The 57,039-nt window shown below is 71.0% G+C and carries 52 protein-coding genes (1 of these 52 only partly in view); 24 read left to right on the top strand and 28 right to left on the bottom strand.

Annotated features, from left to right (window positions below):
• Positions 1-646, top strand: partial view of a serine hydrolase domain-containing protein gene (locus J8M51_RS37140; RefSeq protein ID WP_086755878.1) — the 3' portion only. The gene continues 398 nt to the left of window position 1, outside the view; only the last 646 of its 1,044 coding nucleotides appear in the window; its start codon lies off the left edge, out of view; the stop codon is at positions 644-646.
• 88 nt (positions 647-734) lie between these two features.
• Here J8M51_RS37140 and J8M51_RS37135 read toward each other — a convergent pair whose 3' ends face one another.
• On the bottom strand, positions 735-1,724 hold the full coding sequence (locus J8M51_RS37135; RefSeq protein ID WP_218781440.1) for a helix-turn-helix transcriptional regulator: 990 nt from the start codon (positions 1,722-1,724) through the stop codon (positions 735-737).
• Between the two features lie 712 nt (positions 1,725-2,436).
• The gene (locus J8M51_RS37125; protein WP_086755870.1) at positions 2,437-3,264 is read right to left on the bottom strand and encodes a helix-turn-helix domain-containing protein; all 828 of its coding nucleotides are present in this window, start codon (positions 3,262-3,264) and stop codon (positions 2,437-2,439) included.
• A 231-nt stretch (positions 3,265-3,495) separates the two neighbouring features.
• Between J8M51_RS37125 and J8M51_RS37120 the strand changes: the two genes are divergently transcribed.
• Positions 3,496-3,699 (top strand): hypothetical protein, encoded by a 204-nt coding sequence (locus tag J8M51_RS37120; protein ID WP_086755869.1) that lies wholly within the window; start codon positions 3,496-3,498, stop codon positions 3,697-3,699.
• 4 nt (positions 3,700-3,703) lie between these two features.
• Here the strand turns inward: J8M51_RS37120 and J8M51_RS37115 are convergent, their stop codons facing one another.
• Complete coding sequence (locus J8M51_RS37115) at positions 3,704-4,918, bottom strand: M20/M25/M40 family metallo-hydrolase (protein ID WP_267299826.1); 1,215 nt, start codon at positions 4,916-4,918, stop codon at positions 3,704-3,706.
• A gap of 32 nt (positions 4,919-4,950) precedes the next feature.
• Positions 4,951-6,519: an AbgT family transporter gene (locus tag J8M51_RS37110; protein ID WP_267299825.1), complete on the bottom strand. Its 1,569-nt coding sequence runs from the start codon at positions 6,517-6,519 to the stop codon at positions 4,951-4,953.
• Between the two features lie 134 nt (positions 6,520-6,653).
• Between J8M51_RS37110 and J8M51_RS37105 the strand changes: the two genes are divergently transcribed.
• From J8M51_RS37105 to J8M51_RS37085, 5 genes are all read left to right on the top strand, one after another.
• Positions 6,654-7,697 carry an Lrp/AsnC family transcriptional regulator gene (locus tag J8M51_RS37105; RefSeq protein WP_267299824.1) on the top strand — a complete coding sequence of 348 codons (1,044 nt, stop codon included), beginning with the start codon at positions 6,654-6,656 and terminating at the stop codon, positions 7,695-7,697.
• 96 nt (positions 7,698-7,793) lie between these two features.
• Positions 7,794-8,756, top strand: a complete 963-nt coding sequence (gene bla, locus J8M51_RS37100) for a class A beta-lactamase (protein WP_267299823.1) — start codon at positions 7,794-7,796, stop codon at positions 8,754-8,756.
• A 265-nt stretch (positions 8,757-9,021) separates the two neighbouring features.
• Positions 9,022-10,251: a pyridoxal phosphate-dependent aminotransferase gene (locus J8M51_RS37095; protein WP_267299822.1), complete on the top strand. Its 1,230-nt coding sequence runs from the start codon at positions 9,022-9,024 to the stop codon at positions 10,249-10,251.
• A 239-nt stretch (positions 10,252-10,490) separates the two neighbouring features.
• On the top strand, positions 10,491-11,060 hold the full coding sequence (locus J8M51_RS37090; protein WP_086763652.1) for a lasso peptide biosynthesis B2 protein: 570 nt from the start codon (positions 10,491-10,493) through the stop codon (positions 11,058-11,060).
• 95 nt (positions 11,061-11,155) lie between these two features.
• Positions 11,156-11,551 carry a TOBE domain-containing protein gene (locus J8M51_RS37085; RefSeq protein WP_086763650.1) on the top strand — a complete coding sequence of 132 codons (396 nt, stop codon included), beginning with the start codon at positions 11,156-11,158 and terminating at the stop codon, positions 11,549-11,551.
• A gap of 25 nt (positions 11,552-11,576) precedes the next feature.
• Here the strand turns inward: J8M51_RS37085 and J8M51_RS37080 are convergent, their stop codons facing one another.
• Both J8M51_RS37080 and J8M51_RS37075 read right to left on the bottom strand, forming a co-directional pair.
• Positions 11,577-12,563, bottom strand: coding sequence for a phosphotransferase (locus J8M51_RS37080; RefSeq protein WP_086763648.1), 987 nt, complete (start codon positions 12,561-12,563; stop codon positions 11,577-11,579).
• Between the two features lie 83 nt (positions 12,564-12,646).
• On the bottom strand, positions 12,647-13,144 hold the full coding sequence (locus J8M51_RS37075) for an ATP-binding protein (RefSeq protein WP_216590600.1): 498 nt from the start codon (positions 13,142-13,144) through the stop codon (positions 12,647-12,649).
• 339 nt (positions 13,145-13,483) lie between these two features.
• Between J8M51_RS37075 and J8M51_RS37070 the strand changes: the two genes are divergently transcribed.
• Together J8M51_RS37070 and J8M51_RS37065 are read left to right on the top strand one after the other, a co-directional pair.
• Positions 13,484-14,257, top strand: coding sequence for a transglutaminase domain-containing protein (locus J8M51_RS37070; RefSeq protein ID WP_086764900.1), 774 nt, complete (start codon positions 13,484-13,486; stop codon positions 14,255-14,257).
• 132 nt (positions 14,258-14,389) lie between these two features.
• A complete protein-coding gene (locus tag J8M51_RS37065) occupies positions 14,390-14,929 on the top strand; it encodes a hypothetical protein (protein WP_216590599.1) in 540 nt (179 codons plus the stop codon).
• Here the strand turns inward: J8M51_RS37065 and J8M51_RS37060 are convergent.
• Both J8M51_RS37060 and J8M51_RS37055 read right to left on the bottom strand, forming a co-directional pair.
• A complete protein-coding gene (locus J8M51_RS37060) occupies positions 14,920-16,461 on the bottom strand; it encodes a HAMP domain-containing sensor histidine kinase (RefSeq protein WP_267299821.1) in 1,542 nt (513 codons plus the stop codon). The genes J8M51_RS37065 and J8M51_RS37060 overlap by 10 nt on opposite strands.
• 12 nt (positions 16,462-16,473) lie before the next feature.
• The gene (locus J8M51_RS37055; RefSeq protein ID WP_086761775.1) at positions 16,474-17,226 is read right to left on the bottom strand and encodes a response regulator transcription factor; all 753 of its coding nucleotides are present in this window, start codon (positions 17,224-17,226) and stop codon (positions 16,474-16,476) included.
• A gap of 314 nt (positions 17,227-17,540) precedes the next feature.
• Here J8M51_RS37055 and J8M51_RS37050 point away from each other — a divergent pair, with 314 nt between their 5' ends.
• Entirely contained in the window at positions 17,541-18,818 is a 1,278-nt protein-coding gene (locus tag J8M51_RS37050; protein ID WP_267299820.1) for a glycosyltransferase family 4 protein, read from the top strand.
• Positions 18,819-18,845: 27 nt separating this feature from the next.
• Here J8M51_RS37050 and J8M51_RS37045 read toward each other — a convergent pair whose 3' ends face one another.
• Together J8M51_RS37045 and J8M51_RS37040 are read right to left on the bottom strand one after the other, a co-directional pair.
• Positions 18,846-19,448, bottom strand: coding sequence for a CE1759 family FMN reductase (locus J8M51_RS37045; RefSeq protein ID WP_267299819.1), 603 nt, complete (start codon positions 19,446-19,448; stop codon positions 18,846-18,848).
• Positions 19,445-20,563: an LLM class flavin-dependent oxidoreductase gene (locus J8M51_RS37040; protein ID WP_086764428.1), complete on the bottom strand. Its 1,119-nt coding sequence runs from the start codon at positions 20,561-20,563 to the stop codon at positions 19,445-19,447. Before J8M51_RS37040 ends, J8M51_RS37045 begins: the two co-directional genes overlap by 4 nt.
• Before the next feature lie 123 nt (positions 20,564-20,686).
• On the opposite strand from J8M51_RS37040, the gene J8M51_RS37035 reads away from it, so the two are divergent.
• Entirely contained in the window at positions 20,687-21,553 is an 867-nt protein-coding gene (locus J8M51_RS37035) for a helix-turn-helix transcriptional regulator (protein WP_267299818.1), read from the top strand.
• Here J8M51_RS37035 and J8M51_RS37030 read toward each other — a convergent pair.
• Both J8M51_RS37030 and J8M51_RS37025 read right to left on the bottom strand, forming a co-directional pair.
• Positions 21,537-21,692: a hypothetical protein gene (locus J8M51_RS37030; protein WP_179203566.1), complete on the bottom strand. Its 156-nt coding sequence runs from the start codon at positions 21,690-21,692 to the stop codon at positions 21,537-21,539. The genes J8M51_RS37035 and J8M51_RS37030 overlap by 17 nt on opposite strands.
• Positions 21,689-22,465, bottom strand: a complete 777-nt coding sequence (locus J8M51_RS37025; protein ID WP_216590593.1) for an SDR family NAD(P)-dependent oxidoreductase — start codon at positions 22,463-22,465, stop codon at positions 21,689-21,691. Before J8M51_RS37025 ends, J8M51_RS37030 begins: the two co-directional genes overlap by 4 nt.
• A 176-nt stretch (positions 22,466-22,641) precedes the next feature.
• Between J8M51_RS37025 and J8M51_RS37020 the strand changes: the two genes are divergently transcribed.
• A complete protein-coding gene (locus tag J8M51_RS37020) occupies positions 22,642-23,085 on the top strand; it encodes an ester cyclase (RefSeq protein ID WP_267299817.1) in 444 nt (147 codons plus the stop codon).
• A gap of 33 nt (positions 23,086-23,118) precedes the next feature.
• Here the strand turns inward: J8M51_RS37020 and J8M51_RS37015 are convergent, their stop codons facing one another.
• Positions 23,119-23,454 (bottom strand): YnfA family protein, encoded by a 336-nt coding sequence (locus J8M51_RS37015; RefSeq protein ID WP_216590591.1) that lies wholly within the window; start codon positions 23,452-23,454, stop codon positions 23,119-23,121.
• Positions 23,455-23,510: 56 nt separating this feature from the next.
• Entirely contained in the window at positions 23,511-24,704 is a 1,194-nt protein-coding gene (locus J8M51_RS37010) for an RtcB family protein (protein ID WP_216590590.1), read from the bottom strand.
• A gap of 213 nt (positions 24,705-24,917) precedes the next feature.
• On the opposite strand from J8M51_RS37010, the gene J8M51_RS37005 reads away from it, so the two are divergent.
• The 3 genes from J8M51_RS37005 to J8M51_RS36995 all read left to right on the top strand — a co-directional run bounded on the left by J8M51_RS37005 (position 24,918) and on the right by J8M51_RS36995 (position 28,541).
• Entirely contained in the window at positions 24,918-25,808 is an 891-nt protein-coding gene (locus J8M51_RS37005) for a hypothetical protein (RefSeq protein WP_086760618.1), read from the top strand.
• A gap of 137 nt (positions 25,809-25,945) precedes the next feature.
• Positions 25,946-26,941, top strand: a complete 996-nt coding sequence (locus tag J8M51_RS37000) for a hypothetical protein (RefSeq protein WP_179203337.1) — start codon at positions 25,946-25,948, stop codon at positions 26,939-26,941.
• 169 nt (positions 26,942-27,110) lie between these two features.
• Complete coding sequence (locus J8M51_RS36995; RefSeq protein ID WP_086760622.1) at positions 27,111-28,541, top strand: DUF2637 domain-containing protein; 1,431 nt, start codon at positions 27,111-27,113, stop codon at positions 28,539-28,541.
• An 89-nt stretch (positions 28,542-28,630) separates the two neighbouring features.
• Here the strand turns inward: J8M51_RS36995 and lysS are convergent, their stop codons facing one another.
• The gene (gene lysS, locus J8M51_RS36990; RefSeq protein ID WP_086760624.1) at positions 28,631-30,373 is read right to left on the bottom strand and encodes a lysine--tRNA ligase; all 1,743 of its coding nucleotides are present in this window, start codon (positions 30,371-30,373) and stop codon (positions 28,631-28,633) included.
• A 392-nt stretch (positions 30,374-30,765) separates the two neighbouring features.
• Here lysS and argS point away from each other — a divergent pair, with 392 nt between their 5' ends.
• Together argS and J8M51_RS36980 are read left to right on the top strand one after the other, a co-directional pair.
• On the top strand, positions 30,766-32,550 hold the full coding sequence (gene argS / locus J8M51_RS36985; protein WP_086757029.1) for an arginine--tRNA ligase: 1,785 nt from the start codon (positions 30,766-30,768) through the stop codon (positions 32,548-32,550).
• 85 nt (positions 32,551-32,635) lie between these two features.
• Complete coding sequence (locus J8M51_RS36980) at positions 32,636-33,445, top strand: DUF4253 domain-containing protein (protein ID WP_267299816.1); 810 nt, start codon at positions 32,636-32,638, stop codon at positions 33,443-33,445.
• A 37-nt stretch (positions 33,446-33,482) separates the two neighbouring features.
• Here the strand turns inward: J8M51_RS36980 and J8M51_RS36975 are convergent, their stop codons facing one another.
• Positions 33,483-34,763, bottom strand: a complete 1,281-nt coding sequence (locus tag J8M51_RS36975) for an aminotransferase-like domain-containing protein (protein WP_267299815.1) — start codon at positions 34,761-34,763, stop codon at positions 33,483-33,485.
• A 130-nt stretch (positions 34,764-34,893) separates the two neighbouring features.
• Between J8M51_RS36975 and J8M51_RS36970 the strand changes: the two genes are divergently transcribed.
• Positions 34,894-35,823: a phosphotransferase family protein gene (locus J8M51_RS36970; RefSeq protein WP_086763859.1), complete on the top strand. Its 930-nt coding sequence runs from the start codon at positions 34,894-34,896 to the stop codon at positions 35,821-35,823.
• Positions 35,824-35,889: 66 nt separating this feature from the next.
• Here J8M51_RS36970 and J8M51_RS36965 read toward each other — a convergent pair whose 3' ends face one another.
• On the bottom strand, positions 35,890-36,792 hold the full coding sequence (locus J8M51_RS36965; protein ID WP_086759940.1) for an SAM-dependent methyltransferase: 903 nt from the start codon (positions 36,790-36,792) through the stop codon (positions 35,890-35,892).
• 92 nt (positions 36,793-36,884) lie between these two features.
• Positions 36,885-38,315 (bottom strand): helix-turn-helix domain-containing protein, encoded by a 1,431-nt coding sequence (locus J8M51_RS36960; protein WP_086759942.1) that lies wholly within the window; start codon positions 38,313-38,315, stop codon positions 36,885-36,887.
• Between the two features lie 228 nt (positions 38,316-38,543).
• Between J8M51_RS36960 and J8M51_RS36955 the strand changes: the two genes are divergently transcribed.
• The gene (locus J8M51_RS36955; RefSeq protein ID WP_086759939.1) at positions 38,544-39,314 is read left to right on the top strand and encodes a DUF4232 domain-containing protein; all 771 of its coding nucleotides are present in this window, start codon (positions 38,544-38,546) and stop codon (positions 39,312-39,314) included.
• A 73-nt stretch (positions 39,315-39,387) separates the two neighbouring features.
• On the opposite strand, the gene hemB is transcribed toward J8M51_RS36955, so the two are convergent.
• A complete protein-coding gene (hemB, locus tag J8M51_RS36950; protein ID WP_086759937.1) occupies positions 39,388-40,380 on the bottom strand; it encodes a porphobilinogen synthase in 993 nt (330 codons plus the stop codon).
• 234 nt (positions 40,381-40,614) lie between these two features.
• Between hemB and J8M51_RS36945 the strand changes: the two genes are divergently transcribed.
• Together J8M51_RS36945 and J8M51_RS36940 are read left to right on the top strand one after the other, a co-directional pair.
• Positions 40,615-43,155 (top strand): hypothetical protein, encoded by a 2,541-nt coding sequence (locus J8M51_RS36945; RefSeq protein ID WP_086759935.1) that lies wholly within the window; start codon positions 40,615-40,617, stop codon positions 43,153-43,155.
• Positions 43,155-44,018: an immunity 49 family protein gene (locus J8M51_RS36940; RefSeq protein WP_086759933.1), complete on the top strand. Its 864-nt coding sequence runs from the start codon at positions 43,155-43,157 to the stop codon at positions 44,016-44,018. The genes J8M51_RS36945 and J8M51_RS36940 overlap by 1 nt, the downstream gene beginning before the upstream one ends.
• Positions 44,019-44,090: 72 nt before the next feature.
• Here the strand turns inward: J8M51_RS36940 and J8M51_RS36935 are convergent, their stop codons facing one another.
• From J8M51_RS36935 to J8M51_RS36915, 5 genes are all read right to left on the bottom strand, one after another.
• A complete protein-coding gene (locus J8M51_RS36935; protein WP_086759930.1) occupies positions 44,091-45,857 on the bottom strand; it encodes a bifunctional uroporphyrinogen-III C-methyltransferase/uroporphyrinogen-III synthase in 1,767 nt (588 codons plus the stop codon).
• Positions 45,854-46,822, bottom strand: a complete 969-nt coding sequence (gene hemC / locus J8M51_RS36930) for a hydroxymethylbilane synthase (protein ID WP_086759928.1) — start codon at positions 46,820-46,822, stop codon at positions 45,854-45,856. The genes J8M51_RS36935 and hemC overlap by 4 nt, the downstream gene beginning before the upstream one ends.
• Positions 46,819-48,696, bottom strand: coding sequence for a glutamyl-tRNA reductase (locus tag J8M51_RS36925; RefSeq protein WP_267299814.1), 1,878 nt, complete (start codon positions 48,694-48,696; stop codon positions 46,819-46,821). The genes hemC and J8M51_RS36925 overlap by 4 nt, the downstream gene beginning before the upstream one ends.
• Positions 48,693-49,448: a redox-sensing transcriptional repressor Rex gene (locus tag J8M51_RS36920; protein WP_086756011.1), complete on the bottom strand. Its 756-nt coding sequence runs from the start codon at positions 49,446-49,448 to the stop codon at positions 48,693-48,695. Before J8M51_RS36920 ends, J8M51_RS36925 begins: the two co-directional genes overlap by 4 nt.
• Positions 49,449-49,782: 334 nt before the next feature.
• Complete coding sequence (locus J8M51_RS36915) at positions 49,783-50,064, bottom strand: glutaredoxin family protein (protein WP_086756013.1); 282 nt, start codon at positions 50,062-50,064, stop codon at positions 49,783-49,785.
• 197 nt (positions 50,065-50,261) lie between these two features.
• Here J8M51_RS36915 and J8M51_RS36910 point away from each other — a divergent pair, with 197 nt between their 5' ends.
• The 3 genes from J8M51_RS36910 to J8M51_RS36900 all read left to right on the top strand — a co-directional run bounded on the left by J8M51_RS36910 (position 50,262) and on the right by J8M51_RS36900 (position 53,889).
• Positions 50,262-51,197, top strand: a complete 936-nt coding sequence (locus tag J8M51_RS36910; protein ID WP_086756015.1) for an HAD family hydrolase — start codon at positions 50,262-50,264, stop codon at positions 51,195-51,197.
• Positions 51,198-51,587: 390 nt separating this feature from the next.
• Positions 51,588-52,364 (top strand): ECF subfamily RNA polymerase sigma factor, BldN family, encoded by a 777-nt coding sequence (locus J8M51_RS36905; RefSeq protein ID WP_086756017.1) that lies wholly within the window; start codon positions 51,588-51,590, stop codon positions 52,362-52,364.
• A 286-nt stretch (positions 52,365-52,650) separates the two neighbouring features.
• Complete coding sequence (locus J8M51_RS36900; protein ID WP_267299813.1) at positions 52,651-53,889, top strand: DUF5667 domain-containing protein; 1,239 nt, start codon at positions 52,651-52,653, stop codon at positions 53,887-53,889.
• Positions 53,890-53,959: 70 nt separating this feature from the next.
• On the opposite strand, the gene J8M51_RS36895 is transcribed toward J8M51_RS36900, so the two are convergent.
• The 4 genes from J8M51_RS36895 to J8M51_RS36880 all read right to left on the bottom strand — a co-directional run bounded on the left by J8M51_RS36895 (position 53,960) and on the right by J8M51_RS36880 (position 56,930).
• Complete coding sequence (locus J8M51_RS36895) at positions 53,960-55,030, bottom strand: lysophospholipid acyltransferase family protein (protein ID WP_086764106.1); 1,071 nt, start codon at positions 55,028-55,030, stop codon at positions 53,960-53,962.
• Positions 55,031-55,054: 24 nt separating this feature from the next.
• Positions 55,055-56,122 (bottom strand): NAD-dependent epimerase/dehydratase family protein, encoded by a 1,068-nt coding sequence (locus J8M51_RS36890; RefSeq protein ID WP_086764108.1) that lies wholly within the window; start codon positions 56,120-56,122, stop codon positions 55,055-55,057.
• A gap of 330 nt (positions 56,123-56,452) precedes the next feature.
• Complete coding sequence (locus J8M51_RS36885; RefSeq protein ID WP_003948845.1) at positions 56,453-56,551, bottom strand: 30S ribosomal protein bS22; 99 nt, start codon at positions 56,549-56,551, stop codon at positions 56,453-56,455.
• Between the two features lie 166 nt (positions 56,552-56,717).
• Positions 56,718-56,930 carry a helix-turn-helix domain-containing protein gene (locus J8M51_RS36880; RefSeq protein ID WP_179203525.1) on the bottom strand — a complete coding sequence of 71 codons (213 nt, stop codon included), beginning with the start codon at positions 56,928-56,930 and terminating at the stop codon, positions 56,718-56,720.
• Positions 56,931-57,039: the final 109 nt, after the last annotated feature.

Here is a 57,039-nt window from a genome sequence, read left to right as displayed (position 1 = left end):
CGACGGCGTGCTCCACGAAGCCCTGCACCGCCCACCGGGGGAGGCCGTCGAATACACCGACCGAGCCGCACTCATCCTCGGCTACCTCGCCGAACACCTCTCCGGCCAGCCCCTCGACCAACTCGCCACGGAACGGACCTGGCAGCCCCTGGGCATGAACTCCACCCGCTTCGGCCCCCTACCCGCCGAGACCGCCGCCAGATGCGCGCCCACCGAACTCGACCCGGACACCAACACCCACCTCAAGGGCACCGCCCACGATTTCTCCGCCCGCCTCCTCGGCGGCGTATGCGGTATCGCCGGCGCCTTCACCGTCCTCGACGACCTCGCCCGCTTCCTGCGCTACATGCTGGACAACAACGCCTTCGCCGAACGCGCAGGATTCGGGCGCGCCTGGAGTGAGGCATCGCTCACCATCCAAACGAGTTCCTTGAACCCTCCACGCGGCCTGTTCTGGCACCCCGCCCCCGGCACCGGTCCCGGCGACGAAATCTGGGTCCACTACGGCTTCACAGGAACTGGCATGTGGGTATCACCCCGGCTTCAGCGGTGGTCAGCGCTGCTGACCAACAAGCTCTACTACACCCGCGACCGACAATCCCTGGCAGACATCCGCAACCACTTCCGCACACTTGCCTTCGGCTGATCTTCTCGACTGGATCGCTCCTGAGGGAAGAAGAATTCATCACACATTTGAGAAGATCATGGGAGAATGCACTCGCGAATTCGAGAGATCACTTTCCGTGGGCATGATCTGCCCCATTTTTCACATCATCCGGGTGAACGATAGAATCCGAAATGGATAGAGAATTCATCAGAGCCTTCGTGGGTACCTGATAGCTGCGCCCCACGTGCGCGGCCGGACAGGGAAAGGATCCCGCTCTCACCATCCGATAAGCGGTGGATTTAGCGATCCCCAGCGCTCTGGCAGCGGCCGGAAGATCGACGAATTTGGGATAGAAGTCGGAGATTCGATAGTAGTAATTACGGCCCGTAATGTATGTGCGGGTCAACATCGTTTCCGTCGCGATAATGCTTCGCAATCCTGAGCGACGTCCGGCGCGAAGGTCCTCATGGTAGCGATTCACCGCTTCGATGAGGCCGTACGTTTTCCACAAGGCTCCGGTGCGCTCGCCTCGAATCTGCTCGGCGACAGCCGGATCACTTGGGTTGGTGTTGTGGACAATGGAATTCGCCTTGATTGTGGAATCTAGGACGGCTTCTTCGAATGCCAGCAAGGACTCGATGTCGCTCGTAGAGCTTTCGTTTTCATGGCCATTCGCACGCTGGTAGGCGGCGTTGATGGCTGCCCTGACTATCAATGTCGGGACTTCCTGGGGAGGGACACCCCGAGCAGTCTCCTCCCAAGCGTTGAGGGCGGCTTCGAACATATCTGATCGAACGTCCCCCAGGTCGCAATAAAAATCTCGGGCGATCGACTGAGAGCGCGCACGGAGGAAAGGTGTGAGACAGTCTACAACAATCATTCTCCATTTATTATCGCCCTGCAAGTCGGCCATTCGCCCCATAGCCACCATGGATCCCCAGAGGTGGGATGGCTTCCGCGCCGCTCGGGCGGCTACGGCCTGGGAGTGGAATTTTTCATAGTCCGGGTGTCGCTTGATCTGGCATTCCTGCGCGTCGTCCATGTGGACGCATATCTGTTCTCCATCACAAATGCGACGTACATACGTTGCCGCGCAGTCGAAGGCGTCAAGCGCCATCAATCCCTCCCGAGTTCAGCCTCTGAGGTTCAGCAGGATATGGCGCGTCGCTTGCCCGTTTGACGTAAGAACAAATGAATGCCTAATTTTGCCTGCTGCTACCACTCTTGAGTAATGATCGTGACAGAATTTGGCAAATCTCCTTCTGGATTGGCCAGTTCTCTGAACCCTCTGAGCTTGAACTCGGGTTGTCGTGGGTCTGAGTGATAGCCCGGTCTGGCAAGGTATCCGTTGATCAGGTCAGGGCAGTACTGGATCGCTCTCAGGCCGCGACGGATGCTCTGGATCAGGTGCTCGGGTGTGGTGAAGGCTGTGTTGAGCAGTCGGCCGCGTCGAAGCAGGGGCTAGATTCCCTGGACGGGGTTGAGGTCGGCTGCGTAGGTCGGCAGTTGGTAGACGGTGAGCCAGTGCCGTCCGGATATGAACTGCCGTACTCCGCGCGTGAGATGCACGTTGAGGTTGTCCCAGGGGCACATCCAGGGCACATGAGCCTGAGAAACGGTGTCGACCCGTGAGAACTACCGAGAGGAGCTTTCCCAGGTCATCACAGATTCCCTGCGAAACCCCAGCCAGTGATCTCCCGCCACCATTCGCTCTACGAATGGCAGGACTTCAGCCACCGTCTGCACGAGGCGGGGCATTAGCCGTACTGCCTGGTGTGGCCGTGAGCCGCTGATTCATGGTGTGCGGGCCGGGCTCTCCGGCACCCTCGTCATGTGTGGGTGTGGCCGGCCATGTACTCGTCGAGGGGGCGTAGGGCGCCCCAGGCCTGGTCGAAAACTGTTGCGTAGTGGGAGAGGAAGAGTGGGCTCTCGACGCTGAGACCGGTCAGTTGTTGGCGGCCGACGCCGGCGAAGGAGAGGAAGGTGATTGAGTCGTCCAGGAGGCCGGTGTTGTGCCAGGCGCAGGTGTGGTGCCAGGGAATCACCCGGGCCTCGTAGGAGTACACGTCCCGCACCTCCGCCTGGTGTTCGCGCAGCCAGGCCAGAAACGCCGGCGGCGGTACGCCGTCCCTCTCCGGTACGCCGATGATGCGGCGCACGCTGGCGGAGCCGCCAGCGTGCTCCTTGGCCCACCGCACCACCGTCTCGAAGTAGACCGCTGCCTCCGAGGCCAGCCAGTGGCCTGGCGGGTGGAGCCGTACATAGGTGAGCCGGAGTTCGTGGCGGGCAGCACGGACCGCCTCGGCGGCGGCCTTGTAGAAGGCGGAGGCGTCCGGATAATGCACCATGTCGGCCCGCAGCGTCCGCGGCGGTGTCTCGTCCGTGCGGTGCTTCAGATCGTCCAGCTCGGTCCGGACGAGCCGCCACAGGTCCTGCCAGCGAGTCCAGTCGCCGTCCAGCGCGAGGACGAGCCGACGGGTGACCGTCTCACTGGGCAGGCGGCGGCCGTTGAGCGCCTCGGACACCGTGGCCTGACTGCACTGGGCCCGCGCGGCGATCGTCTTGAGCTGGGGTTCGCCCGCCGTGATGCGCAGCCGCCGCAGCTCCGTGGCGAACCGTTGAACGGGCGGCAGCGCACCGCGCGAGTAGTCATCCACGTTTCCCCCACGTGACGGACACGAGCCGGATGGCGTGATGCTCGCATCTCTCGCGCCGCGACCGCCGAAATTCACCGAAATTCACCGAACCAAGCCGAAGTCAGGAGAACCTCCGACCCGTTTCCGGGGGCATCGCAGCTCATCGAGGTCCATCAGAATTCCTGGACCGTCGGTGTGCGGGCCGGTCGAATGGATGGCAGTTCAGTCCGTCTCCCGGGGAGGGAAGAGAACGTGCCGATCGATGTCGCGGTGTCACTCCGCCACCACTACCTGACCTTTCTCGCCGTACTCGTGACCGGCGTCGTCCTGATCCTCGTGTGCGACGGCGCCTCACGGTCCACCGCCGTCTACGTGGACTGCGCGCTCGGCGTGGCTTCCCTGCTCGGCGCCTACGCCCTCGCGCCCGCCCCACCGCCGGACCGCCCCCGGCGGTGACAGATCAGGCGCCCTGCGGCCCGGTCAGGCGGGTCAGGAGTCCGGCCAGCAGGGAGGTCTGGGCGGGGACGGTGTCGGGGTGGATGTATTCGCCCCGGGCATGGGCGCCGTCGCCGACGGCGCCCATGCCGCACAGGACGGGGAGGCCCAGGGCGGCGACGAAGTTGGCGTCGCTGGCGCCGCCGACGGCGGCGGTGGGCAGTTCGTCGCGGCCCTGGTCGCGGGCGACCTCGCGGGCGAGGTCGAGGAGGGGCGCGGAGGCGGCGTCGAGGGTCATCGGGGGGCGGTTCCAGTCGTGGTCGACCTCGATGCGTACGCGGGGGTCGCCGACCCGGATGGCCGCGAACTCGGCGTCCACCCGGGCCTGTTCGGCGGCGTCGGCGACCCTGATGTCGATGCCGGCGGTGGCCGAGCCCGCGACCACGTTGACGGCCGAACCACCGCTGAAGAGGCCCGTGTTGACGGTCGTACCGCGTTCGGGGGCGGCGACGGCCGCCGCGGCGACCACGAACTCGGACAGGGCCAGGATCGCGCTCGCCCCGTCCTGCGGCGCGAGCCCGGCGTGCGACTCGACGCCGGTGGCCGTGACCCTGAAGATCCCGGTGCCCTTGCGGGCGGTCTTCACCGCGCCGTACGCGGTCGGCTCCAGCACCAGCGTCGCGTCGGCCTTCCGCGCGGTCTCCTCGATCACCGGGCGGGAGGCGAGGGAGCCGATCTCCTCGTCGCCGTTGAAGAGGAAGGTGACGGTGGGGACCAGGGCACCGCTCTCCCTGGCCAGCTTCAGGGCCCAGATCCCTTGTGCCAGACCGGTCTTCATGTCGAAGATGCCCGGCCCGCCGAGCCTCGCCCGCCCGTCCTCGTCCGTCGACTCCGCCGGTCCCCAGCCGGCCAGGGTGCCCGTCGGCCACACCGTGTCGTAGTGGCCGACCAGGGCGACATGGCCGGTGCCGCCGCCGGTGCCCGTGTAGGTGAGGGTGAGCGTGTCGCCGTACGCGCCGCCGGGGTGGCGGTGTTCACGGTCCGGCGGGCCGAGGCGGGTGACCGTCAGCTCGCGCAGGAGGTCGAGGCCGGAGGCGAGGGCGGCCAGGTCGTGGCTGCCGGTCTCGTGGCGGACGAGGGTCAGGATGTCGGCGACGGTCTCCGCCGACACGTCCTGCGCGCGGGCGGTCAGGGCGCGGGCGGTCAGGGCGGCGGCGTGGGCGGTGCGCGAGGTGGTCATGGTCCTCTTTCTCAAGGGGCGCGGCCGGTGGGTCAGTTGATGCCGAAGGGGAGGCCCAGCAGGTACCAGGCCACGAAGAACGTGATCCAGACGATCCAGACGACGGCGGCGACCGGGATCGTGAAGGAGGCGAGCGTGCCGATGCCGGCGGACCTGCGGTACTGCTGGACGAAGCCCAGCGCCATCACGAAGTACGGGCTCATCGGGGTGACGCAGTTGGTGACGGAGTCGGCGACCCGGTAGACGGCCTGGGTGGTCTCGGGGGCGATGCCGATGAGCATCAGCATGGGGACGAACACCGGTGCGGCCAGGGCCCAGAGCGCGGAGCCGCTGGTGATGAGCAGGTTCATCAGCGTGATCAGTACGGCGATCCCGACCAGCACGGTCCAGCCGTCGAGTTCGAGGTCGCGCAGCGTCCGCGCGCCGGTGACGGCGAGGACGTCGCCGATGTTCGTCCACTTGAAGTAGGCGAGGAACTGGGAGATGGCGAAGAACAGGACGAGGATCGGGGCCATCGACCGGGTGCCGTCGGCCATCGCGCCCACGATGTCCCGGGCGGCGGCGAAGGTGCCGGTCATCCGGCCGTGGACGGTGCCGAGGACCGCGAAGAAGACGCCCAGGACGAGGGCCGTCCCGCCGATGAGCGTGGAGTCGACGATGCCGCCGTGCTCGCCCCGCAGCGGTGAGGACGCGGGGATCATGGCGGCGGCCAGGACGGCGACGAGGCCGAGCGCGACCAGGCCGGTGACCCGCAGGGCGCGGCGCTGGGCCGGGGTGACCTCGATCTCCTTCAGCTCGTCGGCGCTGAGCGCGGCGACGGGCTCGTCCGGTTCCAGGTCGGGGCGGCGGGCGAGGACCTTGTCGACGACCAGGGTGATCACCAGGGCGACGAGGACCGACGAGGCGACGCCGAAGAAGTAGTTGGCGACCGGGGTGACGACGTGGTCGGCGTCTACGGTGTGGGCGGCGGCCGTGGAGATCGAGGACAGCAGGACGTCGGTGGTGGTGAGGGACGGGGACGCGTCGTAACCGGCGGAGATGGAGACGTACGCGACGACGCAGCCGAGGACCGGACTGCGCCCCGCCGCGCGGTAGACGAGGGCGCCGAGCGGGATGAGGGTGACGTAGGCGGCGTCGCCGGCGACATGGCCGACCATGGCCGTCATCGACAGCGCGAAGGTGAGATACCGGCCGGGGACGCGGGCGACCATCCGGCGCAGCAGGGCCGAGAAGAGGCCGCTGCGTTCGGCGACGGCGATACCGAACATCACGGTGAGGATGGTGGCCAGCGGCGGGAAGGCCGCGTAGTTCTCGACCGCCCCCTCGACGGCCATCGTGACGCCGGCCCGGCTGAGCAGGCTCAGCACCTCGATCCGCTCGCCCGTGCCGGGGTGCATGGCCCCGGCCCCGGCCGCCGCGAGCACGGCGCTGAGGACGGCGACGACGCCCGCGAGGATCCAGAACAGCCAGAAGGGGTGGGGGAGCCTGTTGCCGGCTCTCTCTATCGCCGCGAGAACCCGGAAGGCGGCGCGCAGGGTTCTTGAACCGGGCTCGGTCGGCGGGGTCGGCGGGGGCTGGGGCTGGGCAGAGGTGGCACTCATCGGTACCCCTTCACAGGGAGGGAGGTTCTCGCACACCATGACATTCGAATGAGAGATTTCCTAGTCTGCAGACGCAACAGTGGGATTAATCGGCTACCGATGGCCCAGGGCGAGAGGATCTAGGGTGGGGCACCATGACCCGCCCTCTCCTCGACGAGCTCGACCGGCGCCTCATCGGGGCGCTGCACCTGGCGCCCCGGGCGACCTGGGACGACATCGGCGGGATCCTGTCCGCCGACGCCGGGACCCTCAAACGCCGTTACGACCGGCTGCACGAGGCCCGGATGGTCCGTGTCATCGGCCAGGCCGACTGGGGCATGCACTCCACGGCGATGCCCGTGCACGTCTTCCTGGACATCAGCGGCGAGACACCGCTGACCGTCCTCGACCGGCTCCGGCAACTGCCCCACGTCCAGCTCCTGGCGCAGATCTCCGGCGACTACCCGCTCTACGCCGTCGTGCACGCCCCCTCCGAGGCGGCCACCAGCGCGGCGGTCGACCGGATGTTCTCCGTCCCCGGCGTGCGCCGGGTCATCGCGCTGCCCGCGCTCAGCACACTGCGCCGGGGCATCACCTGGGACCCGCGGTTCCTGGCCGACACCGAGCGGGCCGAGCTGCTGAGACTGGCCGGAGGGCGGCCGGAGGACACGACCGCGGCCACCGCGACGGCGACCGCGCTGCCGCCCGCCAAGCCGCTCAGCGAGGCCGAGCGCACGGTCGTCGCCCTGCTGATCCAGGACGGCCGGGCGTCGTCCGCGAGCATCGGGCGGGCGTCGGGGCTGGCCACCTCCACCGCGCACCGCGTCGTCCGGCGGGTCCTGGACGAGCGCTGGGTGCGACCGCGGCTGGAGATCGTGTCGGAGTGGCTGGGCTTCCAGACCCCGTTCATCCTGCGGCTGCGGGTCGCGCCCGGCGAGACCCCCGACGTCATGCGCCGGATCGACCGGCTGCCGCAGACCCGTCTCGTCGCCCATGTCGCCGGCGATCTGTCGGTCCTCGCCACCGGTCTGGTCGCCGACCGCTCCGCCCTGGCGGCCTTCGTCGACCACGAGCTGGCCGAGATCCCCGGCATCCTCACCGCCGGCGTGGCCGTCATGCTCGCCGAGCCGCGCCGCTACTGGCTGGACCGTGACCTCGACACGGGTCTCGGCACGTTCCACGCGCCGGCTCTGCTGTGAGGGTCCCGTGAGTTCCGTGAGGCGGGAGGAACCCCGTGTTGTGGTGGTGGCGTCTCCGGAGACGGACAGTGATCACGACCGGATGCGGAGAAGACCTTGGAAACCACGGGATCACGGCCCGGCCGCCGTACGGCGCTCGGCCTCGGCGGACTGACCGGACTGGGCGCGCTCGGTGCGCTGGGGGCGCTCGGCGGGCTCGGTGCGCTGGGCGCCGGTACGGCGTACGCCTCGGCTCCCGCCGACGCCGGGCTCTCCCGGCGTCTCGCGGAGCTGGAGCGGGAACACGCCGCGCGGGTGGGCGTGTTCGCCCACGACACGGCCACGGGGCGCTCGGTGGCGTACCGCGCGGACGAACGGTTCCCGATGTGCTCGGTGTTCAAGACCCTCGGCGCGGCCGTGGTCTTACGGGACCTGGACCGCGACGGTGAGTACCTCGCGAAGCGGATCCACTACACGAAGGAGTACGTCGAGGCGGCGGGGTACTGCCCCGTCACCGGTACGGACGCCAACGTCGCGGCCGGTCTGACCGTCGCGGAACTGTGCGCCGCCAGCGTCTCGCACAGCGACAACGGGGCGGCCAACCTGCTGCTGCGCGAGGTGGGCGGGCCGACCGCGATCACCCGCTTCAGCCGCTCCCTCGGCGACCGGACGACCCGCCTCGACCGCTGGGAGCCCGAGCTGAACTCGGCGGAGCCCTGGCGGGAGACGGACACCACGACGCCTCGGGCCATCGGGAAGACCTACGCGCGGATCATCCTGGGCCGGGCCCTGCCGGACGCGGACCGCGAGCTGCTGACCGGCTGGATGATCGCCAACTCGACCAACGTCGCCCGCTTCCGCGCGGGGTTGCCGGCCGACTGGACGCTGGCCGACAAGACCGGGGGCGGGTCGTCGTACGGCGTCGCCAACGACGTCGGCGTCGTGTGGCCCCCTCGGCGCCCGCCCCTCGTCCTCGCCGTCCTCACCACGAAGCACGCGCCTGAGGGACCCTCGGACAACCCGTTGGTGGCGAAGGTGGCGGGGCTGCTGGCCGAGACCCTGACGCCACGGGGCGTGTGACATCGGGCGCCTAAGGGGTGGGGGGTGCGGGTTCTTTGGCGGGTGCGGGTCCGGTGGGGGCTGGTCGCGCAGTTCCCCGCGCCCCTAAAGGCAACAGGCCCCTGCGGGCCTGAAAAGCACGGGGCGCAGCCCCGGGGAACTGCGCGAGAAGCCCCACCGGACCCGCACCCGCCCACGCACCCCGCCCCCCACTCCCCGAGGCGCCCCCGTCCACCCCCCGGTCCTCGCTGGCCTCCGGCACCCCCCGGACCGCAGCATGGGCCGTATGAGCAACACGAGCAGCACCAGTACGGGCAACGCGGGCGGAGACGGCGGCGGGGCGCGCATCTCGCGGCGGGCCCAGGGCGTCGCGCCCTTCTACGCCATGGAGTTCGCCAAGGAGGCCGCCGCACTGGTCGCACAGGGCCACGACGTCGTCAGACTCAGCCTCGGGGAACCCGACTTCGGCGCACCCCCGGCCGTCGTGAAGGCGATGCGGGAGGTGATGGACGGGCAGCCGATGGCGTACACGGCGGCGCTCGGACTGCCGGCCCTGCGGGAGGCCATCGCCGGGTTCTACGGCGATCGGCACGGCGTCGAGGTCGACCCGGGCCGGGTCGTCGTCACGGCCGGCGCCTCGGCCGCGCTGGTGCTGGCCGCCGCCGCGCTCGTCGACCCCGGGGACGAGGTGCTCATCGGCGACCCCTCCTACCCCTGCAACCGGCAGATCATGGAGAGCTTCGGCGCCGACGTCACCCTCGTCCCGACGACCGCCGCGACCCGGTTCCAGCTGGACGCGGCGGCGGTCCGGGCGCACTGGACGGACCGTACGCGCGGGGTCATGGTCGCCACCCCCTCCAATCCGACCGGCACCTCCGTCCCCACCGGCGAACTGGCCGCGCTCTGCGATCTCGCCCGGGAGCGCGACGCGTGGCGGCTCGTCGACGAGATCTACCTCGACCTCGGCGACCACGACGAGCGGGGCCGCCCGCCGCGCAGCGCGCTGGCGCACGACCCCGGCGCCGTCGTGATCAACAGCTTCTCCAAGTACTTCGGGATGACCGGCTGGCGGCTCGGCTGGTGCGTCGTCCCCGAGCCCCTCGTACCAGCGCTGGAGCGCCTCGCCCAGAACTACTTCCTCTGCGCCTCCGCCCCCGCCCAGCACGCGGCCCTCGCCTGCTTCACCCCGGAGTCCCTCGCGGTCTGCGAGGCGCGCCGGGTGGAGTTCGGCGAGCGGCGGGCGCTCGTCCTGGACGGGCTGGCGCGGATCGGGCTGCCGGTCCCGGTGCCGCCGGACGGGGCGTTCTACGTCTACTTCGACATCGGCGGGACCGGCCTCACCTCCTGGGAGTTCTGCGAGCGGGCCCTGCGGGAGGCGCATGTCGCCCTCACCCCGGGCCGGGACTTCGGCACCCACACCGCCGACACCCACGTCCGCCTCTCCTACGCGGCCTCGGCGGACCAACTGCGCGAGGGCATCGCCCGGTTGGGGAAGTTCCTGACCACGCTCCGGTGAGCCGGGAGCCCGCCGCACGCTTTCGGCCATTGTCGGACGGCCTGCGGAAGGAAAGCGGCCATGCGCGACGAGTCCTCCCGCCGCTGCCGAGAGCCCTCTCCCCCGGCTAGGGCGAATCACCGTCCGTTGCGGCGTGAATCGCCCCCTTGTGAGGCACACGTCCCGCATCGCAGCATGTATCCGGACATTCCGGCCGTGCTCCCGGAATTTCCTCATGCGTTGCTCGGCGAGGGGGGTCGATGGGCGTGGGGCCGGAAGGCACGACACCGGGCAGCGGCCGGTTCGGGCGGCTGTGGCTCGCCGGGCTCCGCCCCACCGGGGCCGTCGTCGCCCGCGACCGCAGGGCGCCGGCCCCGCGGCGGTACGTCTCCGCCGTCCAGGAACGCCGCCGACTGCCCCTGCACCGGCGGCCCCTGCCCCTGCTCGCCATGGGCGCCGCCCATCTCATCGGCCGGCTCTCCGCTCCGCGCATCCACCGGATCCTGACCGTCTGCTCACACGGCGGCCGTCCCGCCACCTACGCCGAGGCCGCCCGGGCCCGCGCGGAGATCGTCGCGGTCGGCCCGCGCCGCGCCGGCCAGGGGTGTCTGCCCCGTTCCATCGCCACGGTCCTGCTCTGCCGCGCCCGGGGCGCCTGGCCCACCTGGCGCACGGGGATGCGTACGGTCTCGACGGCCACCCACGCGTGGGTGGAGGCGGAGGGCCGGCCGGTGGACGATCTGCCGCCCACCCCGGGCATCCCCCCGATCATGACCATCGCACCCCGGGCGCGGGTGCGGGGGGAGGCCGAGAGCCGTGACGCCGGGTGACGGCATCCCCGTACGCACCGGCGGCCACCCGACGATCGAGGCGGCGCCGGGGCGCGCCGACGCGCGGGCCGGGCGGCCCGCATATCTTGGCGCCCATGCAGTCCTACACGATCGGTCAGGCCGCACGGCTGCTCGGGGTGAGCCCCGACACCGCGCGGCGATGGGCGGACGCGGGCCGGGTGGCGACGCGACGCGACGAGAACGGGCGCCGGCTCGTCGACGGCAAGGACCTCGCGGCCTTCTCGGTGGAGCTGGCCTCGGACACCGCCGACGAGGCCGACGCCCCGTACACCTCGGCCCGCAACGCCTTCCCCGGCATCGTCACCGCCGTGAAGCTCGGTGATGTGGCGGCCCAGGTCGAGATCCAGGCGGGCCCGCACCGCCTGGTCTCCCTGCTCACCCGGGAGGCCGTGGAGGAACTGGGCCTGGAGGTCGGCATGGAGGCCACGGCCCGGGTGAAGTCGACGAACGTCCACATCGACCGGGCCTGAGCGCCGCCCTCCTCCCCGGAGCGGGTCACCGTACGGGGGTGAGGGCCTCCACCAGCCGGGAGACGGCCGCGACCTCCGGCAGTCTGCCCCTGCCCAGCAGCTCCACGACCTGGCCGCTCGCGAACTCCCGCTGTTCCGCCGTCACTTCGGGATCGATGGCGCACTCGGCCTGCACCCGCACATAGTTCAGCTCGGTCGCGAAGAGCATGGAGAACGACTCCACGCCCTTGATCACCCCGGGCCCTCCGGCCTCCGCGTAGCCGCGCGCCAGTCGCCGCGCGTCCTCGGCGCGGACGTCGTTCCCGCCGGCCCACACATGGACGGCCCGGGCCAGTTCCCGCCCCGCCGAGACGGGCCCGGCGTTGTCCCAGTCGAGGAGGGCGGGCCCGGCCGGTCCCACCAGCACGTTCTGCGGCCGCACATCGAGATGCGAGGTCACGGTGTCCCCGTCTCCGGACGGAGTGACGTACGCGGCCAGCTCCGCCGCCTCGGTGGCCGCGAACCGCTCCAGCGCCGCCGCCCACGGCATCCCGGCCCGCCGTACCCCCTCGCACACCTGAGCCCACTCGGCCGCCCCGGGGCACCGCTCGTACCAGCCGTCCGGTGTCTCCCCGGTCCCCTGCCCGGCCCGGTGCAGCAGCGCGAGGGTCCGGCCGCACCAGGTGAGCAGCTCCGGGGCACGGGGGTCCGCCTCGCTCCCGTCCACCCAGCCGTACACCTTCACGTACGCCCCGCCCATCGTCCGCGGGAGCCGTGACACATGGGCCCCGTGCCGGTCCGCGAGGAACGGTGGCGCCGAGATGCCCAGCCCCTCCGCCGCGTTCCGCAGCCCGGCCTCCCGCGCGACCTGCTCCTCGTCGCACCCGAACAGCAACTCCTTGACCGCCCACACCCCGGCGCCCCCGGACAGCCGCCAGATCTGCCCCAGGGCCCCGCGGGCGACGGGCACCATCTCCCAGTCCCCGCCGCTCAGCCCGTACGCATCCGCTATGAACCCGGCCCTGCTCCGCATACCGCCGCCCTTCGTTCGACCTCCGGCATGTAATACGCGAACTCCCGCGGCCACAAACGGATATACGCCCGCACGTGACAGCCTCATCTGGCCAGGGACGTTCTCGGTGCCGCCAGGTCGAACCAGACCGCCTTGCCGTCGGGGTGGACGGGGCCGCCGTTCGGGAGGGCGGCGGCGGTGCCCCAGTGACCCTCGGTGAGGGCGTCCACGAGGTAGAGGCCCCGGCCGCCCTCCTCCCAGCCACCGGAGGTCAACTCCCTTATGACCGGCGGGTTCTCGTCACCGTCGTAGACGATCACCCTGACCCGCCAGGCCTCCACCGCCAGCCAGAGAACCGATCCTCCTCCTTTGGCGTGCACACAGGCGTTCGTGACCAGTTCGGAGGTGCACAGGGCGGCGGCGTCGACCAGGGCGTCCAGACCGAGCGCGCGCAGGACGCTGGTGACGAAGTCACGGGCGATGTGCGGGGAGCTGTCGAGGGGCGGGCAGAAGAGCGTGTACGTCGTCGCCGCGGGCGAGAGCCAGGGGGTGCCGCCGGGGATCGGGGCGGGGGCGGGCAGGCTACGGGCCGTTTCGGTCATGGGTGATCAACTCCGTTGCGACGAGAAGGGATTGCTCGGGTCCCTACCGCGTCGGTGGCTCCTCCTCGGGCAGACTGGATGCGGGCAGGACGCAGGCGAAATGCGTATGAGTGACCAGACGAGCACTCTCCGTGAGCGCAGGAACGACCGTAGTCGGCGTGTTCGCGCCGCCGCAATGGGGTCGGTGGAAGTACTACGAAAGCACGTCACCGACGGCGCTCCGGCCCCGGCCGGGCGTCGTGTGATGATGGGCCGAAGGCGCCCGCGGGGAACGGGCGGCGTTCCCCCGGGGAGTGGGAACGGGTAGAGGAAGAGAACGGGCACGGGGACGGAACTGCCATGACCAGTCGGCTGCTCATGTCGTACAACGCGCAGGTCGAACGGGCCGGGGTGCCCGCCAGGGAGCCGGACCGCGTGGTCGGGTCCACCCGGGCCACGGCGATCCTGGACCACGACGATCCCCGGGTGGGGGCGCTCGCGCGCCGGGCGGAGAGCGAGGCGACCCCGCGCGACGCGCTGCGCACCGCGCACCGGATCATCGCGCGGCACGTCCGCCCGGTGTACTCGGTCGAGGACGGCCGCCGGGTGTCACGGACGCTCCGGCTCGGGCGCGGCTCGTGCAGCCAGCGGATGGCGGCGCTGGAGGCGGTCGCGCGCGCCGTGCGCGTACGGACGCGGGTGCGCGGGCTGCTCGTGGACGGGACCTACTGGTATCCGCGCTTCCCCCGGCTGAAGCCGTTCGTGCCGGAGCAGGTCCTGCTGGCCTGGCCGGAGTTCAGGATCAGCGGGGCGTGGGTGCCGATCGGAGAGCTCTTCGACGCCGCCACGCCCGGCGGCGCCACCCCCGGCGGCGCCGGGGACGGCTTCACCAACAAGGGCGGCGAGACCCTGTTCGACGCCATCGCGCGCACCGGCGTCCGCTGGGACGCCTGCGGTACCGCGTCGGCCGCCGCCTGCGACCTCTCCGCCCAGGTCGTCGCCGACCTCGGCCACTTCGACGACCGCGACGAACTCTTCGCCCGCTACGGCCAGACCCTCTGCCGCACGGCCCGCACCCTCACCGAGCCGGTCCTCGGCCGCTGGAGCGCGGGCGCGACCCGGCCGACCGCCTGACCGTCCGACCGCTTGACCGCTTGACCGCTTGACGGGAGGTGGTCACAGAACGGCCACCTCTCCCACACTTCCCCCACATCCGGCTCCGCCGGGCACTACGGTCACTCCACCCGAAACACCCAGGGGGACGAGATGACCAATCCGTACACCGGCCCGACACCGCCCACCCCGCCCTCGGCGCCGGCGCCGCGCCCGCCCGACACCCGCCCGCTGCACAAGCGCGTCCTCGTCTGGCTCGGCGGCGCGGGTCTGCTCATAGCGGGCTCGGTGATCGGCGCGACCGGCGACGACGGGCAGGAGGCCGTACAGGCCGCCACCAAGCCCGGAGCGACCGTCACCGCGACCGTCACGGCCACGCCCGAGCCCGCGCCGACCGTCACCACGACCGTCGAGGCCAAGGCGAAGCCGCGCCCCACCGTCACGGTCACCAGGACCGCCACCGCGAAGGCGGCCGGGGCCGACAGCGGGAGCGACGGCAGCGGCGGAGGCGGGGGTGGTGGCGAGGAGGACCCCGGCACCGGCACCTGCTCGATCGTCTCCAACTCCGGCAACTGCTACTCGGCGGGACAGTTCTGCCGGAACAGCGACCACGGGGCCGTCACCACCACCGAGGACGGCACGGAGATCAAGTGTGCCTACAGCTCGAACGCCTGGCGCTGGACCTATGTCTGACCGGACGGCCGGTCGCACGCGTCCGCGCCCCGCACCGTGAACCCGGTGACCAGCCCCCCGCCCTCCCGCCGGAACGCGAAGGGCGCCCCGCCGTGCGCCGTGGCCACCGCCCGGACGATCGACAGCCCGAGCCCGGACCCGGGCAGGCTGCGGGCGTCCGGGGCACGGTAGAAGCGGTCGAAGATACGGTCGAGGTCGCGGTCGGGGACGCCGGGGCCCCGGTCGAGGACCTCGATCCGGACGACATCCGCGTCCGCGCCCGTACCCGCGCCCGGCGCCCGCGCGCCCGACGGTTCACCGAGTCCGCCCGGCTCCCCGAAGGTCCCCGCCGCCCCCCGCGCCACGACGACCTCGATCGCCCCCGAGCCGGCCCGGTCGAACTTCGCCGCGTTCTCCACCAGGTTGGAGACGGCCCGCTGGAGCGCGCCCGCCCGCCCCTCGACGGTCGTGTCACCGGTCACCCGCACCACGACCTCCCGCCCGGTGCGCCGGCGCGCGGTCCCCGCGACCTCCTCCGCGAGGTCGGCCAACTGCACCCGCTGCACCGGCTCGGTGCTGGACTGCCCGGCCGCGAGATCCACCAACTCATTGACCAGGTCGGTCAGTTCGAGAGCCTCCTGGGAGAGGTCGTCGACGAGTTCCTCCCGCACCCGGGGCGGCAGCTCGTCGATGCGCCGGAGCAGGGAGATGTTCGTCCGCAGCGAGGTGAGCGGGGTGCGCAGCTCATGGCCCGCGTCCTGCACCAGCCGCCGCTGGTCCTCCTCCGACTGGGCGAGCCGGACCAGCATCCGGTCGAAAGAACGGCCGAGCCGCCCCACCTCGTCCCGGCCCGCGACCGGCACCTGAATGCCGAGGTGCCCGGTCCGGGCCACGTCCTCCGCCGCCCCCGCCAGCTGCACCAGCCGCCGGGTCTGCCGCCGGGCCAGCCACCAGCCGAACAGCCCGGCCGAGATGACGATCCCGGACACGAACAGCAGGGTCCGCTGCTGGAGTTCCCGCAGCAGATCCTCCGTGTCGCTGAACTCCTGCGCGACCTGCACCGCGCCCCGGCCGCCGCCGAGCGCGACGGTCACCACCCGGTAGCGGTCGTTGCCGACCTCGACCTCGCCGTGCTCGACCGTCACCCCCGCGAGGGCCGCGTCGGCCGTACGGCGGTCCGCCTCGCGCACGGGCAGGCCGGGGGCGCCCTTGTCGAGGATCTCCCCGCCCGGGCCGAGCACCTGGACGTCCGTGCGGCCGGAGCGGATCAGGTCGTCACGCGGGCCGCCGCTGTCGCCGGTCGCGAAGTCCTCCGGTGTCAGCGGGTCCTGCTCGACCAGTTCCCGCAGGTCACGCACGACCTCGGCGAACACGGTCTGCTCGTCGACCCGCACCAGCCGCGCCGCCGCGCTGTAGCTGAGGATGCCGACGAGGACGGTGACGACACACGCCACCGCCACGAACGACACGGTGAAGGTCGCCCGCAGCGAGGGGACCGGCCGCAGCCGGGCGAGCAGGCGGGGCAGGTCCCGGACGGGACGGGACGGCGACACCGCGCGCCGCCCTCAGTCTTCCCGCAGCGCGTATCCCACACCGCGCACGGTGTGGATCAGCGCCGGTGCCCCGGGTTCGTCGAGCTTGCGGCGCAGATAACCGACGTAGACGGCGAGGTTCTTGGAGCCCGGCCCGAAGTCGTAGCCCCAGATGCGGTCGTAGATCGTCGCGTGGTCGAGGACGATGCCCGCGTTGCGGACGAGCAGTTCGAGCAGGTCGAACTCGGTCCGGGTCAGCTCCAGTTCCCGCGCGCCGCGCCACGCCCGGCGCGCCTGGACGTCCATCCGCAGCCCGGCGGCCGTGAGCAGCCCGCCGGCGTCGGTCGGGGACCCGGCCGCGGAGGCGCCCGGCGACACGCCCGGCGCAGACGGGGGCGCGGGGGCGAAACCGTCCGCTCCGCCGGTGCGCCGCAGCAGCGCCCGAAGCCGCGCGAACACCTCCTCGACGTCGAACGGCTTGACGACGTAGTCGTCCGCGCCGGCGTCGAGACCGGCGATCCGGTCGGCGGTCTCCACGAGCGCGGTCAGCATCAGGATCGGTGTCCGGTCACCCTCCGCGCGCAGCACCCGGCAGACCTGGAGGCCGTCTATGCCGGGCATCATCACATCGAGGACGAGCACGTCGGGCCGGTTGCGGTGCGCCTGGGCGAGCGCCTCGACGCCGTCGGCGACCGCCGTGACCTCGTACCCCTCCAGGGTCAGCGCGCGTTCCAGGGCATGGCGGATGGCGCGGTCGTCCTCGGCGAGCAGCACGTTCTGGGGCACCCCACCAGTCTGCCAAGGTCACCGGCGCGCACCACCTCGTCAGGAGCGCCGGACGGCCCTTCTTACCGGCCTCTCACCCCGGCCGCCCATCGGGCTTACCCCCGCGGAGCAGCGTGTCCGTGTGACACCCGCCCGCACGGGAACCCGGGCAGAGCGAGCAGATGGAGTACAAAGGGTCGCGACCAGACAAACCATGACCACCATGTACACCATCGGACAAGTACGTCACCTCCATACGCACCACCGCGACAGCGACCGCGACCGCGTCGTTCACGCCGTCGGGACGCCGGGAAGGCAGGACCTTGAGCCGCCGCATGAAGATCGTGTTCCTGCTGCACAACGCGTACGCCATCGGCGGCACCGTGCGGACGACGCTGAACCTGGCGGCGGCACTCGCGGACCACCACGACGTCGAGATCGTCTCGATGGCCCGGCACCTGGACGAGCCCCGCTTCGCGGTCGATCCCCGGGTCACGCTCGTCCCCCTCGTCGACATCCGCCCCTACAGCCCCGACCTGCGCGATCCGGCCCAGCTGCGGCCCGCCGAGGACTTCCCGGCCGAGGACCGGCGGCACCGCCAGTACAGCCGTCTCACCGACCTCCGGGTCCGCGCCCATCTGGCCCGCAGCGACGCGGACGTCGTCATCGGCACCCGCCCCGGCATCAACGTCTACGTCTCCCGCTTCGCCCCCCGCCGCGCCCTGCGCATCGCCCAGGAGCACCTGCGCCACGACGCCCACTCCAAGCAGCTGCGCAAGGTCCTCGCCCGCCACTACCGCACCCTGGACGCGGTCGTCACGACCACGGCGGCGGACGCGGCGGTGTACCGCGCGCGGATGAAACTGCCGGGCGTACGGGTGATGTCGGTGCCCAACATCGTCCCGCCGGCCAAGGTCGCCCCGTCGGAGGGCACCGCCCCCGTCATCGCCGCCGCCGGCCGCCTCTCCCGGGGCAAACGCTTCGACCTCCTGCTGGAGGCGTTCGCGAAGGTCGCCGCGAAGGAACCGGAGTGGCAGCTGCGGATCTACGGCGGCGGCAAGCAGCACGACCGCCTGGAGACCCTGATCCAGGATCTCCGGCTCACCGACCGGGCCCATCTGATGGGCCCGCACACCCCCATCGAGGAGGAGTTCGCGCGGGCCTCGATCGTCGTCAGCGCCTCCGAGGCCGAGTCCTTCGGCATGACCCTCGTCGAGGCCATGCGCTGCGGTGTCCCGGTCGTCAGCACCGACTGCCCGCTCGGCCCCGCCGAGATCATCACCGACGGCACCGACGGCCGCCTCGTCCCGGTCGACGACCCCGACGCCCTCGCCGAGGCCGTCCTCGATCTCACCGCCGACCCCGCCCTGCGCCGCGCGATGGGCCGCGCCGCCCTGGAGAGCGCCCGCCGCTACGACCCGGCCCCGATCATCGCCCGCTACGAGCACCTCTTCGCCGACCTGCGCGAGACCAGGGTCCAGCGCACCTGGGAACGGGGGTCGACGAGGGCGAGGGTCTGGCTGCGGAGAAGGGTGCCGGGGTGGGCGAGGGCCACTCGGCAGTTCAGGGGCGCGGGGAACTGCGCGAGCAACCACAATCAACGCGCGGCCTGAATCCCACCGCACCCCCAACGGCGCGTCTCAGCCCTTCAACGCCGCCAACTGCTCAGCGAAGGGCACCACGACAAACCCCTCGGGCTCGGCGGACACCCCGGCCGCCTTCCCGGAGGAGAGCCCACCCATCAGCCCGGCCAACTCCCCCGCCGCCCGCTCGACCCGCCCCGCGAGCCCCTCGGCACCCCAGTCCTCGGACGCGGCGTACACCGCCGTGGGCACCACCACGGCCCGCAGATACGCGAACAGCGGCCGCATCGCGTGCTCCAGCACCAGCGAGTGCCGTGCCGAACCCCCGGTCGCGGCGATCAGCACCGGCTTCCCGCCGAGCGCGTCCCGGTCCAGCACGTCGAAGAAGGACTTGAACAGCCCGCTGTACGAGGCGGAGAACACCGGGGTGACGACCACGAGCCCGTCGGCCCCCGCCACCGCGTCCAGCGCGGCGGCGAGCTTCCGGCCCGGGAACCCGTTCGTGAGGTGGTGCGCGATCTCGACCGCGAGGTCCCGCAGTTCGACCACCTGGACGTCGACCGACGCGTCCCGCCCGACCACGGCGGCGGCGATCCGGTCCCCCAGCAGCCGCGTGGACGACGGGACGCTCAGCCCCGCCGAGACGACGACGAGCCTCACGACACACTCTCCTTCTTCTCCGCGGCCTCGTCCGCCGCGTCCTTCTGCGCGGCGGCCAGCAGCGACCCGTGCGTCGGCGCGTCCGGCACGTCCGCCGGCCGCCCCTTCGCGAACTCCTTCCGGAGCACCGGCACGACCTCCTCGCCGAGCATGTCGAGCTGTTCGAGCACGGTCTTCAGGGGCAGCCCCGCGTGGTCGATCAGGAACAGCTGCCGCTGGTAGTCACCGGCGTACTCGCGGAACGCCAGCGTCTTCTCGATCACCTGCTGCGGCGAGCCGACGGTCAGCGGGGTCTGGTCGGCGAAGTCCTCCAGGGAGGGCCCGTTGCCGTAGACCGGCGCGACGTCGAAGTACGGCCGGAACTCGCGGACCGCGTCCTGCGAGTTCTTCCGCATGAAGATGTGTCCGCCGAGGCCGACGATCGCCTGCTCGGGCGTGCCGTGCCCGTAGTGCGCGTACCGCTGCCGGTACAGCTCGACCATCCGCTTGGTGTGGTCGGCCGGCCAGAAGATGTTGTTGTGGAAGAAGCCGTCGCCGTAGTACGCGGCCTGCTCGGCGATCTCGGGCGAGCGGATGGAGCCGTGCCAGACGAACGGCGGTACGTCGTCCAGCGGACGGGGCGTGGAGGTGAAGCCCTGGAGCGGCGTACGGAACTTGCCCTCCCAGGTCACGACGTCCTCGCGCCACAGGCGGCGCAGCAGCGCGTAGTTCTCGACGGCGAGGTTGATGCCCTGCCGGATGTCCTGCCCGAACCAGGGGTAGACCGGTCCGGTGTTGCCGCGCCCCATCATCAGGTCCACCCGGCCGTCGGCCAGGTGCTGGAGCATCGCGAAGTCCTCGGCGATCTTCACCGGGTCGTTGGTGGTGATGAGGGTGGTGGAGGTGGAGAGGATCAGCTTCTCCGTGCGCGCGGCGACATAGCCGAGCATCGTGGTCGGCGAGGACGGCACGAACGGCGGGTTGTGGTGCTCACCGGTGGCGAAGACGTCGAGGCCGACCTCCTCCGCCTTCAGCGCGATCGCGACCATCGCCTTGATGCGCTCGCGCTCGGTCGGCGTCCGGCCCGTGGTGGGGTCCGGCGTCACATCACCGACGCTGAAGATCCCGAACTGCATCATCGCTAGCCACCCTCCAGGTTGTTTACGATTCAACTATACCCATGAACGAGGTCCCCTGCTCCACTATTCCTCCGTTGCCAGTGGCGGTCCTGTGTCAGTGGTCGTCCTTACGATCGACCCATGGCCGCCCCACGCCGTGACACCCGAGGCATCGTCGACGCCGCGGAGCTCTTCGCCCGGGTCCGCTTCCGCCGCCGCGAACCCGCCGAGCCGCTGCGCCCGTATCTGGAGCACTACTGGCTGATCGACTGGGACCTGCCCGAGCCGTACGTCTCCCGGGTCGTCCCGCACCCCTCGGTGAACATCGTCTTCCAGCGGTTCCAGGGCCAGGACCCCTTCGTCGAGGTCGCGGGCGTCGGCCTCGGCCTCTTCACCCAGAGGCTGGAGGGCCGGGGCCGGGTCTGCGGCGTCCAGTTCCGCCCCGGCGGCTTCCGCCCCTTCGCCCCCGCCCACCCCGCGACCCACTGGACCGGCCGGCGGGTACGCGACCCCGAGGCGCTCCCGGAGGCCTTCGCCGGCGCGGCCCCGGACGCGGACGCGATCCCCGCCCCGTCCGCGATCCTCGCCCCGGACGACGAGGACGCCCGCGTCGCCGCCCTGGACGCGTTCCTGACCGGGCTCGCTCCCCGCCCCGACCCGCAGGCCGACCTCGCCATGGCCCTCGTCGACCGCGTCCGCACCGACCGCGCCATCCGCCGCGTCACCGACTTCGCCCGCGCCGAGGGCCTGTCCGTACGGCTCCTGCAGCGCCTGTTCTCCGCGTACGTGGGCGTCGGCCCGAAGTGGGTGATCCTGCGCTACCGCATCCACGAGGCCCTGGAACGCGCCGAGACCGACCGGGCCGTCGACTGGGCCGCCCTCGCCGCCGACCTCGGCTACGCGGACCAGGCCCACCTGGTCCGCGACTTCACGGCGACGGTCGGGGTGCCGCCGACGGCGTACGCGGAGGCCGTGGCGGCGCTCACCGCCGCTACTCCGCGTGCGTGACCGCGTAGATCATCACGAAGGCCACGATGTGGATGCCGAAGAGGAAGTAGGCGAGGTACCACCACACGTACCGCTCGTTCCGCTTCTCCTCGGCGAGCCGGCGCTGCTCGGCGGTCGTCTCGCTCCCGGAGGTCGTCACAGCTCCCGGTGGACCTTCGTGTTGGAGGCCTGGGCGCGGGGGCGCAGGACGAGCAGGTCGACGTTGACATGGCTGGGCCGGGTGACCGCCCAGGTGATCGTGTCGGCGACGTCGTCCGCGGTCAGGGGCTCGGCGACGCCCTCGTAGACGCTCGCCGCCTTCGCCGCGTCGCCGCCGAAGCGGGTCAGCGCGAACTCGTCCGTCTTCACCATGCCGGGCGCGACCTCGATGACCCGGACCGGGGTGCCCACGATCTCCAGCCGCAGCGTCTCGGCGAGGACGTGCGCGCCGTGCTTGGCGGCGACATAGCCGGCGCCGCCCTCGTACGTCCCGTGCCCGGCGGTCGACGACACCACGACCACCGTGCCGTCGCCGCTCGCGGTCAGCGCGGGCAGCAGGGCCTGGGTGACATGGAGGGTGCCGATGACGTTGGTCTCGTACATCGTGCGCCAGTCGGCCGGATCACCGGTGGCCACCGGGTCGGCGCCGAGCGCGCCGCCCGCGTTGTTGACCAGCACACCGATCGTCCTGAACGCGGTCGCGAACTCGTCGACCGCCGCACGGTCCGTGATGTCCAGGGCGTACGCCGTGGCCTGGCCGCCGCCGTCGTTGATCTCCTCGGCCAGCGCCTCGATCCGGTCCTTGCGGCGCGCGGTCAGGACGACGCGGTACCCCGCCGCGGCGAGCTGCCGGGCCGTGGCGGCGCCGATCCCGCCGCTCGCACCGGTGACGACGGCGATGCGGGAGGCGGCGGACGGTACGGCGGGGGCCATGAGCTGCTCCTGATGAGGCGGTGCGTAGCGAGCGGTACGGATCATGAAGGGTGGACCGTGCGGGACGGACCGTGCGGGCTGGGTCCTGCGGGGCGGAATCGAACATTTTCCGCCCGGCCAGGATAGGCGGACGGTGGGACAATGAGACGGGTGATCCCCTGCACAGGAGGTGGATCATGGGACAGGCACGCGAGCTGATGGACCAGCTCACCGAGGCACTGACCACACACCAGGACCCCAAGACCGTCGCGAACCTCTTCGCGGAGGACGCGGTCGCGCACACCCCCGACGGCGGCGAGCTGCACGGCCGCGACGACATCGCCGAGTACTGGCGGCAGATGACGGACGCCGTGCCCGACGCGACCTACGAATCAGTCAGCTCGTTCGAGGTCGGCGACACCGCCGTCGACGAGGGGATCTACACCGGCCGGAACACGGGCCCGCTGGCGTTCCCGGACGGCACGTCCATCCCGGCCACCCAGAGGGACATCCGGATACACGGCGTGGACTTCGCCACGGTCCGGGACGGCCGGATCACCAGCTACCGGCTCTACTTCGACCAGCTGGAGTTCCTGAACCAACTGGGCCTGCTGCCGGAGGAGTTGGCCCAGCCGTCGTAGCGCGGCAGCCGCTCTCCGCCGGGCGGCCCACGCTCACCCCCCACGCGGCGCGTACATGATCACCGCCATGCCCGCGAGGCAGACCAGCGCGCCCGTCACGTCCCAGCGGTCGGGCCGGTAGCCGTCCGCGACCATCCCCCAGGCGATCGACCCGGCGACGAAGATCCCGCCGTACGCGGCGAGGATCCGCCCGAAGTGGGCGTCCGGCTGGAACGTCGCCACGAACCCGTACGCCCCCAGCGCCACGACCCCCGCCCCGATCCACACCCACCCCCGGTGCTCCCGCACGCCCTGCCACACCAGCCAGGCCCCACCGATCTCGAACAGGGCGGCGAGCAGAAAGAGAGCGGCGGAACGGGCGACGACCATGCCGCCACCCTCCCACAGCGCTCCGCGGGGACCGCGCGGTCCCCGCCCCGGCGGTCTCAGCCCTTCACACACACCACCTGCTTCAGCTTCGCCACCACCTGCACCAGGTCCCGCTGCTGGTCGATGACCTGCTCGATCGGCTTGTAGGCGCCCGGGATCTCGTCCACGACACCGGAGTCCTTGCGGCACTCCACGCCCCGTGTCTGCTCCTCCAGGTCCTTGGTCGAGAAGCGCCGCTTCGCCGCCGTCCGGCTCATCCGCCGGCCGGCGCCGTGCGACGCCGAGTTGAAGGCCTTCTCGTTGCCGAGGCCCTTCACGATGTACGAACCGGTGCCCATCGAGCCCGGGATGATCCCGTACTCGCCGGAGCCCGCGCGGATCGCGCCCTTGCGGGTCACCAGGAGGTCCATGCCGTCGTAGCGCTCCTCGGCCACATAGTTGTGGTGGGCGCTGATCTCGGGCTCGAAGACCGGCTTCGCCTTCTTGAACTCCCTGCGGACGACGCCCTTGAGGAGCGCCATCATGATCGAGCGGTTGTACTTGGCGTACTCCTGCGCCCAGAACAGATCGTTGCGGTACGCCGCCATCTGCGGGGTGTCCGCGACGAAGACGGCGAGGTCACGGTCGACCAGGCCCTGGTTGTGCGGGAGCTCCCGGGCGATGCCGATGTGATGCTCCGCCAGCTCCTTGCCGATGTTCCGGGAGCCGGAGTGCAGCATCAGCCAGACAGAACCGGTCGAATCTATGCACACCTCGACAAAGTGATTCCCGCCGCCGAGCGTTCCCATCTGCTTCGCCGCCCGGTCATGACGGAACCTGACCGCATCCGCGACCCCGTCGAACCGCCCCCAGAACCCGTCCCACCCCCCGGCCGTGAAGCCGTGCAGCTCGTCCGGGTCGACGGGGTCGTCGTGCATACCCCGGCCCACCGGAATGGCCTGCTCGATCTTCGACCGCAGCCGGGAGAGGTCCCCGGGGAGGTCGTTGGCCGTCAGGGACGTCTTCACCGCGGACATTCCGCAGCCGATGTCGACGCCGACCGCCGCGGGACAGACGGCCCCCCGCATGGCGATGACGGACCCGACCGTCGCGCCCTTCCCGTAGTGCACGTCCGGCATCACGGCCAGGCCCTTGATCCAGGGGAGCGTGGCGACGTTGCGCAGCTGCTGCAGCGCGCCCTCCTCGACCGACGCGGGGTCGGTCCACATCCGTATGGGTACCTTCGCGCCCGGTATCTCTACGTACGACAAAACGCCCTCGTTCCCCCGAAATTCAGATCAAAGTCTCAGAACGCAAAACCGGCGCCAAGGCCCATGAAAAGGGATGCCGGACCGGCGTCCACGGCAGTGCGTGCGATACACATGGTGCCCGGGGGTCACCCCCGGGCGGCAAGTGAATAAGCACAGGCCACAGGACAGGACACCGCAGGCGTCCCGAGGGACCCCGTCGAGAGGAGCCCCACCGTGCAGCGGAAGGCGTACGTACCCGGCGTCGCCGTGCTCCTCGCGGCACTGCTGGCCGCGTGCACGGGATCGAGCGACGACGGTTCGGCCGACGACCCCCGCCCGGGCGAGGCCACCGCCTCGGCCACCGTCGCCCAGCCCGGCCGCTACGACACGCTTCCCGAACCCTGCGGCTCGGTCGACCAGAGCACCCTCGACACCCTGCTCCCCGGCGTGAAGCGGCTCCCCGACGCGGCCCAGCGCAAGCAGGCGTACGCGGGCGAGGCCACGCAGACGTACGACACGGACGCCACGGCCGGCTGCCGCTGGAAGGTGGAGTCCACGGACGCCACCCACTACCTGTTCGTCGACTTCGAGCGGATCGTGTCGTGGGACAACGCGGTCAGCGACGACAGCAAGGCGCAGGAGGTGTACGGCGGCAAGGTCGAGGCGGCCGACCTCCCCGAGCCCACGCCGAGCACCTCCGAGGAGGAGAGCGAGGACACGGACGAGCCCGAGGAGACGGAGGCGTCCGGCGACGCCACCTCCGCCGAGGACGAGGGCGACACCGCGTCGGCGGACGCCTCCGCCTCACCCACCGGCTCCTCCGCGTCCTCTTCCTCTTCCTCTTCCTCTTCCTCTTCCTCCACCGCCTCCCCGAGCCCGTCCGGCACCCCCGCCTCCCTGCTCCCCCGCGTCCTCGACGGTCTCGGCGACGAGGCGTTCCTCGACGACGCGCTCGGGACGAGCAAGCAGCGGACCGTGACTGTGGTGTTCCGCACGTCCAACGTGATCGTGACCGTCGAGTACGAGGAGCAGCCGGCGACCACGACGGTGGTGCCGGACAGCGAGGAAATGCAGGACAGGGCCCGGAATCTGGCGGAGCGGCTGGCCGAGGCGTTCGACGACTGAGGGGCGTTCGGGGACGGTTGGGGCGTCCGCGCGAACCACCCGAATCAGGGCCGCACTTCTTCATCACCGCGTACGGTGGCCTCTCGGAACACTGATCCGATTGTCCGTTTGTCCGTTTTCCCGTCTGTGAAGGAACCATGCGACGAGCCGCAGAGTCAGACCAGCATCAGTCACCGCTCAGCGAGCGTTCGCCCCAGGTGGCGCGCGCCGGGCGGTTCGGGCGCTCGGCCCGCTCCCGGGTCCTCGCGGGCGCGGCGGTCGTACCGGTGATGCTGCTGGCGGTCGGCTGTTCGTCGGACTCCGGCTCGGACGGCGCCTCCGGTGACGACACCCCGGCGGGGCTGAACCAGTCGGCGTCGGAGACCAAGACGCCGGAGGTGGTCGCGGCGAAGTACGCGACGCTGCCGGACGCGTGCGAGGTGTTCTCCGACAAGACGCTGAAGTCGGTGGTGCCGAAGGGCGTGAAGTCCGGCAAGGCGATCAACAAGGCCGAGGAGAACGTGACCGGCGACTGCCGCTGGATCAGCCTCGACAACAACGGGGTCGACGGCTCCCAGTACCGCTGGCTGAGCGTGTCCCTGCACCTGCTGGCCTCGAACGCGGCGAACGGCCCCGGTGAGGACCGCGCGGCCAAGGCGTACGAGTCGAAGATCACCGCGGCGAAGGCCGTGGACGGGGCGAAGAAGGTCAAGACGGAGCCGCTGACGGGCACCGGCGACCAGGCCACGGTGATCACGTACGACCTGAAGAAGGACGACGACACCTTCAAGCAGCAGACGATCGTGGTGCGCACGGAGAACGTGGTCATCACGCTCGACTACAACGGCGCCGGTCTGGCCGGCGAGAAGACGCCGGACCCGGCGGCGCTGCTGAAGTCCGCGAAGTCCGCCGCCAAGGAGGCGGTCGAGTCCATCGAGGACGCCAACGACGGTACGGACGCGTCGGCTTCCCCGTCGAAGAGCGCCTCCGAGGGCGCCTCGAAGGACACCTCCAAGACACCGTCCGCGGACCCGACGAAGGCGTCCTCCTCCGGCGGTTCGGGCTCGGACCTGAGTTCGGACTCGGGCAGCGGCTCGGATTCCGATTCGGACTCGGGTTCCTCCACGTCCGGCACCCGGAAGACGAAGTCGTAGTTCCGCTTCCCCTTCTCCACCTGGCGTTTTGTCCGAGCCCGGTCCCCGTGGGGGCCGGGCTCGACGTCATCCGGCCATCCGTGCGCCGCACACATGTGCCACTCTGTTGCGCGCAACAACACGCAAGGGGAGGGGAGTACGGGTGGCCGCGCCAATGCAGCTGACTCGAATGCACCGCGTTCTCATCGGCGTGGTCGTGTTCGGCGCCGTCATCATCGCCGGGATCGGCTTCGCGGGTTCCTACGCGGCGGTACGGGAGCTCGCCGTCCAGAAGGGCTTCGGGAACTTCTCCTACGTCTTCCCGATCGGCATCGACGCGGGCATCTGCGTCCTGCTGGCCCTGGACCTCCTCCTGACCTGGATCCGTATCCCCTTCCCGCTGCTCCGCCAGACGGCGTGGCTGCTGACGGCGGCGACGATCGCGTTCAACGGCGCGGCGGCCTGGCCGGACCCGCTCGGCGTGGGCATGCACTCGGTGATCCCGATCCTGTTCGTCGTCTCGGTCGAGGCGGCCCGGCACGCGGTCGGCCGGATCGCCGACATCACCGCCGACAAGCACATGGAGGGCGTCCGCCTCACCCGCTGGCTGCTCTCCCCCCTGCCCACGTTCCTCCTCTGGCGCCGGATGAAGCTCTGGGAGCTGCGCTCCTACGAGCAGGTCATCAAGCTGGAGCAGGAACGTCTCGTCTACCAGGCCCGCCTCCGCTCCCGCTTCGGCCGCGCCTGGCGCCGCAAGGCCCCCGTCGAATCCCTGATGCCGCTGCGCCTGGCCCGCTACGGCGTCCCCCTCGCGGAGACGGCCCCGGCGGGCCTGGCCGCGGCGGGCATCGAACCGGCGGTACTGCCGCCGGTGGCACAGGTCGAGGCCGACGTCTCCCCGGCCGCGGGCGACCGTGCCGCCGGGGCGGCGCCCGTCCCGCAGCGAGCGGCACCTCCCGGCGAGCAGCGCCCCCAGCTGGAGAGCACCCCCACCCGGCAGCAGCCGGAGCACACCGGGCAGCATCGGGAGCAGACCCCGCAGGGCGAAGTCCCCACCCCGGAGGAAAGCCCCTGGCTGCACGCCCGCCACCCCATGGAGGTCCCCTACCAGGGCGGCTACGACCCGTCGTACGAGCCTGAGGAACAGTACGGCGAGTGGTACGAGGACCAGGACCCGGAGCAGTACACGGCGGACCAGCGATACGCGGCGGACCAGCGGTACGAGGCGGAGCAGCAGTACCGCCGCTTCGAGCCGGACCCCCGCGACCCGCGCTACCGGCAGCAGCAGTTCGAGGCCCCCGACTTCCAGGCGCAGGGACCGGACCTCCAGCCGCGGGAACCCTCCCCGGAGGAGACCGGCAGCTTCCCCATCCCGGCCGGCCCGGGCCGCACCCGTGAACTCGGCGACGGCGGCGGCGCCCCGGAGCCGACGGAGGAGGACTACTACCAGGTCTTCCGGGAGAACACCAAGGGCGGCAACGGCGCCCCCACCCCCCGCGCGCTCATCGCCGACATAGAGGCGACGTACGGCGTCGCCCTCGAAGAGGCCGAGGCCAAGCGCATGGTGAACCGCTTCTCCAACCGCCTCAACGCGGAACTGACGGACGAGCACATCGCCTAGGTCTCACCCAGGTCATGTCGTCGCACCCGCGCATGAGGAGGGGGCGCCCGGTGGAAACCGGGCGCCCCCTCCTCATGAACTCCGCCGGACTACTCCCCGAGCAGGGCCCGCACCCGCTCCTGCCCCACCGCGAGCAGCAGCGTGGGCAGCCGCGGCCCGGTGTCCCGCCCGACGAGCAGGTGGTAGAGCAGCGCGAAGAACGACCGCTGGGCCGTCTTGATCTCCGCCGGCAGCTCCTTGGGCGTGGCGTCCGCCGAGAAGCCGGCCTGCACCTTGGGCACGCCGTAGACGAGATGCGTCAGCCCGTCCAGCGACCAGTGCTCGGCGAGGCCGTCGAGCAGCAGCCGCAGCGACTGCAGGGACGCCTCGTCGAGGGACTTCAGCAGCTCGGCGTCGGCCTCCTCGCGCACGACGGTCCGCTGGTCGGCGGGGACCTGCGTGTTGATCCAGGCCTCGGCCTTGTCGAGCCGCGGCCGTACCTCGTCGAGGCCGGACAGCGGGTCGGTGGGGTCGAGTTCGCTGAGGATGCGCAGCGTCTGGGCCTCGGCGCCCGCGGTGATGTCGGCGACGGACGCGAGGGTCCGGTACGGCATCGGGCGGGCCGTGCGCGGCAGCTCACCGGCGGCCGTGCGCACCGCGCGGGAGTGCGCGGCGACATCGGCGGGCAGCGCTGAGCCATCCGTGACCTTGGCGTCGAGCTTGTCCCACTCGTCGTAGAGCCGCTGGATCTCCTGGTCGAAGGCGATCTTGAAGGACTGGTTGGGCCGGCGGCGGGCGTAGAGCCAGCGCAGCAGCTGCGGCTCCATGATCTTCAGCGCGTCGCCGGGCGTCGGCACACCGCCCTTGGACGACGACATCTTGGCCATGCCGGAGATGCCGACGAAGGCGTACATCGGCCCGATGGGCTGCCTGCCGCCGAAGATCCCGACGATCTGCCCGCCGACCTGGAACGACGAGCCCGGCGAGGAGTGGTCGACCCCGCTCGGCTCGAAGACGACGCCCTCGTACGCCCACCGCATCGGCCAGTCGACCTTCCAGACGAGCTTGCCGCGGTTGAACTCGTTCAGCGCGACGGTCTCGGAGAAGCCGCAGGCGGTGCAGGTGTACGTCAGCTCGGTGGTGTCGTCGTCGTAGGCGGTGACGGTGGTGAGGTCCTTGCCGCAGCCCCCGCAGTAGGGCTTGTACGGGAAGTACCCGGCGGTGCCGGAGCTGCCGTCGTCCTCCCCGGCGGCGCCGGAGCCCTCGGCGGCCTCCAGCTCGGCCTCGTCCACCGGCTTCTGCGACTGCTTCTTCGCCGGTCCCTTCTTGGTGCGGTACCGGTCGAGGATCGCGTCGATGTCACCCCGGTGCTTCATCGCGTGCAGGATCTGCTCGCGGTACACGCCGGTGGTGTACTGCTCGGTCTGGCTGATCCCGTCGAACTCCACGCCCATCTCGGCGAGCGCGTCGACCATCGCCGCCTTGAAGTGCTCGGACCAGTTGGGGTGGGCGGAGCCGGCGGGGGCGGGGACCGAGGTCAGCGGCTTGCCGATGTGCTCGGCCCAGGTGCCGTCGACGCCGTCGATGTCGTTCGGGACCTTGCGGAAGCGGTCGTAGTCGTCCCAGGAGATCAGGTGCCGGACCTCGTGGCCGCGGCGGCGGATCTCGTCGGCGACCAGGTGCGGGGTCATGACCTCGCGGAGGTTGCCGAGGTGGATCGGGCCGGACGGGGAGAGGCCGGACGCGACGACGACCGGTTTGCCCGGGGCCCGACGCTCCGACTCCTCGATGACCTCATCCGCGAAACGGGAGACCCAGTCGGTGGTCTCGGTGCTCTGAGCCACGATCGGCACGTCCTCTTTTTCCTGAAGTTTCCATGGCCGTCGGTTACGGTCCCGGCGGCCGGGCCATTCTCCCAGCCTTTCACTCCGCGGGTCGAACCGGGCGCCTAATAACTCGGGGAGCGGGTCTGTGTGGCGGGTGCGGGTCCGGTGGGGGTTGGTCGCGCAGTTCCCCGCGCCCCTGAAAAGCAGGGGCTGCGCCCGCTGCTTTTCAGGCCCGCAGGGGCCTGGTCTTCTAAGGGGCGCGGGGAACTGCGCGAGAAGCCCCACCGGACCCCGCACCCACCCACGAACCCCGCCCCCCACCCCGGAAGCCACCCCCACTCGCCGCAAGAAAACCCCTTTACCCCCCGTGGGATACTGAACGACATCCATCCGTACCCCGAGGAGAACGGCTCCCCCTGATGGCCCCGGTCACGTCCCTCACCGCCTCCGTCGAGTCGCGCCTCACCGCCGCCCTCGCCTCCGCCCTCCCGGAAGCCGACGGAGTCGACCCGCTGCTGCGACGCAGCGACCGGGCGGACTACCAGGCGAACGGGATCCTCGCCCTCGCGAAGAAGGCGAAGGCGAACCCGAGGGAGCTGGCCACCCAGGTCGTCGCCCGGGTGGAGTCCGGCGAGCTGATCAAGGAGATCGAGGTCTCCGGCCCCGGCTTCCTGAACATCACGCTCACCGACCGGGCGATCACCGAGAACCTCGCGGCGCGCTACACGGACACGGACGCCCGTCTCGGCGTCCCCACGGCGGAGCACCCCGGCACGACGGTCATCGACTACGCCCAGCCGAACGTGGCGAAGGAGATGCACGTCGGCCACCTCCGCTCCGCCGTGATCGGTGACGCGGTCGTCCAGATCCTGGAGTTCACCGGCGAGAACGTGGTCCGCAGGCACCACATCGGCGACTGGGGCACCCAGTTCGGCATGCTCATCCAGTATCTGGACGAGCACCCGCACGAGCTGGACCACAAGGGGTCCGACGACGACCTCCAGGCCTCCGGCGAGGCCGCGATGTCGAACCTGGACCGGCTGTACAAGACGGCGAGGAAGCTCTTCGACTCCGACGAGGAGTTCAAGACGCGGGCCCGCCGCAGGGTCGTCGACCTCCAGGCGGGCGACCCGGCGACGCTGGCGGCGTGGCAGAAGTTCGTCGACGAGTCGAAGATCTACTTCTTCTCCGTCTTCGAGAAGCTCGACATGGAGATCCGGGACCCGGACATCGTCGGCGAGTCGGGTTACAACGACATGCTCGCGGAGACCTGCCGCCTCCTGGAGGAGCAGGGGGTGGCCGTCCGCTCGGAGGGCGCCCTGTGCGTGTTCTTCGACGACGTCAAGGGCCCGGACGGCAACCCGGTCCCGCTGATCGTGCAGAAGTCGGACGGCGGCTACGGCTACGCGGCCACCGACCTCTCCGCGATCCGGGACCGCGTCTTCCACCTGAAGGCGAACTCCCTCCTCTATGTCGTGGACGCCCGTCAGTCCCTGCACTTCAAGATGGTCTTCGAGACCGCGCGCCGGGCGGGCTGGCTGAACGACGAGGACGTCAAGGCGTTCCAGCTGGCCTTCGGCACGGTTCTCGGCAAGGACGGCAAGCCGTTCAAGACCCGTGAGGGCGAGACGGTCCGGCTGGTCGACCTGCTGGACGAGGCGATCGACCGCGCCACGGCGGTGGTCCGGGAGAAGGCCGAGAAGGTCGGCCTGACCGAGGACGAGATCGTCGAGAACGGCCGGTACGTCGGCATCGGCGCGGTGAAGTACGCCGACCTGTCGACCTCCGCCGTACGGGACTACAAGTTCGACCTGGACCAGATGGTCTCGCTGAACGGCGACACCTCCGTCTACCTCCAGTACGCGTACGCCCGTATCCAGTCGATCCTCCGCAAGGCGGGCGACACCGCTCCGGCCGCCCACCCCGAGCTGGAACTGGCCCCGGCCGAGCGCGCGTTGGGCCTGCACCTGGACCAGTTCGGGGAGACCGTGGCCGAGGTAGCCGAGTCGTACGAGCCGCACAAGCTGGCCGCGTACCTCTTCAAGCTGGCGACCCTGCTGACCACGTTCTACGACCAGTGCCCGGTCCTGAAGGCCGAGACCCCGGCGCAGGTGGAGAACCGCCTGTTCCTGGTCGACCTGACGGCCCGCACCCTGCACCGGGGCATGGGCCTGCTGGGCATCAGGACGCCCGAGAAGCTCTAGGCCGTGTCCGGCCCAACGACCGGCCCGTCCCGCAGGCCCCCTGCGGGACGGGCCGCTGTCAGTGCCGCCCCCTACAGTCACCTCCATGGCGACACTTCCCAACCCGCTGCCCCAGCTGGCGGCCGACCCGAGCGGGCGTGTGCTCGGGCTTGAACTCCCGCTTCCGCAGGGGCGGCTGATCGACGCGACCGACGAGGGGCCGTGGTACGAGCCGCTGCTGTGGTGCGCGGACGAACCGGCCGTGCCGGGTGCCTGGGCCGCCGTCGATCCCGCACGCCGTACGGCCGGCCTCCTCCCGGTGCTGCTGGACACGGGCGGCCGTCAGGGCGGGCCGGAGGGCTGGGAGTTGATGCCCGGCGAGATGTCCTACCCCGGTGACCACGACGCCGACGAGGTCCTCGCCGAGTTCTGGGACGGCTGCGCGACCGCCGACGACGAGGACTGGCCGGGTCTCACCGAACCGTCCGCCCCCGCCTCGGCACCGGCCCCCGATCCCGACACCCTCGCCGCCGACACCGCCGACGCCCTGGTGAAGGACCCCGCCCGGCTGGAGGCCCCCCGCCTCGCCCTGGTCCCCGCCCGCCGCAGCGCCGACATCCCGGCGGCCATCGGCTGGACCGGCCCGCTGAACCACGAGAACGACGTGGCGAGGCTCTGCGCGGTGCTGCGCTCCTGGGAGGACCGCTTCGGCATACGCGTCGTCGCCCTCACCTTCGACCAGCTCGTCCTGTCGGTCGCCGCCCCGCCCACCACCGAGACCGAGGCCGAGGCCGTCGCCGCCGAGCACTTCGCCTTCTGCCCCGACAACATCTGGCAGGGCACGGCCGACGGCACCCGCGCCGCCTACGCCCGCACGCTCATCGGGGAGCCGACCTGGTCCTTCTGGTGGGACTGAGACTCCGCCGAGAGCCGCAGCCCCAGCCCCAGGGACCTCACCCCCGCAGCCCCGCCCCCAGCCTCCGCAGCCCCTCCCGGATCTCCTCCGGCGTCTGGGTCACGAAGCACAGCCGCAGCGTCGACCGGTCCGGCTCCCCGGCGTAGAAGGGCGCACCGGGGACGTACGCCACGTCCTGCTCGACCACGCGCGGGAGCAGGGCGGTGGTGTCGTAGGAGGAGGGGAGGCGGGCCCAGAGGAACATGCCGCCTTCGGGGCGGTTCCAGGAGGAGCCCTCCGGGAGGGCAGCGGCGAGGCCGTCGAGCATGGCGTCGCGGCGCTCCCGGTAGGCGGCGGCGACCCGGGCGACGTGGGCGTCCAGGTCCCGGTCGGCCAGATAGCGCGCCGCGGCGAGCTGGTTGACGGTCGGGGTGTGCAGATCGGCCGCCTGCTTGGCGACCGCGCACGCCCGGCGCAGCCCCGTCGGCGCGCGCAGCCAGCCGAGCCGCATCCCGGGGGCCATCACCTTGGAGAAGGAACCCAGCAGCACCGTACGGTCCCCGGCCCCCGGGTACGAGGCGATCCACGGAACCCGGTCGCCCTCGAAGCGGAGTTCGCCGTACGGGTCGTCCTCGACGACCCACAGTCCGCGCCGGGCGGCGACGGAGGCGACGGCCGCCCGCCGCTCGGCGGGGAGCGTGCGCCCGGTCGGGTTCTGGAAGGTGGGCACGGTGTAGAAGAGCTTGGGCCGGTGCCGTACCACCAGTTCCTCCAGCGCCGCCGGGTCCACCCCGTCCCCGTCGCCCGGCACGGCCACCACCCGCGCGCCCGCGAACCGGAACGCCTGGAGCGCCGCCAGATAGCAGGGGTCCTCGACGAGGACGACGTCCCCCGGCTCCAGCAGCGCGGTGGCGAGCAGCGACAGCGCCTGTTGCGATCCGGTGGTGACGAGCACGTCGTCCGCGCCGGTCCCCAGCCCGCGCGCCCCGTACCGCGCCGCGAGCGCCGCCCGGAGGACCGGCTCGCCCTCGGTCGTGGCGTACTGCAGGGCGCGCCCCGCGGACTCGGCGAGCACATCGCGGTAGGCGGCCGCTATCCCCTCCGCGTCGAACAGCTCCGGAGCGGGCAATCCCCCCGCGAAGTTGACGACTTCGGGACGCGAGGTGACGGCGAGGATGTCCCGTACGGGGGAACCTCCGACGGCGGTGACCCGCTCGGCGAAACGGGGCACGGCCGCCCCGGCGCGCGCCTCCTCCGCGCGCCCCGAACCGCCCCCGTCCCCGGCTTCCCCGACAAACTGCACGTCATACGCGTCGCGCACGGCATCCACGGCACTCATCCCACGGCTCCTTCGGCACTCCCGGACGGTGCGGCCCCGCCCCGATGCCCGCACCCTAGCCAGTTACGTGCCCCTTACATCCACCATTTCCGCCATGCGGACCGTGCCCCGCACCCCCTAGGCTGCGCGCATGCTGCCCAGCGTGGACACGAACGACGAGTTGGAAGAAGTCGTCGGTGACGAGGCGCTGCTGCGACCGGCTGCCCAGGATCTCTGCGGCTCGCTCGGCCTCGCAGGCGCGCGAATCGTGCGTTTCGCCGAGGGCTCGCTGCCGGTGTACGCCGTCGGCGACGCTCTCGTCCTCAAGCTCTATCCGGGTTTCGAAGCCGCGGAAGCCGTCCGCGAAGCCCGTCTGCTGTCGATCCTGTGGGGCAAACTGCCCATCCCCACACCGCGGTTGCACGCCGCCGACCAGTACAAGAACGGCTGGCGCTATGTGCTGATGTCCCGGCTGCCCGGCGAGGACCTCAACGAGGTCTGGCCCCGGATCCCCCGGCCCGACCAGGAACGTGTCGTCGTCGAGGCCGCCGAGGGCCTCGCCGCCCTGCACGCCCTGGACGCCACTCCGGTCGTCCCGCTCACCGGCCCGCCGGACTGGGGCAGGTTCGTCGCCGCACAGCGCCTGGCGGCGGTCGAGCAGCAGCAGATGGGCGGTCTGACGGGCCCCTGGCTGGAACAGATCCCGGACTTCCTGCGCTCCGTCCCGCTGCCCGCCCCGCGCCGACCGGTCCTGCTGCACACCGAGTTCATGCGCGAGCACCTGACCGTCGACCCGGCCGACTGGCGCCTCACCGGCCTCTTCGACTTCGAACCGGCCATGGTCGGCGACCCCGCCTACGACTTCGTCAGCGTCGGCCTCTTCCTCACCCGCGCCGACCCCACCCTCCTCAAACTCTTCTACGAGGCCTACGGCCACCCCCCGTTCGCCCCGCGCGAGCTGATGGCCTACACCCTGCTCCACGTCTACAGCGACCTGAACTGGTACCTCCGCAGCCTCCCGGCCCCACCCAGCCAGAACTTCGAGTCACTGGCGGAGACATGGTTCGGGACGGGAGGGTGAAGCGCCCCGCAGGGGCGCGGGGAACCGCGCGAGAAGCCCCACCCACCCGCACCCGACCACGAACCCCTACCGCTTCCGCCCCACCGCCGCATACACATTGATGTCCGCGTCGGTCACATCGTTGATGTCCCGGTACCGCACCTTCTCGATGTCGTCCATCCCGGCCAGCACATGCGGCTCGACCGCCGGAGGCACCGGCGCACCACCCGAGAACCGCCAGTGATGCGCCGGCACCACCCCGGGCTCGTCCACCACGAGCCCGCTCTGCTCGAAGAAGCGGGCGACCTCGTCCCGGGACCGCAGCACGAAGGTGAACCCCCGCTTGGTGTAGGTCTCCTGCACCGCGCGGATCTTCGCGGGGTTGAGATCCTCGGTCAGATGGCTGAGGACCAGCCGGCTCCCGGCGGGCAGCGCCTCCACCAGTTCCCGCACCACGGGGTACGCCTCGTCGTCCTCCACGAAGTGCAGGAGCGCCACCAGGCACAGCGCGATCGGCCGGTCGAAGTCGAGCGTCTTCGCGGCCGCTTCGAGGATCTGCCCCGGCACCTTGAAGTCGGCGTCGATGTAGTCCGTGACGCCCTGGGGCCCGCTCGTGAGCAACGCGCGCGCGTGGGCGAGCACCACCGGGTCGTTGTCGACGTACACGACCCGCGAGTCGGGGACGATCCGCTGGGCGATCTGGTGGACGTTCTCGGCGGTCGGCAGCCCGGTGCCGATGTCGAGGAACTGGCGGATGCCCTCCTCCTCGGCCAGCGTGGTCACCGCGCGGCGCATGAAGTCCCGGTTGTGCCGGACGTCGAGATAGCCGCGCGGATTGGCGGCGAGCGCCGCACCGGCCGCGTCGCGGTCCACGGGGTAGTTGTCCTTGCCGCCGAGGAAGACGTCGTAGACCCGCGCCGGGTGGGCCTTGGTGGTGTCGATCCTCTTCCGCAGCTCGGCGGGGTCCTGGCTGAGCGCGTCACCGGCCATAAAGCCTCTCCCTGGAGAGTCGCATCATTGAATGAACAACAACCTAGCGTCCAGAGGCAGTTGATGGTGCCAGGACCGCCCTGCGAGGCCGGTTAGCCCTCGCCGCCGTCCCCCAGCGTGGTCCCCTCCGGCACCCATTTCGGCCCACCGAGCGGATACTCGAACGCCGGACGCCCGTTGTTGCCGCTCGTACGGAACGGCCGGCCGTCGTCGTTCACGGTCAGCGTGCCGCTGCGGTCGCCGCTGCTCCACCGCAGTTCCAGGTACCAACTGACGGAGTACGCCGAGGCGTCGGCGGTGATGTAGTACACCTCGGGGTCGGACTCGCTGACGGAGTAGGGGAAGTTCCGGCTGCCCGCCTTGGGCTTCACATCGGGGCGCGCGGCATCGAGGGCGATGGTGAAGGACCGGGTCGGGACACCGGCCCCGCAGCCGACACCCGGGTACCCCATGCCGTAGTCGTTCCAGGCGAGAGGCGCCCGCTTGCCGGCCGTCCGGACCTTGAGACTCCGTACGACCACGGTCTCCTCGCCGGTGCCCTGCAGGGTGAGCGTCAGGAACTGCTGCCCCGACGACACGGCCCCCTCCGACGCCACCCAGCCCGCCGCGTCCTGCTCCGGCGGCGGAGGCCCGACCTCGGTGGGCGGACTGTCGACCAGATACCGCTGGGAGCAGGGGCTCTCCCAGGTGTACGGCTCCACCTTCACGGTCAGCGGTGCCGGAAGGGAGGCGTCCGTACCGCCCCCGCCCGCACCGCCGGGGCCGGTCGACGTGTCCGACGCCGAGGCACCCGCCCTCGTCCCGCCCTCGTCCCCCTTGCCGCTCTCACCGGCCGGCTCGCTCACGGAAGCGGAGGGCGAGGCACCGGACGGCGACGGGGAGCCCTCGGCCGTCCCCTCCGCCCGGTCGCCGCCGGCGGACGCGGCCCCGGCCGTACGCTCCGGCCCGCTCCCCTTCCCCCCGGACGGCAGACTCACCGCCAGCGTCACCGCGCCCAGCACCGCGGCCACGGCCACCCCGGCGACCAACGCGACCCGCGTACGCCGCCGAGCGGGCACGCGCTCCCCCGCGCGCCGGGAGGCCCCGCCCCCGACCAGCGTCTCGGTTTCGCCCTCCGGCTCGGTCCCGGCGGCCGGTCCGGTCCCGGCGGCCGGTCCGGTCGCCGCCTCCGGCTCCGCCTCGCTCTCGGCGGCCGGCTCGACCCCCGCGTCCGGAGCCGGATCCTCCACCGTCACCCCGGCGGAAGCTGAAGCCGAAGCGGCCCTCGTCTCCTCGCTCCCCTTGCGCCGCCGTACCGCGTCCGCGAGCACCCACGCCCGGTGCAGCTCGACCAGTTCGTCCGGGGTCGCCCTGCAGAGCCGGGCGAGCCGCTCGACGGGGGCGTAGTCCGTCGGTACGGCGTCGCCGTTGCAGTACCGGTGAAGTGTCGACGTACTCATGTGGAGCCGCTTGGCGAGCACCCCGTAGCTCAGCCCGGAGCGCTCCTTCAACTCCCGCAGCAGCTCGGCAAAGTCAGCCCGCACGTCCCTCACGTCCCGTCCCGCGTTCCAGGGAAGCGATATTTCCCCAGGTCAAAGCCGTTGTGAGCGTTCCAGCGTCCCTGATCGCCCGCAGACCGTGGCGGCCGGGACGGATCACCCCGCAAGCTCTGGTCATCCAAGCACGCCGCTCCCGGCAGCCCGGTCGAGCGGCGCGGCTTCGACCATGTGTTCTCGGCCTCTTCAACTGCCTTTGTCCGAAAGGGACTCATCATGCGTACGTTCCGCACCGCCCGTGTCGCCCGGCCCGCCCGTCTGCTCGCCGCGACCGGAGCCGCCCTCGCCGCCTTGGCCCTCACGGCGTGCGACAACGGCATGGGCACACGGGACGAGGGCGCGTCGGGCGGCTCCTCCTCGGCCTCGCGGACCACGGGCACCTCGGGCTCGACGGGCACCTCGGGCTCCACCTCGGGCGGCGGTTCGACCACGGGCGGCGGCACCGCCACCACCGGCGGCGGCACGGCCGACAAGGCCTCCTCGCAGACCTCGCAGACCCCGCAGACGGGCGGCGGGGCCAAGGACGCCTCGGACACCTCCGACCCCTGGGACCCCGCCAACCGCGTCACCTGCGACGGCTCCAACACCACCGTCACCGCCAGGACGCCGTCCCGCCCGATCAACCACCTGCTGATCACCGTCAAGAACACCGGCTCGAAGTACTGCGACCTCTACTACAACCCCACGGTCCGCTTCGGCGAGGCGCAGTCGGCGCCCCGTGTGATCGAGGAGTCCCAGCCGCAGGCCGTGGTCACCCTGGCCCCCGGCGAGTCCGGCTACGCGGGCGTCCTGCTCTCCGCCGCCGACGGCAGCGGCGGCAAGGGCACCACGGAGAAGAAGGTCGTCATCCGCTTCCAGGGCGCCGAGCAGGGCAGCGACACCGGCTCCCCCGCGTCCCCCGCCCTCCCGGCCGCGGGCGTCCACGTCGACAACTCCGTGGCCGTCACCTACTGGCAGTCGACCGCGGCGGACGCCCTCCAGTACTGAGCCGGGGCGCACACGGCGCGAGGGCCCCGGGGCACGCACGCCCCGGGGCCCTCGGCACACCACCGGGCGGACCTCAGCGCAGCAGACGGGCCGCCTCGACGGCCCAGTACGTGAGGATGTTCTGCGCGCCCGCCCGCTTGATCCCGGTCAGCGTCTCCAGGATGGCCCGCTCCCGGTCGATCCACCCCTTCTCGGCGGCGGCCTCGACCATCGAGTACTCCCCGGAGATCTGGTACGCGGCGACCGGCACGTCCACGGCGTCCGCGACCCGCGCGAGCACGTCCAGATAGGGCCCGGCCGGCTTGACCATCACCATGTCGGCGCCCTCCTCCAGATCGAGGGCCAGCTCCCGCAGCGACTCCCGCAGATTGGCGGGGTCCTGCTGGTAGGTCTTCCGGTCCCCCTTCAGCGACGAACCGACCGCCTCCCGGAAGGGCCCGTAGAAGGCGGACGCGTACTTGGCGGTGTAGGCGAGGATGGCGACATCCTCGCGCCCGATCTGGTCGAGGGCGTCCCGTACGACCCCGATCTGGCCGTCCATCATCCCGCTGGGCCCGACGACGTGCGCACCGGCGTCGGCCTGCACCTGGGCCATCTCGGCGTACCGCTCCAGCGTCGCGTCGTTGTCGACACGCCCCTGGTCGTCGAGCACCCCGCAGTGTCCGTGATCGGTGGTCTCGTCGAGACAGAGATCGGACATCACGAGCAGCTCGTCCCCGACCTCGGCCCGCACATCCCGCAGCGCGACCTGCAGAATCCCGTCGGGATCGGTGCCCGGCGTCCCGTTCGCGTCCTTCTTCCCGTCCTCCGGCACCCCGAACAGCATGATCCCGGAGACCCCGGCCTCCACGGCCTCCGCGGCGGCCTTCTTCAGACTGTCCCGCGTGTGCTGCACGACCCCCGGCATCGCCTCGATCGGCACCGGCTCGCTCACACCCTCCCGCACGAACGCGGGCAGAATGAAGTCGGCCGGATGCAGCCGCGTCTCGGCCACCATCCGCCGCATCACAGGCGTCGTACGAAGCCGGCGGGGCCGCGTACCGGGAAACGATCCGTACTTCGACATACACCTACGCTACGCCCGAGCCGCCCCCCTCTTTGCCGACGGCCCGTCGGCCCGTGGGCGGGGAGCGTCGGGGAGGGGCACGGTGTTCGCCGAGGGACACACGCACGATTGTCCAGACACCACACGACCCTTGGCCAGAAGTGCATGGGATCGCGATCGCAATTTTGGTACAAATGATCGACTGGGTGTTTCGGTCGAGGGACCGTATCTGCGAGGGCGTCCACGGGGGTAGACGTGAGCGAGGACAGGCCTGTTGTCTCGGCCGAGATACCGGAGTTCACCGGGAATCTGGAGCAACTGGAGACGGACGCGGGGGACATCGCGTTCGACGGGATGGCGGTCGGCGCGGCGGGTCTGCTGATCGACGCCAACTTCCGGCTGCTGGAACCGTTCTACAAGGCCCCCGAGGCCGACCAGCTCTTCGCGACCACCGCACCCGTCGCGGCGGCCGGCCACGATCTGCAGACCGAGCTGGCCACGGTCTCGAAGGCGCTGCTCGACTACGCGGCCGAGGTGCGGCCCCTGGTCGGCCGGCTCGACTCGCTGCGCGCGGAGGCGGCGGCGTTCGAACGGCGCGTCGCGGACGACGAGGACTGGGTCGCCGACGGCGACCTCATCGAGGAGAACACCGCCCGCCGCAACGCGGTCAACGCCGCCTGGACCGCGTTCCAGGCCGCCGAACGGGCCTGCCACAACAAGATCGTCGCACTCGTCGGCGGCGAGGCGCTGGTCGTCGGTGACGGCTCGAACAAAGAGAACATGTACGGCTACCGGGGCGAGGACCTGAACAACGCCGGCGGTCTGCCGTGGGGCGACCCGGTCGAGGAGTCCAACCCCTGGTACTACATCCACGAACACGTCTGGGACTTCACCGTCGGCTTCGTCGTCGACGGCGTGTGGGGCACGATCAAGGGCCTCGGCACCCTCGCCGGCTTCAACGGCTGGGACGCCGCCGGCCAGGCCTGGGTGGGCCTCGGCAAACTCGCCACCGGCATCCTCATCACGGCAACGCCGCTGGGCGCCGCGTACTGGCTCACTCCCGCCGACAGACTCCCCTCCTGGCTGCGCGACTCCCGCACGGCCGTCGTCGAGACCGGCAAGGCGCTCATCGCCTACGACGAATGGGGCAAGAACCCCTCACGAGCCGCCGGGGCGGTCACCTTCAACGTCCTCACCACCATCTTCACCGGCGGCGCCGGAGGAGCGGCCGCGGGCGCCGGCAAGGCCGGTGCGATCGCGAAGGCCATCTCCTTCGCGGGCAAAGCAGGCCGGATCGTCGACCCGATGACCTACCTCGCCAAAGGCATCGGCGGCACCGCCGTCAAGATCGGCGACGTCATGGCCGGACTGCGGGGGATCACCGACGGCACCCACATCCGCCTCGGCGAGGGCACCTACCAAATAGCCGACGCCCCCAACCTGACGGACGACCTCCCCGCCGGCCTCACCCCCGACAACTCCGTCCGCATGACCACCCCCGAGGGCGAGATCGTCTACCTCGACACCAAGACCCTCCTCATGCACAACGCCGACGGCACCGTCCGGGAGTCACTGGACGACATCCGGCACGAGGCAACGGCACAGCAGCGGGCCGACGAGACCGGTGCACCCAGGGCTACGGGTGAGCGAGAGCTCGTGGGGGCCGGGGCCGGGACGCGGGTGGGGGACACCGCGGCCGTAGGAGGCCGTGGAGGGGACAATGTCACGGCGGGCGGTGACCGGGGCGGTGACGGCCTGCCGCCTCGGTCGAGTGACGCGGGCGGGTCCGGCTGGCTCGACGATCTGGGACGGTCCGGCGACGGGGCCGGTGGACTCGGTGACGAAGCGACGGCGGGTGGCCGGGCGGACGAAGGAGCCGACGGCGGGGGCGAGCTGAATTCGGGGCGTTCCGACAAGCCGGACGCGCGCGCCATCATGCAACGGCATGTGGATCTCGCCAACAACGATCCGCGCTGGTTCAAGGACCATTACCGGTCCAACGGTTACCGCAGGTCAGCCTCCGCGGAGGTGTTCGGGCAGCGTCTGCCCATTCTGGTCCGGGATCCCGCCGATCCCACCAAGTGGATTTCCAAGAGCGATCTGCCACCCGCGATCCAAGCGAGGTACGTGGACCCGAATCCGCACGGGCCGGGGGTCCGAAAGAGCGTCGACAGCAGTGTGCTGAATCGCCTCGACGAATGGGCGACGTCACGTCGAGACGCCATCGTGGCCGACAAGGCGGCGGAGAAGTCACTGACCGCTGCCGAGAAGGAGTACCTGAAGCACCGAACCGCCGAGGCGGAGGCGGCGATGGACGCAGCGGAGGCCAAGCACTCTCCGCTGCATGGCGCCATGCTCAAGCAGAGCGAACTCTTCGGTGAGCGGGTGGCGGAGCACCACGCCGTACCGGAACGCTATCCGGGGGCGAAGCGGGTCGACGACGGGGCGTTCGGGAACAACAGGTTCGACCAGATCTACGAGAAACCCGGTGGCGGTTATGTCGTCGTCGAGGCCAAGGGGTCTCTCAAGGCGGGGACCGGCGAGCGTACGAGTCATCTCGGGAATCGCGTCGAGCAGGGCACAAGGGAATACTTCGAGACGATCCTGAAGGAAATGGACAAGCGGTCCGCCAAGGCCAACGACAGTGCCGAGGCAGAATTGGCGAGCAAACTCCGTAAGGCGTTCGTCAGGGGGAACGTGGACTACGTTCTGATCAAGGCGGACGCCACTCAGGGTGGCAAATATGCTGGCTACGAGATGGAGCAGTTCAACATCGGCAAGCCCAGGAGCCAGTGATGATCACCCGTGTGCCACGCGCCGATACACCTCCGTCCGGAGATCCGACCGCCTTCGTCAAGGCGTCCGACCGGCGTCTGCTCGACGACATCGCCGACCTCTCGGAGTATCCCGAGGGCTTCGGCCTGACGTTCAGCAGCGCCCTGAGCACGGCGGAACTGCACTGTCTCCACGACCCCACCGCCGACAGGTCCGAGACCTGGGAGGCCTGGGTGACCGCGACGCAGGTCGGCTCGGCCCTGTTCGCGGCGGCCGTCACGACGGAGGAGTCCGTGGAGTGCCGGATCGCCCACGAGCCGCGCGTGCTGCCGGCCATCGGCGCGCAGCACTTCACCGACGCCGGAAACTGGATCACCGCGTTCTGGCTGGCGATCGTCTGCCGTGACCAGGACCGCATGACCGGGCTCTGCGAGGTGCCGGTCGAGCTGCTTCGGGCGTCGGGCGCGGTGTACGACGAGTACGTCTACGACTGGGTCGACGCGCTGCAGACGTACTGGACGGAACGCCCCGGTCTCGGCGACAAGTTCACCGCCGCCTTCCAGGGCACCGACCCGGATCGACTCAGGGTCGCCGACCGCGAGCTGATGCTGAAGATCCTCTATCCGCCGCTCGACCTGTTCCTGCAGTTCCTCAAGCGGGACACGGCACAGTTCAACACGGTGCTCCTCCAGGCGCTCCGCCTGCACAAGGAGTACTGGAACGCAAACGAGGACCGGCGGGACTCCATCAGCGGAACCGTCGCCCTCGGACCGCTCGCCGTCACCTGCCTCGCCCATGACGTGGGTATGGCGATCGAGGTCGAGTCCGAGTACCTGCCCAAGAACCTGCTGGAGCGGTCCTGGGTGGGCGAGTTCGAGACCTGAGTTCTCGTTGTTCCTGCCGCACAGGCCGGGGGAGCGGCGGCCCACAGCGCCACCGCTCCCCCGAAGACCGCCTCAGGTCGTCGACCGCCGCCGACGCGCCCCCGGCCGCCGCTCGCTGGGCCGAGTGACGGGATCCCCCGCCTCCACGGCCGCCGCGCGCCGCCGCAGGCCGAACTCCGCCAGCGCCTCCGCCAGCTTGTGCACGGACGGCTCGGGAGCCATCACGTCCACGCGCAGCCCGTGCTCCTCCGCCGTCTTGGCGGTGGCCGGCCCGATACAGGCGATGACCGTCACGTTGTGCGGCTTCCCGGCGATGCCCACCAGGTTCCGCACGGTGGAGGAGGAGGTGAAGAGAACGGCGTCGAAGCCACCGCCCTTGATCGCCTCCCGGGTCTCGGCCGGCGGCGGCGAGGCCCGCACGGTCCGGTAGGCGGTGACGTCGTCGACCTCCCACCCGAGCTCGATCAGCCCGGCGACCAGCGTCTCCGTGGCGATGTCGGCCCGCGGCAGGAACACCCGGTCGATCGGGTCGAAGACCGGGTCGTACGGCGGCCAGTCGTCCAGCAGCCCGGCGGCCGACTGCTCGCCGCTCGGCACCAGGTCCGGCTTCACACCGAACGCGATCAGCGCCTTGGCCGTCTGCTCGCCCACCGCCGCGACCTTGATCCCCGCGAAGGCACGGGCATCGAGGCCGTACTCCTCGAACTTCTCCCGGACCGCCTTGACCGCGTTCACCGAGGTGAAGGCGATCCACTCGTAGCGGCCCGTCACGAGCCCCTTGACCGCCCGCTCCATCTGCTGCGGCGTCCGCGGCGGCTCGACCGCGATCGTCGGCACCTCGTGCGGTACGGCCCCGTACGAGCGCAGTTGGTCGGAGAGCGAGGCCGCCTGTTCCTTCGTGCGCGGCACGAGGACGCGCCACCCGAAGAGCGGCTTGTTCTCGAACCACGACAGCTGATCGCGCTGGGCCGCGGCGGAACGCTCACCGACCACGGCTATCACCGGCCGGCCGCCCTCCGGCGAGGGCAGCACCTTGGCCTGCTTGAAGGTCTGGGCGATCGTGCCGAGCGTCGCGCTCCAGGTCCGCTGCCGGGTCGTCGTACCGGCGACGGTCACGGTCATGGGGGTGTCCGGCTTCCGGCCCGCGGCGACCAGCTCACCCGCCGCCGCGGCCACGGTCTCCAGCGTCGCCGAGACCACGACGGTCCCGTCGGACGCCCCGACCTCCGCCCAGCACCGGTCGGAGGCCGTGCGCGCGTCGACGAACCGTACGTCCGCGCCCTGCGCGTCCCGCAGCGGCACACCGGCGTACGCGGGCACACCCACGGCGGCCGCCACACCGGGCACCACCTCGAAGGGCACACCGGCGGCGGCGCACGCCAGCATCTCCTCGGTGGCGTAGGTGTCCAGGCCAGGGTCCCCGGACACCGCACGCACGACCCGCTTGCCGCCCCTCGCGGCCTCCATGACAAGATGTGCCGCATCCCGCACAGCGGGTGCACCAACGGTTGTTGACGCGCCGTCAACAACCGTCAGCTGAGGCGTGCCTGTGCCCGAAAACGTATCCGCTGAAGTAGCCGCGGAAGAGGCAGAGGCAGTGGGTGAGGACGCCGCGGTCAGTGCCGACGGCGGCGGGCTCGAATCGGTGTCCAGTAGGGCGACGCCGGCGCGGGCGTGCGTACGCACCACGTCGAGCACATCGTGCTCGGCGATGAGAACGTCCGCGTGCGCCAGTGCCTCGACGGCGCGCAGTGTCAGCAGTCCCGGATCCCCGGGTCCGGCACCGAGGAAGGTGACGTGACCGTGGTCCGGACCGGCGGGAAGGGTGGTGGGGCTCAATGTGCTCGCTCCCCCATCAGACCGGCCGCGCCCTTAGCGAGCATCTCGGCGGCGAGTTCACGGCCGAGCGCCATTGCTTGGTCGTACGTCTCGGGCACGGGACCGGTGGTGGACAGCTGCACCAGCGTCGAGCCGTCGATCGTGCCGACGACGCCGCGCAGGCGCATCTCCTTGACAATCTGCCCGTCGGCCAGAAGGTCGGCGAACGCACCCACAGGTGCGCTGCAACCGGCCTCCAGGGCGGCGAGCAGGGACCGCTCGGCGGTCACGGCGGCCCGAGTGTACGGGTCGTCGAGCCCGGCGAGCGAGGCGATCAACGCAGCGTTGTCCGCGGCGCATTCGATCGCCAGTGCCCCCTGGCCGGGGGCGGGCAAAACGGTGTCGACCGAGAGGAAGTCGGTCACTTCATCACTGCGTCCGATCCGGTTCAGTCCGGCGGCGGCCAGGACGACGGCGTCCAGCTCACCCTTCCGCACGTATCCGATCCGGGTGTCCACGTTCCCCCGGATCGGCACCGTCTCGATCGTGAGCCCGTGGCCGCGCGCGTACGCGTTCAGCTGGGACATCCGCCGCGGCGAACCGGTGCCGACGCGGGCGCCCTCGGGCAGCCGCTCGAAGGTCAGTCCGTCCCGGGCGACCAGGACGTCCCGCGCGTCCTCGCGCACCGGCACGGCGGCCAGCGCCAGCTCGTCCGGCTGCGCGGTCGGCAGGTCCTTCAGCGAGTGCACGGCGAAGTCGACCTCGCCGCGCAGCAGCGCCTCGCGCAGCGCGGCGACGAACACGCCCGTGCCGCCGATCTGCGCCAGCTGCTCGCGGGAGACATCGCCGTACGTCGTGATCTCCACGAGTTCCACGGGCCGTCCGGTCAGCCGACGGACCTGCTCCGCCACCTGCCCGGACTGGGCCATGGCGAGTCTGCTCCGCCTGGTCCCGAGCCTCAGGGCCCTGTCTTGCGGGTCACTCATGATCGCCCTCGGTTCTCGGCGTTCGTCTTCTCGAAGTTCTCGAGGTCTTCGAGGTTCTCGAGGTTCTCGAAGTTCTGGAAGGTCCGCTCGCGGTCCTCGGCCCGGGACACGGCGGCGACCGTCTCCTGGTCCAGGTCGAACAGGGTCCGCAGCGCGTCCGCGTATCCGGCGCCGCCGGGCTCGGCCGCGAGCTGCTTGACCCGTACGGTCGGCGCGTGCAGCAGCTTGTCGACGACGCGCCGCACGGTCTGGGTGATCTCGCCGCGGTGCCTGTCGTCGAGGCCCGGCAGCCGGCCCTCCAGGCGGGCGATCTCGCTCGCGACGACGTCGGCGGCCATGGCGCGCAGCGCCACGACGGTGGGGGTGATGTGCGCGGCACGCTGAGCGGCGCCGAAGGCCGCCACCTCGTCCGAAACGATCCTCCGCACCATGTCGACGTCGGCGGCCATGGGCGCGTCGGCGGAGATCTCGGCGAGCGACTCGATGTCGACCAGCCGCACCCCGGCCAGCCGGTGCGCGGCGGCGTCGATGTCCCGGGGCATCGCCAGGTCGAGCAGCGCGAGCACGGGCGCGGGCCGGGGCACCTCGATGACGGGCTCGGGCCGGCGCAGATCGGTGATCCGTCCGGTGACGGCCACGGTCGCGACGAGCGCGGCGATCAGCTCGGCATCGGCGGCGACCATGCCCACGGCCGTACGCGCGGTCTCCCGCTCCGGCGCGCGCGAAGCCTCGCGCAACCCCTCACGCTCCGGCGTCCGACGGCTTGTGCGCCGGTCCACGGTCGCGTTGTCGACCCAGGCGGCGTGCTGCTCCAGCGTGGCCGCGTCCATCCCGGCGACCGCCGCCTCCCCGAGCACGGAGAAGCCACCGCCCTGGACGGCGGGCAGGTCGAGCGGGCAGTCGTCGTCGCTGCCGAGGGAGGCGGGCGGCAGGACCGGCCGTACGTCCGTACGCGCCTCGGCCTCCGCCGCGAGGGCCGTGGAAACCGCGGGGAACGCGCCCCCGGGCACCCGCCCCTCGACCGCCGCCGCGACCGTCTCGGCGGTCAGGACCAGGCCCGTGGCGCCCGTGCAGGAGACGGCGAGATCGGCACGTGTCAGCTCGGCTGGCACCGAATGCATCGGTACCGCGCGGGCCAGCACGTCCGTTTCGCCCTGCTCCGTCAGGCGCTGTCCGTACTGCTCTTCGAGCAGGTGGGCCAGCCGCTCGGCCCGGTCGGGCGTCCGGTTGGCGATCACGATCTCGGCGACGCCCGCGCGCGCGAGGGTCGCGGCGGCCAGCGAGGACATCGACCCGGCGCCGATCACGACGGCCCGCTTGCCCCGGGCCCACTCCGCCACGTCCGCCCCGGCGGTGAACTGCTCCAGACCGAAGGTCACCAGCGACTGCCCGGCCCGGTCGATGCCGGTCTCGGAGTGCGCCCGCTTGCCGACCCTGAGGCCCTGCTGGAACAGGTCGTTCAGCAGCCGCCCCGCGGTGTGCAGCTCCTGGGCGCGGGCCAGCGCGTCCTTGATCTGCCCGAGGATCTGCCCCTCGCCGACGACCATCGAGTCGAGCCCGCAGGCCACCGAGAACAGATGGTGGACGGCGCGGTCCTCGTAGTGCACGTACAGATAGGGAGTGATCTCGTCGAGCCCCACCCCGCTGTGCCGGGCGAGCAGCGTGGACAGCTCGGCGACGCCCGCGTGGAACTTGTCCACGTCCGCGTACAGCTCGATGCGGTTGCAGGTGGCGAGGACGGCGGCCTCGGCGGCCGGCTCGGCGGCGACCGTGTCCTGAAGCAACTTGATCTGCGCGTCCAGGGAGAGCGCGGCCCGCTCCAGCACACTCACCGGTGCGCTGCGGTGGCTCAGTCCGACGACCAGAAGACTCATGCCGGCATCACGGCGGGGACATCCCCGTCGGGCCCTTTCCCGGACTCCTTGGGAGCCGGCGCCACGGGACCGGTCTCGCCCGCGGCCTCCTCGACGGCCTTGCGCTGCTCGTGGAAGGCGAGGATCTGCAGCTCGATGGAGAGGTCGACCTTCCGTACGTCGACCCCGTCCGGCACGGTCAGGACGGTCGGCGCGAAGTTCAGGATCGAGGTGACCCCGGCGGCGACCAGCCGGTCGCACACGGGCTGGGCGGCACCGGCGGGGGTGGCGATCACCCCGATGGACACGCCGTTCTCCTCGATGATCTTCTCCAGCTCGTCCGAGTGCTGGACCGGAATACCCGCGACCGGCTTCCCCGCCATCGCCGGATCGGCGTCTATCAACGCGGCCACCCGGAATCCACGGGAGGCGAATCCACCGTAATTGGCCAGCGCGGCGCCGAGATTACCGATACCGACGATCACGACCGGCCAGTCCTGCGTCAGGCCCAGCTCACGCGAGATCTGGTAGACGAGATACTCGACGTCGTAGCCCACACCGCGCGTTCCGTACGAGCCCAGGTAAGAGAAATCCTTGCGCAGCTTCGCGGAGTTGACCCCCGCGGCGGCCGCCAGTTCCTCGGATGAAACGGTGGGGACCGAACGCTCGGACAGCGCGGTCAGGGCACGGAGGTACAGCGGAAGCCTGGCGACGGTGGCCTCGGGAATCCCTCGGCTACGGGTCGCCGGTCGGTGAGTTCGGCCAGTTGCCACGGTGCTCCTGCGGGTAGAGCGGGGCTGCGGGCGGTCATGCGTCCCCAGACCGCCCCGTCGACAGCAGGCTATGTCTTTGTGAACGCGTGCACAAAGATGGTGTCCGATTTGCCCGGCCAACGTGACCGGGGTCACGCACATACGACGCACCTGTACGGAACCGGCACACACGTACCGTCGTACCGCATCGGACGCCTTGCACAACGGGGGCAAAACCGCACACTCTCCTCACGAATCCCGCCCCCGAGACCAACCAGCCCATCGATCCTAAGCGACTTTTGGGACCACTTGGACTGGTCGGTCAGGTCACAACTCGGGTCACCGCGGCCCACCGCTACGAGAGGGCTTTGCGAAGGCGCTCCTCGTTCACCCTCCAGAAGGTGTGCTGCGCCCCGTCCACCAGCACCACGGGAATCTGCTCCCAGTACTGCCGGTGCAGTTCGGCGTCCTCGGTGATGTCCTTCTTCTCCCAGGGAACGCCCAGCTCACCGCAGACCTTCCCGATCACCGCCTCCGCGTCGTCGCACAGATGACATCCGGGTTTTCCGATCAGTGTGACGAGCCGCTCACCGGAATTCTTCGGCGTCCGCCGGAACATGGCACTCATGCCGGCCATTGTCGCTCCGCACGGGATCTCCACACCCCTTCCTCACCATGAAGCTCACAACCTGCCCTTTTCCCCACCGGTTCCCCCTTCTGCCGCACCCGGACACGCCGTCCGCACGACGTCTTTAACGACACGGTCGCGGAGAGTTCACAGCCCGCAAACCTCTCGACTCCGGAACCACCGAACAGACTGGCTATGCTCACGACATGGCCGCTCTCGGATGGCTCACTCCCCGTAGGCGCTCCGCCACGGCGCGGAGCGTTTTGGCAGGCGAAGCCTCTGCGGAGGCAGCGCGCAAGTCCTCCCAGGAGTTGGAGGACATCTCCCCCGCACCCGACGCCGTCCAGGAACCGGAATTCCCGGTCCTCGGCGACGACAGGGCCGCCGCGTTCTTCGACCTCGACAACACCGTCATGCAGGGCGCCTCGCTCTTCCACTTCGGGAGGGGCCTGTACAAACGGAAGTTCTTCGAGACCCGCGACCTCGCCCGATTCGCCTGGCAGCAGGCCTGGTTCAGGCTGGCGGGCTCCGAGGACCCCGAACACATGCAGGACGCCCAGAACTCCGCGCTCTCCATCGTCCAGGGCCACCGCGTGGCCGAACTGACGATCATCGGCGAGGAGATCTACGACGAGTACATGGCCGAGCGCATCTGGCCGGGCACCCGCGCCCTGGCCCAGGCCCACCTCGACGCCGGCCAGAAGGTCTGGCTGGTCACAGCGGCGCCCGTGGAGATCGCCCAGGTGATCGCCCGCCGCCTCGGCCTGACCGGCGCCCTCGGCACGGTCGCCGAGTCGGTCGACGGCGTCTACACCGGCAAGCTGGTCGGCGAACCGCTGCACGGCCCCGCGAAGGCCGAGGCCGTCCGCGCCCTGGCCGCCGCCGAGGCCCTCGACCTCTCGCGCTGCGCCGCGTACAGCGACTCCCACAACGACATCCCGATGCTGTCGCTCGTGGGCCATCCGTACGCCATCAACCCCGACAGCAAACTCCGCAGGCACGCCCGCGAGATGGACTGGCGGCTGCGCGACTACCGCACCGCCCGCAAGGCCGCCAAGGTCGGCCTGCCCGCCGCGGCGGGCGTGGGCGCGGTGGCCGGCGGCACCGCCGCCGCGATCGCTCTGCACCGCCGCCGCCGCTGAACGACTGAACGGCCGATCGTTTCTCGAACGCCGGAGGGGCTGGGTTCTCCCAGCCCCTCCGGCGTTCGCGCGTCCGGGCCCGTCACCGGGCATTCCAGCCGTCCTACCCCCACTCCACCCCCCTCAGTCACGCCCTCCGCACCCGACCACAACACGCCCTGCACCCAGGCGGAACACGAACCGAATCGATCAATAACCGATCACGGCACGGCACTTGAGCGGCCTCCAATACGTAACAGAAGCGACGTAATCGATGATTTGAGCAACTGGGTGTAGCAGTGCCTGCACGAAGCGTTATTCTCCTCAAACGCAAACCGGTACCCCTCCGTCGCTACGACGGGTGAAAGGTTCCGCACTGCACGTGATGGAAGCTCTGCCTCTGGGAGTCCCGTGTACCCACACGTCGGGGTTGACGCCTCGGGCCTGGCTACGCTGCGCGCGACAGTCAACCAACTGTTGCGCGGCTTCGTCCCCACCGCGTACGCCGTCCCCGCCCTCGCCACCTCCGCCGCGCCCGTCGGCCCGTGCTACGCACTGGCCGACGGTGGCGCGGCGGTGGGCAGACGAGGCCGTTCGGGATCCACCGCCACGACCACCCGCCGTCCCGCCGCGGACAGCGACAGCGCCCGCATGATGGACCTCGTCGAACGCGCCCAGTCCGGCGAGGCCGACGCCTTCGGCCGCCTGTACGACCAGTACAGCGACACCGTCTACCGCTACATCTACTACCGGGTCGGCGGCAAGGCGACCGCCGAGGACCTCACCAGCGAGACGTTCCTGCGCGCCCTGCGCCGCATCGGCACGTTCACCTGGCAGGGCCGTGACTTCGGCGCCTGGCTGGTCACGATCGCCCGCAATCTGGTGGCCGACCACTTCAAGTCCAGCCGTTTCCGGCTGGAGGTCACCACCGGCGAGATGCTCGACGCCAACGAGGTCGAGCGCTCCCCCGAGGACTCCGTCCTGGAGTCCCTCTCCAACGCCGCCCTCCTGGAGGCCGTACGCCGCCTCAACCCCCAGCAGCAGGAGTGCGTCACCCTCCGCTTCCTCCAGGGCCTCTCCGTCGCCGAGACCGCCCGTGTCATGGGTAAGAACGAGGGCGCGATCAAGACCCTCCAGTACCGCGCGGTCCGCACCCTCGCCCGCCTCCTCCCGGACGACGCCCGCTGAGCACCGCCGACCGGAACACCCGCAGCTGAGCCACCGGCCCGCCGAGCGCACCGCTCACGCACGCTCCGCGACGCCCAACTCACCCTCCGTCGAAGTCCGTTGACTTCCTCGTCCGATCATCCGCCGTCCGTAACCCAAGTGCCGCGCCACTCGTTGTGCGGGATACAGGCTCCCTGTGGTCGCGCCTGGCCGACACCGATCACTCGATCGTGTGGCTCGGTCGGGGACGTGCAACCCTCAGGACCCCCTGGGGAGTCGACCGTCATGACGAGAGGAGGTGCCGCCAGTGATCGCGAACGTATCGGCGCACCGGCGGGCGAACGCCTTCGCCCAGGCCCTGGAGGAGCTGTCCGACCGGGGCACGGCGGCCGAGCAGCCCGAGGGATCGGCACCGGCCCCGGCAGCGGAACAGACCGAGCGGGGCCGCATGTTGGCCCTCACGACCGGTCTCGACGAGCTGCCCAAGCCAGTGCTCGACCCCGAGGTCAAGGTCGTCCATCGCGCCCAGTTGGTGGCCGCGATGGAGGCCATGCTGCGGGACGGCACACTGCCGGGGCGCGAGGCGTCGGACCCTTCGGTGCCCGAGCAGCGATCCGGCAAGGGGCGAGGCGCTCACCGGGCGAGCCCACTGGGCAAGTTGCGACCGCGGTCCCGTCTGACGAAGGGTCTCGCCGCCGGCGGGCTCAGCGTCGGTGTGGCCGCGAGCGCGTTCGGCGGGGTGGCCGCGGCCAGCTCGGACGCCCTGCCCGGTGACTCGCTCTACGGCCTCAAGCGCGGCATCGAGGACGTGAAGCTCACCCTGGCCGACGACAGCGACGACCGGGGCCGGCTCTATCTGGACCAGGCGTCCACCCGCCTCGGCGAGGCCCGCCGCCTCATGGAGCGCGGCCGGGGCGGACAGCTGGACCACGAGTCCCTCGGCGAGATCCGCCGCGCCCTCAGTGGGATGCGGCACGACGCCTCCGAGGGCCACCGGCTGCTCCACGAGGCCTTCGAGCGAGATCCGGAGTCCCTCGGCCCCATCCAGGCCCTCTCCGCCTTCTCCCGGTCCCACCGCGAGGCATGGGGCGCGCTCCGCGACCGGCTCCCCGTACAGCTCGGGGACGTGAGTCAGCAGGTCTCGTCGGTCTTCGACGCCATAGACCACGAGGTCGCCCCGCACTCCTCGCTCCTGCCGCAGCCCCCCGCCCCGGGCGGCGACGGCAAGCAGCGCTCCACGGGCTCCGGCACCCCCGGCACCACGGACCCCGGCCGCCGCCCGGCCCCGAGCGCCACCGGCGGCTCCACGGCCGGCGGCCAGGACACCACCGGCAAGCCCAAGCCGTCCACGTCGAACTCGCAGAGCGGCGCCGAAGGGCTCGTCGGCGGCACCACCGGCGGCCTCCTCGACCCGCCTCAGGACGACACCGGCAGTTCCTCCCCGCCCTCCGACAAGTCGACCCCGCCCCAGGAACCCGACGTCACCCTCCCGCCCCTCCTCCCGGGCCTCCTCCCCGGACTGGGCATCGACGGCGACGACAACTAGCCGGACACGACGGTGGGGGCGCCCTTCAGCAAGAAGGGCGCCCCCACCGTCGTACCGCGATCCGGGACGCTCAGAAGAACACCGAGCGCCGCTGCACCAGCAGCTTGTACAGCGTGTGCTGGATCTGCTCCCGTACCTGGTCGGTCAGGTTGAACATCAGCATCGGGTCCTCGGCCGCCTCCGGCGGATAGCCGTCCGTCGGGATCGGCTCACCGAACTGGATCGTCCACTTCGTCGGCAGCGGCACCGCGCCCAGCGGGCCGAGCAACGGGAACGTCGGCGTGATCGGGAAGTACGGGAAACCGAGCAGCCGGGCCAGCGTCTTGGAGTTGCCGATCATCGGATAGATCTCCTCCGCGCCCACGATCGAGCACGGAATGATCGGCGTACCGGCCCGCAGCGCGGTGGAGACGAAACCGCCCCGCCCGAACCGCTGCAACTTGTAGCGGTCCCCGAACGGCTTGCCGAGCCCCTTGAAGCCCTCCGGCATGACCCCGACCAGCTCGCCCTGCTGCAGCAGCCGTGAGGCGTCCTCCGCGCACGCGAGGGTGTGGCCGAGCTTGCGGGCCAGCTCGTTGACCACCGGCAGCATGAACACCAGGTCCGCCGCGAGCAGCCGCAGATGCCGCCCGGTGGGGTGGTTGTCATGCACGGCGACCTGCATCATCAGGCCGTCCATCGGCAGCGTCCCCGAGTGGTTGGCGACGATCAGCGCGCCACCGTCCGTCGGGATGTTCTCGATGCCCTTCACCTCGACCCGGAAGTACTTCTCGTACACCGGCCGCAGCAGGGACATCAGCACCTGGTCGGTGAGCTCGGCGTCGTAGCCGAAGTCGTCGACCTCGTAGTCTCCGGTGAGCCGCTTGCGCAGAAACGCCAGACCGCCCGCGATCCGGCGCTCCAGGGCGCCGCCGTCCTGTGCCTCGGCGGCCTCCTGAGGCGGCTCCGGCTTCTCCTGTGTCACAGGGACATCATCCGTGCTGGTCGGCACTCCGGGGAGGGCCTGGACCTCACCGGCTTCCCGGACGACCCCGTTCTCGCCCTTGCGCCGGCTTCCCGGAGTCCGGCGGCGCGGCGGGCGCTGCGCGGCGCCCCCGCGGGTCCGGTCGTCGTCGAACGGAATGACCTTGGCGTCCGCCATCGTCGATGCGCTCCTCGGTTAACGCTAGTTGGCGCTCTGCGTCGGGGGGTGGCCGGCGCCCGGCGTGGGCACGGGCAGGGCGGCGATCCGGTCGATGGCCCCGGCGAGGGCCTCCGGGGGCAGCAGTCCGGGTCCCCTGCTGCGCGCGAAGTCCGCGAACGTCTCCGCGGTCGTGTAACGGGCGCGGTAGCCCAGCGTCTCGCGCATCTGGTTCGTCGACACGACCCGCCCGTGGGTCAGCAGCCGCAGCTGCTCCGGCGAGAAGTCGCTGACGCCGAGCGTGCGGACCATGGAGCCGACCCAGTTGACCGCCGGCATCAGCAGCGGCACGGTCGGCCGGCCGAGGCGCCGCGCGCACTGCGAGAGCAGCAGGACGCCGTCGCCCGCGATGTTGAACGTGCCGCTGTTGAGCGTGCCCCGCTCCGGATCGTGCGAGGCGATCCGCAGCACCTCGATCACATCGTCCTCGTGCACGAACTGCAGCCGCGGGTCGTAGCCCAGCACGGTCGGCAGCACCGGCAGCGAGAAGTACGACGCGAGCGGCGAATCGGCGCTCGGCCCGAGGATGTTCGCGAACCGCAGCACGCAGACGGCCACATCGGGCCGCCGCCGGGCGAAGCCGCGGACGTACCCCTCGACCTCGACGGTGTCCTTGGCGAAGCCGCCGCTGGGCAGCGACTTGGGCGGGGTGGTCTCGGTGAACACGGCCGGGTCGCGGGGCGCGGACCCGTAGACGTTGGTGCTGGACTTGACCACCAGACGTTTGATCAAGGGTGACTTCTGACAGGCACCGAGCAGCTGCATGGTGCCGATGACATTGGTCTCCTTGAGCGTGGCCCGGCCGCCGCTGCCCAGCGGAGTGCCCGTGACGTCCATGTGCACCACGGTGTCCACGGTGTACTCGGCCAGCAGTCGGGCTATGGCGGGCTGCCGGATGTCGGCCTGGACGAAGTCCGCACCGCCCAGATGGTGCCCGGGCGGCACCGCGTCCACCGCGATGACCCGGTCGACCTGCGGGTCACGCTGGATCCGCCGCACGAAGCGGCCTCCCAGCTGACGGGCCACACCGGTGACGAGCACGACCTTCCCCAAGATCAGCGCCTTCCTTCCCGACGTCCGCTCATATAGGCGTAACTCTGCTCGTACTCTGCCGCGTTCCCCGTGTTCCCCGTGTGCGGCCACGTTAGCGGTTGGATGTTGCGCTGTGGTGACCGCGACCCCGTGAATGACGGCGAATGCATGCGACTGCGGTCACTGCGGCGGCCACCGCGGGCGACCGGCGAAAACACCGCGACCCCCCACCGTATTCGGTGAGGGGTCGCAGAACGCGCTCTCAACAGCGCTCGCGCAAGAAAGCAAGGCGTACGACCCCCTTACGCGAGGGGGGCCGGCCATGACCCCGCAATTCGGGGCCGGGCCGCCTTACTTCTTGTTGCGACGCTGAACGCGGGTGCGCTTGAGCAGCTTGCGGTGCTTCTTCTTAGCCATCCGCTTGCGCCGCTTCTTGATAACAGAGCCCACGACTACCCTCGCTCACTTCTCATCACTCGGCGTTTGGGCGCCATGGGCCCATACGACCTACGAGGGGCTAGCCTACCCGTCCGAGCGCTGAGGTCGTAATCGAGGGGGAGCGGGGGTATCCCGGAAGCCCGCAGGGCCTCCGGGAGCCCCTCGATCCCGGTGGCCGTCAGGCCGTCTCCACCCCCACATAACTCTCGCGGAGGTACTCGTGTACCGCTTGCTCCGGCACCCGGAAGGACCTGCCCACCCGGATCGCCGGCAGATGACCGCTGTGCACCAAGCGGTACACGGTCATCTTCGACACTCGCATCACCGCGGCGACTTCCGCCACGGTCAGGAACGCGACCTCGTTCAGAGGCCTCTCGCCAGCAGCAGCCATGACACACCTGAACCTTCCGCACTCGACGGCCACCGGCTTCCCCTTCCGGTGACTCTTCGTCGTTGCGTGCTCACTCCCCAATGTAGGGGCGGGTGATGCGAGTGGGGAA

The sequence above is a fragment of the Streptomyces griseiscabiei genome, assembly GCF_020010925.1.
Lineage (GTDB): Bacteria > Actinomycetota > Actinomycetes > Streptomycetales > Streptomycetaceae > Streptomyces > Streptomyces griseiscabiei.
The sequence above is the reverse complement of the archived record's forward strand: the minus strand, read 5'-3'. Positions and strand labels throughout refer to the sequence as shown.

Bases quoted from the DNA above. Each gene is read 5' to 3' on its own strand.
- hemB (WP_086759937.1), bottom strand. From the start codon at position 40,380: ATGTCGAAGTACGGATCGTTTCCCGGTACGCGGCCCCGCCGGCTTCGT.
- J8M51_RS37110 (WP_267299825.1), bottom strand. From the start codon at position 6,519: ATGAGTGCCACCTCTGCCCAGCCCCAGCCCCCGCCGACCCCGCCGACC.
- J8M51_RS36965 (WP_086759940.1), bottom strand. From the start codon at position 36,792: ATGGCCGGTGACGCGCTCAGCCAGGACCCCGCCGAGCTGCGGAAGAGG.
- J8M51_RS36955 (WP_086759939.1), top strand. From the start codon at position 38,544: ATGCGTACGTTCCGCACCGCCCGTGTCGCCCGGCCCGCCCGTCTGCTC.
- J8M51_RS37070 (WP_086764900.1), top strand. From the start codon at position 13,484: ATGACCAGTCGGCTGCTCATGTCGTACAACGCGCAGGTCGAACGGGCC.
- J8M51_RS37105 (WP_267299824.1), top strand. From the start codon at position 6,654: ATGACCCGCCCTCTCCTCGACGAGCTCGACCGGCGCCTCATCGGGGCG.
- J8M51_RS37020 (WP_267299817.1), top strand. From the start codon at position 22,642: ATGGGACAGGCACGCGAGCTGATGGACCAGCTCACCGAGGCACTGACC.
- J8M51_RS37095 (WP_267299822.1), top strand. From the start codon at position 9,022: ATGAGCAACACGAGCAGCACCAGTACGGGCAACGCGGGCGGAGACGGC.
- J8M51_RS36895 (WP_086764106.1), bottom strand. From the start codon at position 55,030: ATGGCGGACGCCAAGGTCATTCCGTTCGACGACGACCGGACCCGCGGG.
- J8M51_RS36940 (WP_086759933.1), top strand. From the start codon at position 43,155: ATGATCACCCGTGTGCCACGCGCCGATACACCTCCGTCCGGAGATCCG.
- J8M51_RS37090 (WP_086763652.1), top strand. From the start codon at position 10,491: ATGGGCGTGGGGCCGGAAGGCACGACACCGGGCAGCGGCCGGTTCGGG.
- J8M51_RS36915 (WP_086756013.1), bottom strand. From the start codon at position 50,064: ATGGCCGGCATGAGTGCCATGTTCCGGCGGACGCCGAAGAATTCCGGT.
- J8M51_RS37050 (WP_267299820.1), top strand. From the start codon at position 17,541: ATGAAGATCGTGTTCCTGCTGCACAACGCGTACGCCATCGGCGGCACC.
- J8M51_RS37040 (WP_086764428.1), bottom strand. From the start codon at position 20,563: ATGCAGTTCGGGATCTTCAGCGTCGGTGATGTGACGCCGGACCCCACC.
- J8M51_RS37025 (WP_216590593.1), bottom strand. From the start codon at position 22,465: ATGGCCCCCGCCGTACCGTCCGCCGCCTCCCGCATCGCCGTCGTCACC.
- J8M51_RS36925 (WP_267299814.1), bottom strand. From the start codon at position 48,696: ATGAGTCTTCTGGTCGTCGGACTGAGCCACCGCAGCGCACCGGTGAGT.
- J8M51_RS36970 (WP_086763859.1), top strand. From the start codon at position 34,894: ATGCTGCCCAGCGTGGACACGAACGACGAGTTGGAAGAAGTCGTCGGT.
- J8M51_RS36910 (WP_086756015.1), top strand. From the start codon at position 50,262: ATGGCCGCTCTCGGATGGCTCACTCCCCGTAGGCGCTCCGCCACGGCG.
- J8M51_RS37075 (WP_216590600.1), bottom strand. From the start codon at position 13,144: ATGACCGAAACGGCCCGTAGCCTGCCCGCCCCCGCCCCGATCCCCGGC.
- J8M51_RS36995 (WP_086760622.1), top strand. From the start codon at position 27,111: ATGCACCGCGTTCTCATCGGCGTGGTCGTGTTCGGCGCCGTCATCATC.
- hemC (WP_086759928.1), bottom strand. From the start codon at position 46,822: ATGAGTGACCCGCAAGACAGGGCCCTGAGGCTCGGGACCAGGCGGAGC.
- J8M51_RS37035 (WP_267299818.1), top strand. From the start codon at position 20,687: ATGGCCGCCCCACGCCGTGACACCCGAGGCATCGTCGACGCCGCGGAG.
- J8M51_RS36980 (WP_267299816.1), top strand. From the start codon at position 32,636: ATGGCGACACTTCCCAACCCGCTGCCCCAGCTGGCGGCCGACCCGAGC.
- J8M51_RS36880 (WP_179203525.1), bottom strand. From the start codon at position 56,930: ATGGCTGCTGCTGGCGAGAGGCCTCTGAACGAGGTCGCGTTCCTGACC.
- J8M51_RS37135 (WP_218781440.1), bottom strand. From the start codon at position 1,724: ATGGCGCTTGACGCCTTCGACTGCGCGGCAACGTATGTACGTCGCATT.
- J8M51_RS37065 (WP_216590599.1), top strand. From the start codon at position 14,390: ATGACCAATCCGTACACCGGCCCGACACCGCCCACCCCGCCCTCGGCG.
- J8M51_RS36975 (WP_267299815.1), bottom strand. From the start codon at position 34,763: ATGAGTGCCGTGGATGCCGTGCGCGACGCGTATGACGTGCAGTTTGTC.
- argS (WP_086757029.1), top strand. From the start codon at position 30,766: ATGGCCCCGGTCACGTCCCTCACCGCCTCCGTCGAGTCGCGCCTCACC.
- J8M51_RS37000 (WP_179203337.1), top strand. From the start codon at position 25,946: ATGCGACGAGCCGCAGAGTCAGACCAGCATCAGTCACCGCTCAGCGAG.
- J8M51_RS37085 (WP_086763650.1), top strand. From the start codon at position 11,156: ATGCAGTCCTACACGATCGGTCAGGCCGCACGGCTGCTCGGGGTGAGC.
- J8M51_RS37115 (WP_267299826.1), bottom strand. From the start codon at position 4,918: ATGACCACCTCGCGCACCGCCCACGCCGCCGCCCTGACCGCCCGCGCC.
- J8M51_RS37080 (WP_086763648.1), bottom strand. From the start codon at position 12,563: ATGCGGAGCAGGGCCGGGTTCATAGCGGATGCGTACGGGCTGAGCGGC.
- J8M51_RS37015 (WP_216590591.1), bottom strand. From the start codon at position 23,454: ATGGTCGTCGCCCGTTCCGCCGCTCTCTTTCTGCTCGCCGCCCTGTTC.